Here is a 53,369-nt window from a genome sequence, read left to right as displayed (position 1 = left end):
AGCCGCTTGGTCTTCGCGAACTTCGCCGCGACCTCCAGCACCGCGGACTCGTCCCCGGAAATCACCACCGACTCCGGACCGTTCACCGCCGCAATCGAGACACCCTCGGTCAGCACGATCTCGGCCTCGGACGCGGCGATCGACACCATCGCCCCGCCGGGTGGCAACGCCTGCATCAACGACGCCCGCGCCGACACCAGACGGCAAGCGTCCACAAGCGACAGAACACCGGCCACGTGCGCAGCCGAAATCTCCCCGATCGAATGCCCCGCCACGAAATCCGGCCGGACACCGAAGGACTCGAACAACCGGAACAACGCCACCTCGACCGCGAACAACGCCGGCTGCGTGGACCCGGTCTCGTCCAGGGACGAGCCGGTGAAGACGACCTCGCGCAGCGGGCGGTCCAGGAGCCGGTCGAACTCGGCGCACACCGCGTCGAACGCCTCGGCGTACACCGGGAACCGGTCGTAGAGCCCCCTCCCCATCCCGGCGCGCTGGGCGCCCTGGCCGGTGAAGAGCACGGCGAGCGCACCCGGCCGGACGTCTCCGCGCACCACGCCCGGGTCCGGCGTGCCGTCCGCCAGCGCGGTCAGGCCGCGGACCAGCTCGCCGTCGTCCCCGGCGAGCACCACGGCTCGGTTCGGCAGGGCCGCGCGGCCGGTGGCCAGCGAGAAGGCGACGTCCGGCAGGCCGCCGCGCTCGGCGGCGAGCAGGCGGCGGGCCTGCGCGCGCAGCCCCGCCGCGGTCTGCGCGGAGACCGGCACCGGGAGCAGGCCGACCGGCGCGGTGTCGTGGACGACGACGTCGTCGGGCGCCTGTTCGAGGATGACGTGGGCGTTGGTGCCGGAGATCCCGAACGACGACACCCCGGCCCGCCGCGGCCGGTCGGACGGCCACTTCCGGGTCTCGGTGAGCACCTCCACCGCGCCCGCGGTCCAGTCCACATGGGACGATGGCGCGTCGACGTGCAGGGTCGGCGGCAGGACGCCGTGCCGCATCGCCATCGCCATCTTGATGATCCCGGCGACCCCGGCCGCGGCCTGCGTGTGGCCGAGGTTGGACTTCACCGAACCCAGCCAGAGCGGCTCCTCGCGCCCCTGACCGTACGTGGCCAGCAAGGCCTGCGCCTCGATCGGATCGCCGAGCCTCGTGCCGGTCCCGTGCGCCTCGACGACGTCCACTTCGGACGGACGCAGCCGCGCGTCGGCGAGGGCCGCCCGGATCACCCGCTGCTGCGACGGGCCGTTCGGGGCGGTCAGGCCGTTCGACGCGCCATCGGAGTTCACCGCCGAACCCCGCACCACGGCGACGATCTCGTGGCCGTTGCGCCGTGCGTCCGACAGCCGCTCCACCAGCAGCAGACCGACGCCTTCGCCCCAGCCGGTGCCGTCCGCGCCCTCGGCGAACGCCTTGCAGCGGCCGTCCGGGGCGAGGCCGCCCTGCCGGTCGAACTCGACGAACGCCCCTGGCGTCGCCATCACCGTGACGCCGCCGGCGACGGCGAGGTCGCATTCGCCCGCCCGCAGCGCCTGCCGGGCCCAGTGCAGCGCGACCAGCGACGACGAGCAGGCCGTGTCCACGGTGACCGCGGGGCCTTCGAGCCCGAAGGCGTAGGCGATCCGGCCGGACACCACGGCGGCCGCGTTGCCGGTGCCGACGTAGCCGGCGACGTCGTCGCCCGCGTCGGTGAGCAGCGCGGGGTAGTCCTGGCCGTTGGTGCCGGCGAAGACGCCGATCCGCTCGCCGCGCACCGAGCGCGGATCGAGGCCGGCGCGCTCGAACAGCTCCCACGCCGTCTCGAGGAGGATCCGCTGCTGCGGGTCCATGGCCATGGCTTCCCGGGGCGAGATGCCGAAGAGAGCGGCGTCGAAGTCCGCCGCCCCGGTGAGGAACCCGCCCGGCCGGACGGCGGCGAGGTGGTCCGGCCAGCCGCGGTCGGCGGGCGGGGCGGACAGCGCGTCGGCCCCGCGCGCGACGAGGTCCCACAGGTCTTCCGGCGACCGGACCTCGCCGGGGAACCGGCAGGCCATCGCGACGATGGCAATGGGCTCGTCGTCGGTGGCCACGGCGGTTTCCGTGACCGGGGTGGCGCTCTCGCCGGCGAGCAGACCGTGCAGGTGCCGGGCGAGGGTGGCCGGGTCGGGGTGGTCGTAGGTCAGGGTGGCGGGCAGGTCCAGCCCGGTGGCGGCACGCAGGCGGTTGCGCAGTTCGACGGCCGAGAGGGAGGTGAACCCGAGGTCGCTGAACGCGCGGGCGCGGTCGACCGCGGCCGCCGAAGCGTGCCCCAGCACCGCGGCCACGTGTTCGCGGACGAGGTCGAGCACTCCGGCGGCGGTGCGGTCGACGGCGGCGGTGCGGTCGACGGCAGCGGTGCGGTCGACGGCGGCCGGGGCCGGCACAGCGAGCAGCGGGCTCGGCCGGGCCGCGGTGAACGCCGGGCCGAAGACCGGCCAGTCGACGTCGGCGATCGCGACGGTCGTGTCCCCCGCGGCCAGCGCCCCCTCCAGCGCGGTGAGCGCGAGGTCCGGGTCGAGCGGCCGGAGCCCCGCGGCGCCGAGCCTCGCGGTGACGTCCTCGCCGGCCATGCCGCCGCCGGCCCACGGTCCCCAGGCGACGGCCAAGGCGGGCAGGCCCGCGGCGCGGCGCGTCTCGGCCAGGGCGTCGAGCCGGGCGTTGGCGGCGGCGTACCCGGCCTGCCCGGCCGCGCCGAGGGTGCCGGCGAGGCCGGAGAACAGGACGAAGGCGTCGAGGTCGCGGGTCAGCTCACCGAGGTGGACCGCACCCGTGACCTTGGCCGCCTCGACCTGCGCGAGCCGCTCGGGGGTCAGGGTGTCGAGGACGCCGTCGTCGAGGACGCCCGCGGTGTGGACGACGACGCGCAGGTCCGGGCCGATCCGGTCGAGGAGCGCGGCCACCGCGGTCCGGTCGGTGACGTCGCAGGCTTCGACGACGGCGGAAGGGCCGGCCGCGGTCAGCTCGGCCGCCAGTTCGGCCGCTCCCGGGGCGTCGGGGCCGCGCCGGGAGACGAGGACGAGCCGCTCGGCGCCGTTCGCCGCCGCCCACCGGGCGACGCGGGCGCCGAGTGCGCCGGTACCGCCGGTGACCAGGACCGTGCCGCGAAGCCGCCGGTCCCAGGCCTTCCCCACCGGGGCGGGGACGAGCCGCCTGCCGAACACGCCGGAGCCGCGGACCGCCACCTGGTCCTCTTCGCCGCCGAGCACGGCCGACAGCCGCCCGGCGACGCGTTCGTCCAGCTCGGCGGGGAGGTCGACGAGGCCGCCCCAGCGTTCGGGCAGTTCCAGTGCGACGCTGCGCCCGAGGCCCCAGAGCCCGGCTTGGGCGGGCGCGGTGAGTGTCTCGGACCGGCCGACGGCGACCGCGCCGCGGGTCAGGCACCACAGCGGTGCGGTGATCCCCGCGTCGCCGAGCGCTTGGACGAGGACGGTGGTGGTCGCGACGTCGCCGCCGACGGACAGCACTGCGGTCCAGTCCTCGCCTGCCGTCCGCAGCCGGTCGGCCAGCGCGGCCCGGGACTCTCCCGCGGTGGTCAGTGCCACGACCCCGGTGAGCAGCGTGGCCAGCCGGGCGGCGGTTTCGTCCCCGGCCGGGGAGATCAGCAGCCGGCGCCCCGGCGTACCGGAACCGACGGTGAGCGGCGTCCATTCGGCGCGGTACCGCCAGGCGGCGACCGTCCGGTCCCGGCGGCTGCGGTGCCGCCAAGCGGCCAGAGCCGGGCGCACGGCGTCCGCCAGCGGGGCCTCGAGACCCAGCGCGACGGCGAGATCGGCGGTGTCCGCGCTTTCCACCGCCGCCCAGAACGCCTGGTCCTCCGTGGACGCTTCCGGCCTTCCGGTGAGCCAGTAGTGCTGCCGCTGGAACGCGTAGGTGGGCAGGTCGGTGTGCGTTTCGGCGGGCAGGAACGACGACCAGTCGACGTCGACGCCGTGGACGTGCAGAGCCGCCAGCGCGGTGAGCACCGCCTGCTCTTCGTCGCGGTCCCGGCGCAGGGTGGGGACGGCGATCCCGGGCACCATCGAGCTGAGCACACTGTCCGGTCCCAGCTCCAGGAACACGCCGGTCCCGGCTGCCTCCATTGTGGACACACCATCGGCGAACCGGACGGCCTCCCGCACATGCCGCACCCAGTACTTCGCCGTGAACGGCTCCGCGAGAGCACCGCTCACATTCGAGATCACCGGAATCTCCGCCGGGTGGTACGTCAACGTCTCCGCCACCGCACGGAACTCCGCCAGCATCGGATCCATCAGCGACGAGTGGAACGCGTGACTCACCTTGAGGCGCTTGGTCTTCCCGAACTTCGCCGCGACCTCCAGCACCGCGGACTCATCCCCGGAAATCACCACCGACTCCGGGCCGTTCACCGCCGCAATGGAAACACCCCCGGTCAAGGCGATGCCGGACTCCGCGGCGGCGATCGACACCATCGCCCCACCGGCCGGGAGCGCCTGCATCAATGAAGCGCGTGCGGACACCAGGCGGCAAGCGTCCACAAGCGACAGAACCCCGGCCACGTGCGCAGCCGAAATCTCCCCGATCGAATGCCCGGCCACGAAATCCGGCCGGACGCCGAAGGACTCGAACAACCGGAACAGGGCGACTTCCACCGCGAACAGCGCGGGCTGGGTGAACTCGGTGCGGTCGAGACGTTCGGCGTCGTCGAACGCTTCGCGCAGCGACGGCCCGAAGTGCCCGCAGACTTCGTCGAACGCTGACGCGTACACCGGGAAGCGGTCGTACAGTTCGCGGCCCATGCCTGCCCGCTGCGCGCCCTGGCCGGTGAACACCACCGCCAGGCCGCCGGGCACGACGCTGCCGTGCACCAGATTCCGCGCACCGCCGCCGGCCGCAAGGGCGGAAAGCCCCGTCCGGAACTCCTCGGCCGAGGACCCGAACACGACCGCCCGGTCTTCGAACGCGCTGCGTCCGGCGAACAGTGCGGCACCTGCGCCCGGAAGGTCGCCGTCGACGTACGGGACCAGCGCCTCGGCCTGCGCGCGCAGGGTCTCCGCGCCCCGGGCCGAGACCAGCCACGGAACCGGCCCCGCCACCGGGGTCACCGGCGCCGGCACGGATTCCGCCTCTTCGAGGAGCACGTGCGCGTTGGTCCCGGAGATCCCGAACGACGACACGCCCGCCCGGCGCGGCCGGTCACCGGGATTCCACTCCTGCGCCGAGGTCAGCAGCCGGACCGCGCCCGCGGACCAGTCCACCTGCGACGACGGCCGGTCCACGTGCAACGTCCGCGGGAGGACGCCGTGCCGCATCGCCATGACCATCTTGATCACGCCGGCGACCCCGGACGCCGACTGCGTGTGCCCGAGGTTCGACTTCACCGAACCCAGCCACAGCGGGGTTTCCCGGTCGCGGCCGTAGGTTTCCAGCAGCGCCTGCGCTTCGATCGGATCGCCCAGCGCGGTGCCGGTGCCGTGCGCCTCGACGACGTCGACGTCCGCGGCGGACAGCCGGGCCGCCGCGAGGGCGGCGGTGATCACCCGGCGCTGGGACGGCCCGTTGGGGGCGGTGAGGCCGTTCGACGCGCCGTCGGAGTTCACGGCCGAGCCGCGCAGGACCGCCAGCACCGGGTGCCGGTGCCGCCGGGCGTCCGACAGCCGTTCGACCAGCAGCAGGCCGGCGCCCTCGGCCCAGCCGGTGCCGTCGGCCGCGTCGGCGAACGCCTTGCACCGCCCGTCGGCGGCCAGACCGCCCTGCCGGTCGAACTCGGCGAAGGTGCCCGGCGTGGCCATCACGGTGACCCCGCCGGCGATCGCGAGACCGCACTCGCCGCGCCGCAGCGCCTGGGCGGCGAGGTGCAGCGCGACCAGCGACGACGAGCACGCGGAGTCGATCGTGACCGACGGGCCCTCCAGGCCGAGGTGGTAGGACAGCCGCCCGGACAGCACGCTGCCCGCCGTCCCGGTGAGCAGGTAGCCGGCGACCTCGTCGTCACCCGCAGTGACATCCGGGGCTCCGCCCCGCGCCGAGGGCATCGCCACCCGGACCCCCGCAAAGCGATCAGTGCCGTACCCCGACGCGGCGCCGCCAACGAACACACCGGTACTGCTGCGCCGCAAGGACTTCGGCGCGATCCGGGCGCGTTCCAGCAGTTCCCACGACGTCTCCAGCAGCAGCCGCTGCTGCGGGTCCATGGCGAGCGCCTCGCGGGGTGAGATGCCGAAGAACCCGGCGTCGAATTCGCCGGCTTCGTGGAGAAAACCGCCCTGGAACGCGCTCGCCTGCCAGCCGCGGCCGCCGGGGAAGCCGCCGATCGCGTCGGTGCCGCTTTCGACCAGCCGCCACAGATCCTCGGGCGAGCCGACGCCGCCGGGGTAGCGGCAGCTCATGGCCACGATCGCGATGGGCTCCCGGTCCCGGGCCTCGACGTCGGCGAGCCGGTCGCGGGTGTCCTTCAGATCGGCCGTGACGAACTTGAGGTAGTCACGGAGTTTCTGTTCGTTGGCCATGGCCGCCCCACTGTCTTCGGTCCCGGATCACGAGGTCCGGAAGGTGCTGTCGATGAAGTCGAAGAGCTCGTCGTCGCTGGCGCCGCCGAGGTCGGTGGCGCCGGGGCCGCCGGCCAGCTCGGTCCAGCGCGCGAGGAAGCCCTTGAGGCGCGCGGTGATCTCGTCGCTCGCCGGGACCCGGGCCAGGTCCGCCTCGGTGACGGTCTCGAACGCGGCCTCCAGCCGGTCGAGCTCGTCGAGGAGCCGGACGCCGGACGCCTCGCCGCCGCCGAACCGGCGGTCCAGTTCTTCGGCCAGGTCGGCGGCCGTGGGGTGGTCGAAGGCGAGGGACGCGGGCAGGCTCAGGCCGGTCCCGGCGCCGAGCCGGTTGCGCAGCTCGACCGCCATCAGGGAATCGAAGCCGAGTTCCTTGAACGCGCGCTCGGGGCCGATCGCCGCGGCCGACGGGTGCCCGAGGACGCCCGCGACCTGGTCGAGGACCAGCGTGAGCAGCGCCTTCGGCCGGTCCGGCAGCGCGGCGAAGCCGGTCGGCGGCTCCGGCGGCTCCGGCTCGGCCAGCGCGGCCCGCACCGCCGGGAGGTCGCCCACGAGGGGGCGTGGCCGGGCCGCGGTGAAGACCGGCGCGAACCGGGCCCAGTCGACGTCGGCGACGACGACGGCCGTGTCGTCGGCGGCCAGTGCCCGCCGGAAGGCCGAGACGCCGAGCGCGGGGTCGATCGGCCGGAGGCCGCGGCCGCGCAGCATCCGCACGGCCTCGGCGTCGGCCGCCATCCCCGACGCGGCCCACGGGCCCCAGGCGATCGCGGTCGCGGTGAGCCCGCGGCCACGGCGGTCGTGGGCCAGTGCGTCGAGGAAGGCGTTGGCCGCGCCGTAAACCGCCTGCTCGCCGCTGCCCCAGACCCCGGAGATCGACGAGAACAGCACGAACGCGTCCAGGTCGTGTTCGCGGGTCAGTTCGTCGAGGTGCCGGGCCCCGGCCACCTTCCCGGCCAGCACCGCGGTCACCTCCTCGGGCGTGCTGCCGGTGAGCGGGCCGTGCTGGCCGGTGCCGGCGGCGTGCACGACGGCGGTCAGCGGCAGCTCCGCCGGGATCGCCGCCAGTACTCCCGCCACTGCGTCGCGGTCCGCCGCGTCGCAGGCGGCGAGGGTGACGCGCACGCCCAGTGCGGACAGCTCGGCGGCCAGTTCGGCCGCGCCGGGCGCGTCGGCGCCGCGGCGGCCGGTGAGGACGAGGTGTTCGGCGCCCGCCTGGGCGAGTTCCCGCGCGACCGCGGCGCCGAGCGCGCCGGTGCCGCCGGTGACCAGGACCGTGCCGCGGGGCCGCCAGTCCCGGGTTTCCCCGGCCGGGGCGGGCGCGAGCCGGCGGGCGAAGACACCCTCGGACCGGATGGCGACCTCGTCCTCGGTGCCGTCGGCGAGCACCGCGGCCAGCCGGGCCCCGGCGGCGGCGTCGAAGGTCGCGGGCAGGTCGGCGAGGCCGCCCCAGACCGACGGCAGCTCCAGGGCGGCGATCCGGCCGAAGCCCCAGGTGGTGGCCTGCTCCGGGCGGGACACGTCCTTGACGGCGCCCTGGGTGAGGCACCACAGCCGCGCCGGGCTGCCGGAGTCCGCGAACGCCTGGGTGAGCGCGAGGTTGGCGGCGAGCCCGGCCTCGGGTCCGCCGCTGAAGGCCAGCAGGGACACGACCCCTTCGACGTCGGCGTGGTCGCGCAGCAGGGTCGTCAGCGCCGCACGGTCCCCGGGACCGGAGGCGGCCACCGGCTCGGCGCCGTGGGCGGCCAGTGCCCGTGCCACTTCTCCGGCGGGGCCGTCCGCGCCGACGACGAGCCAGCGGCCGGTCAGCCTGCCCGCGGTCCCGGCCACCGGACGCCAGGTGACGCGGTAGCGCCAGGAGTCCACAGTGGACGAAGAGCGCCAGCGGTCCAGCGCCGCCATGGCCCGGGAGTCCAGCTCGAGGGCACCGGCGTCGACCGCGGCCCAGAAGCCACGGTCGCGTTCGGCCGGGGGCGCGGGTTCGAGCCAGAACCGTGATCGCTGGAAGGCGTACGTCGGCAGCTCGGTCCGCCGGGCACCGTCGAGCAGGGCCCCGGCGTCGAGGGGGAACCCGGCCGTCCGCAGCCGGGCGAAGGCCGTGACCACGGCCCGCGGCTCGTCCTGTCCCACCCGCAGCGCCGGCACCGCCGGGACGTCGGCGGTCTCGGCCGCCATCGCCGACAGCACGCCGTCGGGGCCGAGTTCGAGGAAGGTGCCCGCCCCGCGGTCGGCGAGGGTGCGCACCGCGTCGGCGAACCGGACCGTCTCCCGCACGTGCCGCACCCAGTAGCCGGGGGTGAACGGCTCGGCGAGCGCGCCGGTCAGGGTGGACACGACCGGGATCACCGGCTCGCGGTACGCCAGTTTCGCCGCCACCGCCCCGAATTCCGCCAGCATGGGGTCCATCAGCGGCGAGTGGAAGGCGTGGCTGACGCGCAGCCGCTTGGTCTTGACGCCCCGGGCCGCGAACTCCCCGGCGAGGGCCAGGACGGCGGTTTCCTCGCCGGAAACCACCGTGCTCGCCGGCCCGTTGACCGCGGCGATGCCGACGCGGTCGCCGGTCAACGCGGCCCGGACGGCCGCCTCGGGAGCGCCGACGGCGACCATCGCCCCGCCTTCGGGCAGCGCCTCCATCAGCGCCGCCCGCGCGGCGACCAGCGTGCACGCATCGGGCAGCGACAGCACGCCGGCGACGTGCGCGGCCGCCAGTTCGCCGATCGAGTGCCCGGCCACGAAGTCCGGCCGGACGCCCCACGATTCGACGAGCCGGAACAGCGCGACTTCGAGGGCGAAGATCGCGGGCTGCGCGTGCCCTGTCCGGTCGAGCTCCGCTGCCCCGACGGCCCCGAGCAGGGCACGGACCTCGTCGAAGGCCCGGGCGAACACGGGGAACCGCGCGTGGAGCTCGCGGCCCATCCCCGGCCGCTGCGCGCCCTGTCCGGTGAAGAGGACGGCCAGGCGGCCGGGCGTCCCGCTGCCGAGGAGCGCACCGGGGTCGCCGCCCGCGATCGCGGCCAGCCCGGCCAGGAGCTCGGGACCGGTCTCGCCGACGACCGCGGCGCGGTGGCCGAGGTCGGCCCGGGTGGTGGCCAGGCTCAGCGCGACGTCCGCGGGGACCACCTCGCGGCCGTCCAGGAATTCGCGCAGCCTGGCGGCCTGGGCCCGCAACGCCGCCGGGCTCTTGGCCGCCAGTACCCACGGCACCGGTCCGGTGACGGGCTCGCGTCCGGCGGCGGCGACGTCGTCCGGGGCCTGTTCGAGGATGGTGTGGGCGTTGGTGCCCGAGATCCCGAACGACGAGACCCCGGCCCGGCGCGGCCGGTCACCGGGAGTCCACTCCTGCGCCGAGGTCAGCAGCTCCACCGCACCCGACGTCCAGTCCACCCGGGACGTCGGTGCGTCGACGTGCAACGTCGGCGGCAGGACGCCGTGCCGCATGGCCATGACCATCTTGATCACGCCGGCGACCCCGGCCGCCGCCTGGGTGTGCCCCAGGTTGGACTTCACCGAGCCGAGCCACAGCGGCGTTTCCCGCTCCTGGCCGTACGTCGCGAGCAACGCCTGCGCTTCGATCGGGTCACCCAGCTTGGTCCCGGTCCCGTGCGCCTCCACCACGTCCACTTCGGACGGTGCCAGTCCCGCGTCGGCCAGCGCCGCCCGGATGACGCGCTGCTGCGCCGGACCGTTCGGGGCCGTCAAGCCGTTCGACGCGCCATCCGAGTTGACCGCCGAACCCCGCACCACGGCCAGGACGTCGTGCCCGTGGCGCCGTGCGTCCGACAGCCGTTCCACCAGCAGCAGGCCGATGCCCTCGGCCATGCCGGTGCCGTCCGCGCCCTCGGCGAACGCCTTGCACCGGCCGTCCGCGGCCAAGCCGCGCTGCTGGCTGAAGGCGAGCAGGACACCGGGTGCCGGCATGACCGTCACCCCGCCCGCGAGCGCCAGGTCGCATTCGCCGCGCCGCAGCGCCTGCACCGCCAGGTGCACCGCCACCAGCGAAGACGAACACGCCGTGTCCACCGTCAACGACGGGCCTTCCAGCCCGAACACGTACGACAACCGGCCCGACGCCACCGATGACGTGCCGCCGGTCATCAGGTGGCCTTCGAGCCCGTCGGTGGCCGCGCCGGCGCCGTAGCCGGAGGTGGCGGCGCCGACGAACACCCCGGTCCGGCTGCCCCGGACGGACGCCGGGTCGATGCCGGCGCGCTCGAACGCCTCCCACGTCGCTTCCAGCAGCAGCCGCTGCTGCGGGTCCATGGTGAGCGCCTCGCGCGGCGAGATGTCGAACAGTTCCGGGTCGAACCCGCCGGCGTCGGCTACGAACCCGCCGCTGCGGGTGTAAACGCGCCCTGGTGTCCCGGGTTCGGGCGCGTACAGCCCGTCGAGGTCCCAGCCGCGGTCGGCGGGGAACGGCGAGATCGCGTCGACGCCGTCCGCTACCAGCGACCACAGGTCCTCCGGCGAGGTGACCGAGCCCGGGTAGCGGCAGCTCATCGCGACGATGACGACCGGGTCGCCGTCGGTCGCGGCGGCCGGGACCAGCTGCGCCGGCGGCGTGGCGTCGCCGAGCAGTCCGGTCCGCAGGAAGGCCACCAGGGCCGCCGGGGCCGGGTGGTCGAACACGAGCGTGGCGGGCAGCCGCAGGCCGGTCGCGGTGCCGAGCCGGTTGCGCAGTTCGACGGCGGTCAGGGAGTCGAAGCCGAGTTCGGCGAACGAGCGCCCCGGCTCGATGTCGCCGGCGGTGTCGTGGCCGAGCACCGCGGCCACGTGGTCGCGGACCAGTTCGAGCAGACGGCGATCGCGCTCGGCGGCGGGCAGGGGCCGCAGCCTCGCGGCCAGGTCGCCGTCGCCCGCCGAGGCCGCGGTGGCGGCCCGGCGGGTGCCGCGGACCAGCCCGCGCAGTAGCGGGGGCACCGGGCCGGCCGCCGCCGACAGGTCGAGCCGGGCCGGGATGGCCAGGGTCTCGCCGCGCGCGATGGCCGCGTCGAACAGCGCCAGGCCTTCGGCGTCGGAGAGCCCGGTCATCCCGCCCCGCGCCATCCGGGCCAGGTCGGCGGCGCCGAGGTGGCCGGTCATGCCGCTCGCCTCCGCCCACAGGCCCCAGGCCAGGGAGACGCCGGGGAGACCGAGGGCGCGGCGGTGCGCGGCCAGTGCGTCGAGGGCGGTGTTCGCGGCCGCGTAGTTGCCCTGCCCGGCCGTGCCGAACACGCCCGCGGCCGCCGAGAACAGCACGAACAGCGCCAGATCCGTGTCCCGGGTCAGCTCGTGCAGGGTGACGGCGGCGTCGGCCTTCGGCCGCAGCACCTCCGCGAGCTTCGCCGGATCGAGACTGGTCAGCAGGCCGTCGTCGAGCACGCCGGCGGTGTGCACGACGCCGGTCAGGCGGCGGCCGGCCAGCACCTCGGCGAGCGCGTCACGATCCGCCGCGTCGCAGGCGACGACGGTGACTTCGGCGCCCAGCGCCGTCAGGTCGCTCGTCAGGTCCGCGGCGCCGGGCGCGGCCGGGCCGCGGCGGCTGAGCAGCAGCAGCCGCCGGACGCCGTGCGCGGTCACCAGGTGCCGCGCGATGCGGGCGCCGAGCGTGCCGGTGCCGCCGGTGACGAGCACGGTGCCGTCCGGGTCGAGCGGCCGCGGCAGGGTCACGACGTTCTTGCCGACGTGCCGGGCCTGGCTCATGAACCGGAACGCCTCGGGCACCTGCCGCACGTCCCAGGTCCGGCGCGGCAGCGGGGTCAGCGCGCCGGTTTCGAAGAGCCCGGCGAGTTCGCGCAGGATCTCCTGCAGCCGCTCGGGTCCGGCCTCGATCAGGTCGAACGCGCGGTACCGGACGCCTTCGTGGGCGCGGGCGACTTCTTCGGCGTCCCGGACGTCGGCCTTGCCCATCTCGACGAACCGGCCGCCGCGCGGCAGCAGCCGCAGGGACGCGTCGACGAATTCGCCCGCGAGGGCGTCGAGCACGACGTCGACCCCGCGGCCGCCGGTCGCCGCGCGGAAGTGGTCCTCGAAGGACAGTGACCGGGAGTCTCCGATGTGGCCGGTGTCGAGCCCGAGTTCCCGGAGCACGTCGTGCTTTCCGGTGCTCGCCGTGGCGAACACCTCGGCTCCCTGCCGGCGGGCGAGCTGGACGGCGGCCATGCCGACGCCGCCCGCGGCCGCGTGCACGAGCACGGACTGCCCCGCCCGCAGGCCGCCGAGGTCGAACAGCCCGTAGTAGGCGGTGGCGAAGGCGACGGGCACCGACGCGGCCTCGGCGAAGCTCCAGCCTTCGGGCATCGGCGTCACCAGGCGGTGGTCGGTGACCGCGACCGGACCGAGCGCGCCGGTGAACAGACCGGTGACGCGGTCGCCGGCGGCCGGCCCGCGCACGCGTTCCCCGGTCTCCAGCACGACACCGGCGGCCTCGCCGCCCATCAGCGCCTGTCCCGGGTACATGCCGAGGGTGATCAGGACGTCGCGGAAGTTCAGCCCGGCCGCGCGGACCGCGACGCGGATCTCGTCCGGGCCGAGGGGGGTCTCCGGAACGGGGAACGTCGTGAGGCCGTCGAGCGTGCCGGTGCCGGTGGTGCCGACGCGCCAGGCGCCGCCCGCGGGCAGGGTCAGTTCGGCGGCCGGGCGGGCCAGCCGCGGGACGAGCAGCGTCCCGGCGCGGGCCGCGACCTGCGGTTCCCCGGACGCCAGCGCCGTGCCGATCGCCGCCTCGGCGTCGGCCCGGCCGTCGATGTCCAGGAGCACGAACCGGCCGGGGTTTTCGGACTGCGCCGAGCGGATCAGGCCCCAGACCGGGGCCTGGGCCAGGCCGGGCACCGGGTCGCCGGGCAGCGCGGCGAGCGCGCCCGTGGTGAGCACGACGAGCCGGGCGCCGGCGAACCGCTCGTCGGCCAGCCACTCCTGCGCGGTGGTGAGAACCTGGTCGAGGCCGGTCACCGGCAGGACCACCGCGGCCGGCACGACGTCGAGAGTGGCCAGTGGCCCGGACAGCCAGGCGAACTCCGGTGCCCGGCCGGCCGCGGTGAGCGGGACCCATTCGGTGCGGAACAGCGCGTCCGGCACTTCGTCCACTGTGGACGCCACCTGGAAGGCCAGCGAGCCGATGACCGCGACCGGACGGCCCGCCGGGTCGGTGGCCGCGACCGACACCGCGTTCGGTCCGGCCGCGGCCAGGCGCACGCGCAGGGCGGTGGCCCCGGTGGCGAACAGCGCGACGCCGGTGAAGGCGAACGGGAGCCGGGCCCGGCCGTCGTCGGGGAAGAACCCGCCGAGGCCGAGCGCGTGCAGGGCGGCGTCGAGCAGGGCGGGGTGCACGGCGAACGCGTCGGTCCCGGGCAGCTCGACCTCGGCGAACACCTCGCCGCCGCGGCGCCAGGCCGCGCGCAGGCCGCGGAAGGCCGGCCCGTAGCGGTAACCGGCTTCGGCGAGGGCGGCGTAGTGGCCGCCGACGTCGAGGGCCTCCGCGCCGGCGGGCGGCCACTCGGCCGGAGCCGCGGAGGGTTCGGGGGTGCCGGGGGCCAGGACGCCCTGGGCGTGCCGGGTCCAGCGCGCGCCGGGCCGGTCGGGGCGGGCACTGATGGTCAGTCCGCGGCGGCCGTCTTCGCCCGGCACGTCGACGACCACCTGGAGCTGGACCCCGCCGGTGGCGGGCACGGAGAGGGGCGCGCCGAGGGTGAGTTCTTCGACGCTGCCGCACCCGGCGTGGTCGCTCGCGTGGACCGCGAGTTCGGCGAACGCCGTGCCGGGCAGCAGCGCCGTGCCGAGGATTTCGTGGTCGGCGAGCCACGGGTGGGTCTGCCGGGCCAGCCGTCCGGTGAGGACGAGCCGGTCGTCGCCGGCCAGGGTGACGGCCGCGCCGAGCAGCGGGTGCTCGACGGCGCCGAGGCCGAGGCCGGTCGCGTCGCCCGTGCGGGTGGCCGGGCGCGGCCAGTACTGCTTGCGCTGGAAGGCGTAGGTGGGGAGGTCGACGACGTGGGCGTCCGGGAAGGCCGGCGTCCAGTCGACGGCGACGCCGCGGACGTACGCCTCGGCCAACGCCGTGTGAAAGCGGGCAAGACCACCGTCGTCCCGGCGCAACGAACCCAACGCAATGACGTCCTCGCCGAGCGCCATCGTCAGCACCGGATGCGGCGACACCTCGACGAACGTGCCGAAACCCTCGCTCTTCAGCCGCTCGACCGCCGTTTCCAGCCGCACGGTGTTGCGCAGGTTCGCGTACCAGTACTCCGCATCCAAAGTGGACCCATCGACCCACTCACCGGTCACCGTGGAGATGAAGGCGGTTTCGGCGTCGCGCGGGGTGATCGAGCCGAGGACGTCGAGGAGTTCGTCGCGCAGCTGCTCCACCTGCACCGAGTGCGACGCATAATCCACCGGCACCCGCTTCGCGCGGATCCCGTCGGCCTCACAAGCCGCGATCAGCTCGTCGAGAGCGTCCGGCTCACCCGAGACCACCACCGCGGCCGGGCCGTTCACCGCCGCGATCGACAGGCCGTCGGCGAGTCGTTCTTCGACGGTGGCCAGGGGTGCCGCCACCGACACCATCCCGCCACGCCCGGCCAGCGCGATAATAGCCTTGCTCCGCAACGCCACCACCCGAGCACCGTCCTCAAGGGACAAAGCACCCGACACCACCGCAGCCGCGATCTCACCCTGCGAATGCCCCACCACCGCATCCGGAACCACCCCGAACGACCGCCACAACTCCGCCAGCGACACCATCACCGCGAACAACGCGGGCTGCACCACATCAACCCGAGCCAACGCCTCCGCGTCAGCCAGCACCTCACGCAACGACCAATCCACAAAGGACCCAAGTGCCGCACCGCATTCGTCGAGCCGGGCCGCGAACACCGGCGACGACTCCGCCAGGTCCAGCGCCATGCCCGCCCACTGGGAACCCTGCCCCGGAAACACCAGCGCGACCTTGCCCGGCGCCGCGGCCACGCCGGTCACGACGTTGGCCGCCGGGACACCGTCGGCCACCGCGGCCAAGCCCGCCGGGAAGCCGCCGACCACGACCGCCCGGTGCGGCAAGGAAGCACGGGTGGCGACCAGGGAGAAACCGATGTCCGACGGAGACTCGTCCACCTTGGCGAGCAGGGCTCGCGCTTGTCCGCGCACCGCATCCGCGGACCGCGCCGACACCACCCACGGCACCGGTTCCGGCGCAGCGCTCGGCGCGGTTTCGAGCCGGGGAACCGCCTCCAGAACGGTGTGCGCGTTCGTCCCGCTCATGCCGAACGACGAGACCGCGGCCCGCAGTGGACGGCCGGCCGTCCACTCCCGCGACTCGGTCAGCAGCTCGACCGCGCCCGCGGTCCAGTCCACATGGGACGAAGGAGCGTCGACGTGCAGCGTCCGCGGCAGCACGCCGTGCCGCATGGCCATGACCATCTTGATCACCCCGGCCACCCCCGCCGCGGCCTGGGTGTGCCCGATGTTCGACTTCACCGAGCCGAGCCACAACGGCGTTTCCCGGCCCTGACCGTAGGTCGCCAGGAGCGCCTGCGCCTCGATCGGGTCGCCGAGCGCCGTCCCGGTGCCGTGCGCCTCCACCGCGTCCACATCGGACGGTGCCAGGCCGGCGTCGGCCAGCGCGGCCCGGATCACCCGCTGCTGGGCCGGGCCGTTGGGCGCGGTCAGGCCGTTGGACGCGCCGTCGGAGTTGACCGCCGAGCCGCGGATCACCGCCAGGACCTGGTGGCCGTGGCGCCGGGCGTCCGACAGCCGTTCCAGCAGCACCAGACCGGCGCCTTCGCCCCAGGCCGTGCCGTCCGCGGCCTCGGCGAACGCCTTGCAGCGGCCGTCGGCGGCGAGCCCGCGCTGGCGGCTGAACTCGACGAACGTGCCCGGCGTGGCCATCACGGTGACGCCGCCGGCCAGCGCCATCGAGCACTCGCCGAGCCGCAGCGACTGGACGGCCAGGTGCAGCGCGACCAGCGACGACGAGCACGCGGTGTCGACGGAGACGGCCGGGCCCTCCAGCCCGAAGGTGTAGGCGAGCCGTCCCGAGGCGACGCTCGCCGCGTTGCCGGTGGCGAGGTGCCCTTCGAGGACGTCGGCCGAGGCCAGGAGCAGGGTGGTGTAGTCGTGGCTGTTGGTGCCGGCGAACACCCCGGTCCGGCTGCCCCGCACGGTCGCCGGGTCGAGGCCCGCGCGCTCGAAGGCTTCCCAGGCGAGCTCCAGCAGGAGCCGCTGCTGCGGGTCCATCGCGAGGGCCTCCCGCGGCGAGATGCCGAAGAAGCCGGCGTCGAACCCGCCCGCCGCGTCGAGGAACGCGCCCTGGGTCACGGTCACCGAGCCCAGCCGGGCCGGGTCGGCGTCGTAGAGGTTCTCCAGGTCCCAGCCGCGGTCCGCCGGGAAGCCCGACACCGCGTCCGCGCCTTCGGACACCAACCGCCACAGGTCTTCCGGCGAAGCGACCCCGCCCGCGTACCGGCAGCTCATCGCGACGATGGCGATCGGCTCGTCGGCGGCGGCGGCCACCACTGCCGGGACCGCGTCGGCCGCGTCGCCCAGGGCCCCGGCCCGCAGGTGCCCGGCGAGCGCGACCGGCGTCGGCCAGTCGTAGACGAGCGTCGCGGGCAGCGCGAGCCCGGTTTCCGCGCGCAGGGCGTCCCGCAGCTCGAGCGCGGTCAGGGAGTCGAAGCCGAGCTCCTGGAAGGCGCGGTCCGGCGCGACGGCGGCCGCGCTCGGGTGCCCGAGCACCGCGGCGGCCTGGTCGCGGACCAGCTGGAGCAGCACTTCGTCGGCGCCGGCCGGGGACAGTCCCCGCAGCCGGGTGACGAACCCGCCGGGCTCGGCTTCGGGGACGGCTTCGAGGACGGCTTCGGGGATCGTGCTCAGCAGCGGACTCGGCCGCCGGGAGGTGAAGGCGGCGGTGAACCGGGCCCAGTCGACGTCGGCCACGGTGACGGCCGTGTCGCCGCCGGCCGCGCGCAGCAGGGCCGAGACGGCCGCCTCCGGCTCCAGTGCGCGGAGGCCGCGGCGCAGCAGGTAGTCCTCGGCGTCGTTGTCGGCGGCCATCCCGCCGTCCGCCCACGGGCCCCAGGCCACCGCGGTGGCGGCGAGGCCGCGGGCGCGGCGGGCTTCGGCGAGCGCGTCGAGGTAGGCGTTGGCCGCGCCGTAGAGCGCTTGCTGTCCGCTGCCCCACACCCCGGCGATCGAGGAGAACAGGACGAAGGCGTCGAGGTCGGTGTCGGCGAGCAACGTGTCCAGGTGACGGGCGCCGGTCGCTTTGGCCGCCCACTGCCCGGCGATGTCGTCCACTTCGGACAGCGGCGCGGACCGGACGACGCCGGCGGTGTGCACGACGGCGGTGAGCCCGGGGCTGACCCGTTCGATCAGCTCGGCCAGGAAGCCGCGGTCGGCGACGTCGCCGGCGGCGAACGTCACCCGGATCCCCAGTTCTTCGGCCAGCTCGGCCGCGCCCGGCGCGTCGGCACCGCGGCGGGAGACCAGCACCAGGTGGTCGGCGCCTTCACGAGCGAGGCGGCGGGCGACCTGGGCGCCCAGTGCCCCGGTGCCGCCGGTGATGAGCACGGTGCCGCGCGGGGTCCACGCCGGGCCGGCCGGCGGCGGTGCGTGTTCCAGCCGGCGGCCGTGGGCACCGTCCGCGCGCAGCGCGACCTGGTCCTCGCCGGTGCCGCTCAGCAGGGCGGCGAACCGGGCGGCCAGCTTTTCGTCCACTGTGGACGGCAGATCGACGAGACCGCCCCAGCGGTCCGGGAGTTCGAGCGCGGCGGCGCGGCCGAGCCCCCAGACGGCGGCCTGGTCCGGATCCGGCGCGGGGTCCGCGCCGGTGACCCGGACGGCACCCGAGGTGACGCACCACAGCGGGGCGTCCACTCCGGCGTCGCCGAGGGCCCGGATGAGCTCAACGGTGCGTTCCAGCCCGGCGCCGCTGAGCACGACGACCGGTTCGGCAGCGGCGACGGTCTCGGCGGTGATCGGCCCGTCGAGCCGCCGGACCGGGCCGTCCCAGGTGGCCAGCGCGGCTTCCAGCTGCGGGGACGGGTCGACGACGAGGCACGCACCGGCGAGGGCGGGAGCGGTGGGGTGCGGCAGGCGCGCCCAGGAGACGCGGTAACGCTCCGCCTCGGCCACCGGCCGGTGGGCGGGCGCTGGCCAGAAGCGTTCGCGCTGGAACGGGTAGGTGGGCAGGGCGATCCGCGGCCCCGCGGGCAGGTAGGCGGCCCAGTCGACGTGGGCACCGTGCACGTGGACGGTGGCCAGTGCGGTGAGCAGCGTGCGCTCTTCGTCGCGGTCGCGACGCAGCGCCGGGACCGCGGTGCCGCCGACCATCGCGCTGAGCACCCCGGCCGGGCCCAGCTCCAGGAAGATCCCGGCTCCTTCGGCCCGCAGGGTGGCGATACCGTCGGCGAACCGGACCGCCTCGCGCACGTGCCGCACCCAGTAGTCCGCGGTGAACAGCTCCGCGAGCGCACCGCTCACATTCGAGATCACCGGAATCTCCGCCGGGAGATACGTCAACGTCTCCGCCACCGCACGGAACTCGTCGAGCATCGGCTCCATCAGCGACGAGTGGAACGCGTGACTCACCGCCAGCCGCTTGGTCTTCGCGAACTTGGCCGCGACCTCCAGCACCGCAGCCTCGTCGCCCGAGATCACCACCGACTCCGGACCGTTGACCGCGGCAATCGAGACACCCTCGGTCAAGGCGATGTCGGACTCCGCGGCGGCGATCGACACCATCGCCCCACCCGCGGGCAACGCCTGCATCAGCGACGCCCGCGCCGACACCAGGCGACAAGCGTCCACAAGCGACAACACGCCGGCCACATGCGCGGCCGAAATCTCGCCGATGGAATGCCCCGCCACGAAATCCGGGCGGACACCCCACGACTCCACCAGCCGGAACAACGCCACCTCGACCGCGAACAACGCGGGCTGGGCCAGGCCGGTGTCGTCCAAGCCGGGCACCTCGCCGAACACCGCGTCGCGGACCGGCACGGCGAAGTGCTCGCACACCGCGTCGAAAGCCGAGGAGTAGACCGGGAAACGCCCGTACAGCTCCCGGCCCATCCCGATCCGCTGGGCGCCCTGCCCGGTGAACAACACCGCCAGCCGGGCGTCCTCCCGGACCTCCCCGGTGACCGCGGTCCCGTCGGCCGGGTCCAAGACGACCGAGCGGTGCCCGAACGCCGTCCGGGTCGTGGCCAGTGCCCGGGCGATGTCCTCGGGAGCAGCCGAAACCGCGGCGAGTTGCGCAGCCTGCGCCCGCAGGGCTTCGGGGGACTTCGCCGACAACACCCACGGCGTCAGCGTGCCCACCGGCGCCTCCGCGGCCACCGGCCCGGCGGGCGGGACGGCTTCCAAGATCGTGTGCGCGTTGGTGCCGCTGACGCCGAACGAGGACACGGCCGCCCGCCGCGGCCGGTCGCCGTCCGGCCAGTCGCGGGCCTCGGTCAGCAGCTCCACCGAGCCGGCCGACCAGTCCACGTGCGACGAAGGCGCGTCCACGTGCAGGGTCTTCGGCAGGATTCCGTGCCGCATCGCCAGCACCATCTTGATGATCCCGGCGACCCCCGCCGCGGCTTGGGTGTGCCCGATGTTGGACTTCACCGACCCCAGCCACAGCGGCGTTTCCCGGTCCTGCCCGTAGGTGGCCAGGAGGGCCTGCGCTTCGATCGGGTCGCCGAGGGTCGTCCCGGTCCCGTGCGCCTCGACGACGTCGATGTCCGATGTGGACAGCCGGGCGCTGTCCAGTGCCGCCCGGATCACGCGCTGCTGCGCCGGGCCGTTCGGCGCGGTCAGCCCGTTGGACGCGCCGTCGGAGTTGACCGCCGAACCGCGGACCACGGCCAGGACCTCGTGCCCGTGGCGCCGGGCGTCGGACAGCCGCTCGACGAGCAGCACGCCGGCGCCTTCGCCCCAGCCCGTGCCGTCGGCCGCCTCGGCGAAGGCCTTGACCCGGCCGTCCGGGGCGAGCCCGCGCTGGCGGCTGAACTCGACGAACGTCCCCGGGGTGGCCATCACGGTGACCCCGCCGGCCAGCGCCAGGTCGCACTCACCCTGCCGCAGCGCCTGCGTGGCCAGGTGCAGGGCGACCAGCGACGACGAGCACGCCGTGTCGACGGTCAGCGACGAGCCTTCGAACCCGAACAGGTACGACAGCCGGCCGGAGACGACGCTCGCCGCGTTGCCGGTGCCGAGGTAGCCCTCGACGTCTTCGGCCGACGACCGCAGCAGGGTGGCGTAGTCCTGGCCGTTGGAACCGACGAACACGCCGGTCCGGCTGCCCCGGACCGACACCGGGTCGATCCCGGCGCGCTCGAACGCCTCCCACGACGTCTCGAGCAGCAGCCTCTGCTGGGGGTCCATCGCCAGCGCTTCCCGCGGCGAGATGCCGAAGAACCCCGCGTCGAAGAGGTCGGCGTCGTGCAGGAACGCGCCTTCCCGCGCATACGTCGTGCCCGGGCGGCCGCCGGCGTCGCCGAACAGCGACGCGGTGTCCCAGCCGCGGTTGGCGGGGAACGCCGAGACGGCGTCGCCACCGCGGGCCACCAGGTCCCACAGCCCCTCCGGCGAGCGCACGCCACCGGGGAACCGGCAGGCCATCGCGACGATGGCGATCGGCTCGGTCGCCGCCTCGACGAGCTGCCGGTTCTGCCGCCGCAGCCGCTCGGCCTCCTTCACGGAGGCGCGCAGCGCGTCGAGCACCTTCTCGGGCGTGGCCATGGTTCAGCTCCAGGAGTGGGTCATCGGGTATCGGTACCGTCCAGCGCCAGCCGCACCAGCGCTTCGGCGTCCAGGTCGTCCACGTCGCCGCCGGCGCCGGTGTCGCCACCATCGGCGGCGTCGAGCCCGGCCAGCTCCAGGAGCGCCGTCATCAGGCCGGCGTCGCGGAACCGGGCCAGCGGCACCGTGGCCAGCGCCGCCCGGATCCGGGCCTCTTCGGGGTCGGCCGCGGCGCCGGGCCGCAGGACTTCGCCGAGGTGCGCGGCGAGGGCCGCCGGGGTCGGGTGGTCGAACACGACCGTCGCGGGGAGGGCCACGCCGGCCGCCGCCGCCAGGCGGTTGCGGAACTCGACCGAGGTCAGGGAGTCGAAGCCGAGTTCGGTGAACGGCAGGCCCGCGGCGACGGCGTCGGCACCGCGGTGCCCCAGCGCGCCCGCCGCCTCGGTGCGGACCAGGCCCAGCAGCATCCGCCCGGCCTCCGCGTCGGACAGCCCGGCCAGCTTCTCCGGCAGGTCGCCGGAGACCGGGATCTCCGTGGCCGCCTCGAGCACCCGCCGTGCTTCCGGCACGCCGAGCAGAAGCGCGCTCGGCCGGGCGGAGGTGAAGGCGGGCGCGAACCGCGTCCAGTCGACGTCGGCCAGGGTGAGCGTGGTCTCGTCCCGGCCGACCGCGCCGGCGAGCGCACGGACGGCGAGAGCGGGCGGCAACGGGGTCAAGCCGCGGCGGCGCAGGTAGTCCTCGGCGTCGTGGTCGGCCGCCATGCCGCCGCCGGCCCACGGGCCCCAGGCCAGCGCCGTCGCGGTCCGGCCACCGGACCGGCGGCGCCCGGCGAGCGCGTCGAGGTGGGCGTTCGCCGCGCCGTAGGCGGCCTGGCCGCCGCTGCCCCACACCCCGGCGATGGACGAGAACAGCACGAAGGCGTCGAGTTCGGTGTCGCCGAGCAGCGTGTCGAGGTTTTCGGCGCCGGTCACCTTGGCGGAGAGGATGTCCGCGAAGGCCCCGAGGTCCGCATCGTCCAGGGGGGTCGCTCCCCCGGTCCCGGCCGCGTGGACGACGGCGGTCAGGCCGTCGCGGATTTCGTCGAGCACCGCGGCGAGCGCGGCTCGGTCGGCGACGTCGCAGGCCGCGATCGTCACCTCGGCGCCCAAGGCGGTCAGCTCGGCGCGGAGGTCTTCCGCGCCCGGGGCCTGCGCGCCGCGGCGGCTGGTGAGCACGATCCGCTCGGCACCCGCGGTGGCGAGCCAGCGGGCGACGTGAGCACCGAGCGCGCCCGTGCCGCCGGTGACGAGCACCGTGCCGCGCGGCTGCCACGGACGGCCGGCGGGGGCACCGGTGACCGGGACGAGCCGCCGGGCGAACCGCCCGTCCGCCCGCACGGCGACCTGGTCTTCCGCCGGGTCCGCCAGCGCCTGGACCAGCAGGTCGCCGATCCGGCTGCCGAGCTCGTGCGGGGCTTCGCCACCCGGACCCCCGGAAGCCGCCGGGGGCAGGTCGACCAAGCCGCCCCAGCCGTCCGACCGGTCGAGGGCGGCGCTGCGGCCGAGCCCCCAGACCTGGGCCTGGGCGGGGTCGGGCGCCGGGTCGGCGTGGCCGACGGCCACGGCGCCGCGCGTGACCGTCCACACGGGAATGCCGGGCACCGCCCGGAGCAGCGCGAGTGTCGCCGCCACCCCGGCCGGGACGACCGAGCCCGTCGCGGGAGCGAGGGCGAGCAGCGACAGGACGGCGTCCGCGGTCCGGGCAGCCCGGGCGAGGTCGTCGCCCGCAGGGTCGTCGAGGCGGGTGAACGCCACCCCGTGCGCGCCGAGGGCCGCGGCGACCTGGTCGCCCAGGTGGGCTTCCCCGGCCGGGACGGCCAGCAGCCAGCGGCCCGGCGGCGTCGCACCGGTCTCGCGCGCGGGTTCCCACGCGACCCGGTGGCGCCATCCGTCCACAACGGACTGTTCGGACCGCTGCCTGCGCCACGACGACAGGGCGGGGAGGAGCTCGGTGAGCGACCGGCGCTGGTCCTCGCCGATCGACAGTGCGCCGGCCAGCTCGCCGACGTCCTCGCGTTCGACCGCCGCCCAGAAGGCGGTGTCCGCCGCGGGCGCAGGAGCGGCCGCTTCGAGCCAGTATTGCTCGTGCTGGAAGGCGTAGGTGGGCAGGTTCACGTGCCCGGTGCGACCGAACACCGCGGCCAGGTCGGCAGGCGCGCCGTTCGCGGACAACGTCGCCAGCGCGGTCAGCGCCGCCTCGCCGTCGGGCCGGTCGCGCCGCAGCGACGGCACCACCACGGCGTCCCCGGACACGCTGTCGCGGACCATCGAGCTGAGGACGCCGTCGGGGCCCAGCTCCAGGAAGAACCGCGCGCCTCCGGCTTCGAGCGTCGCGACACCGTCGGCGAACCGGACGGCCTCCCGCACGTGCCGCACCCAGTAGTCCGCCGTGAACGGCTCGGCGAGCGCACCGCTGACGTTCGAGATCACCGGGATGTCCGCCGGGTGGTAGGTGACCTTGTCGGCGGCCGCGCGGAACTCGTCCAGCATCGGGTCGAGGTGCGGCGAGTGGAAGGCGTGGCTGACGCTGAGCCGCTTGGCCGGCACCCCCCGGCCCGCGAACTCCGCGGCTACGGCGAGGACTGCGGGTTCGTCCCCCGAGACGACCACCGAGGCGGGGCCGTTGACGGCGGCGATCGCCACCCGATCACCGGCCAGCGCCACGACATCGGCCTCCGGCGCGGCGATCGACGCCATCGCGCCGCCCTTCGGCAGCGCCTGCATCAGCGCGGCGCGGGCCGAAACGAGCAGGCACGCGTCTTCCAGGGAGAACACCCCGGCGACGTGCGCCGCCGCGAGTTCCCCGACGGAGTGCCCGGCGACGAACGAAGGCCGCACGCCCCACGACTCGAAGAGCCGGTACAGCGCGACCTCGACGGCGAACAGCGCGGGCTGGGTGAACCCGGTCTCGTCCAGGCCCGGCGCGTCGCCGAACACGACATCACGCACGGGCGCGGTGAATTCGGCGCAGATGTCGTCGAACGCCGCCGCGTACACCGGGTAGCGGTCGTACAGCTCGCGGCCCATGCCGGTCCGCTGCGCGCCCTGGCCGGTGAACAGCACCGCGAGCTTGCCCGCCGACGCCGTGCCCCGGACGACCCCGGGTGCGGGCTCGCCACCGGCCAGCGCGTGCAGCCCGGAAAGCAGTTCCTCGCGGCTGCTGCCGAGCACGACCGCCCGGTCGGCGAAGCGGGCCCGGGTGAGCAGCGCCCCGGCGACCGCGGCCGGAGCGGCGTCGGCGACGGACGCCGCCAGCCTGCGCGCCTGGGCCCGCAGCGCCGGTTGGCCCTTCGCCGACAGGGCCCAGGCCACCACCGGCGGCTCCGGTGGCCCCATCGGCAACGGCGCCGGTGCGGCGGGGAGTTCGAGGATGGCGTGGGCGTTGGTGCCGGAGATGCCGAAGGCCGAGACGCCGGCCCGGCGCGGCCGGCCGGACGGCCACTCGCGGGCCTCGGTCAACAGCTCGACCGCCCCCGACGTCCAGTCCACGCGGGTCGACGGCGCGTCCACGTGCAGGGTTTTCGGCAGCACGCCGTGGCGCATGGCCAGCACCATCTTGATCACCCCGGCCACGCCCGCGGCCGACTGCGTGTGCCCGAGGTTGGACTTCAGCGAACCCAGCCACAGCGGCGTTTCGCGGTCCTGCCCGTAGGTGGCCAGCACCGCCTGCGCCTCGATCGGGTCACCCAGGGTCGTCCCGGTACCGTGCGCCTCGACGACGTCCACATCGGACGATTGCAGGCCCGCGTTCGCCAGTGCCGCCCGGATCACCCGCTGCTGCGACGGCCCGTTCGGCGCGGTCAAGCCGTTCGACGCGCCATCGGAATTGACCGCCGAACCGCGCAGGAGCGCCAGGACCTCGTGGCCGTTGCGCCGCGCGTCCGACAGCCGCTCGAGGACGACCATGCCGGCGCCTTCGCTCCAGCCGGTGCCGTCGGCCGCGTCGGCGAAGGCCTTGCAGCGGCCGTCCGCGGACAGCCCGCGCTGCCGGCTGAACTCGACGAAGATGTCCGGCGTGCCGAGGATCGCGACCCCGCCGGCGAGCGCCAGGTCGCATTCGCCGTGGCGGAGCGCCTGCCCGGCCAGGTGCAGGGCGACCAGCGACGACGAACAGGCGGTGTCGACGGTGACCGCGGAGCCCTCCAGGCCCAGGTGGTAGGCGACGCGGCCGGACAGCACGCTGCCCGCGTTGCCGGTGAGCAGGTGCCCCTCGACACCGCCGGCGGCCGGGGCGCGGCCCGCGGCGTACCCGGAGTGGGCGGCGCCGACGAACACGCCGGTGTTGCTGCCGCGCAGCGTGCCCGGGTCGATGCCCGCGCGTTCGAAGGCCTCCCACGACACTTCGAGGAGCAGCCGCTGCTGCGGGTCCATGGCGAGGGCTTCGCGCGGGGAGATCCCGAAGAACGCCGCGTCGAAACGGGCGGCGCCGGGCAGGAAGCCGCCGCCGGTGGCGTAGAACGTGCCCGGGTGCGCGGGGTCCGGGTGGTAGAGCTCGTCGACGGGCCAGCCGCGGTCCGCCGGGAACCCGCCGATGGCGTCGCGGCCCTCGGCGACCAGGTCCCACAGGGCGTCGGCCGAATCGACGTCGCCCGGGAAGCGGCAGCTCATCGCGACGATGGCGATCGGCTCGTCCCCGGCGGCCCGCGTCGCCGGGACCACCGCGGGCGCCGCGGGGACCGTGCCGGCCAGTTCGCGGTGCAGGAACCCGGCCAGCACCTCGGGGTTCGGGTAGTCGAAGACGAGCGTCGCGGGCAGGGCGCGGCCGGTCGCGGTGGCGAGCCGGTTGCGCAGCTCCACCGAGGTCAGCGAGTCGAACCCGGTGTCCTTGAACGCCTTCGCCGGGTCGACGGCGGCGGGGCTCGCGTGCCCCAGCACCGCCGCGACGTGCTTGCGGACCAGGTCCAGGAGCTTTCCGCGGGCTTCTTCGGGGTCGAGGCGGGCCCAGCCGTCGTCGGCGACGGCGGCGGCCGCGGCCCGGCGGACCGGCGTGCGCACGAGCCCGCGCCACAGCGGAGCGAGGTCGTCGGCGGCGCGCAGGGCGGCGAGGTCCAGGCGCATCGGCACGGCGACCGGCCTGCCGAGCCCGGCGGCGGCGTCCAATGCGGCCAATGCGTCCTCAGTGGACAGTGGCCGGATCCCGGACCGTTCGATGCGGCCGCGGTCGCGCTCGCCGAGCTTCCCGGTCATCGCGCTGCCGAGCGCCCATTGCCCCCAGGCGAGGGAAACGGCGGGCAGCCCTCGGGACCGGCGCCGCGTGGCGAGCGCGTCCAGTGCGCTGTTCGCCGCGGCGTACCCGCTTTGCCCGGCCGCGCCGACAATCCCGGCGACCGAGGAGAACAGGACGAACCAGGCCAGGTCGTGGTCCCGGGTAAGCCTGTCGAGCGCCGACGCGCCGTCCACTTTGGCGCGAAGCACCGAGGCCACCCGGTCCGGTGTCTGCGCTTCGAGCACGCCGTCGTCGAGGATCCCGGCGGCGTGCACCACCCCGATCAGCGGCTGCCCGGCGGGGATCTCCCGCAGCACGTCCGCCACGAACCCGGGCTCGGCCACGTCGCCGGCGACCACGTTCGCCTCGACGCCGAGCGCGGTCAGTTCTTCGCGCAGCCCGGCGGCGCCGGGTGCGTCCGGGCCCCGCCTGCTCACCAGCACCAGCCGCCGGACGCCCGGACGGCGGGCCAGGTGCCGGGCCACGGCGGCGCCGAGCGCGCCGGTGCCGCCGGTCACGAGCACGGTGCCCGCCGGCTCCGGGCGCGGCAGCGTGAGCACGTTCTTGCCGACGTGCTTGGCCTGGCTGACGAACCGGAACGCCTCGGCCGCGCGGCCCAGCTCCCAGGCGCGCAGCGGCAACGGCGTCAGCTCGCCGCGGCCGAAGGCGGCCAGCAGGTCGGCGAGGATGGCCGCGATCCGGTCCGGTCCGGGGTCGCCGAGGTCGAAGGGGTGGTAGCCCGGTCCCTCGCGGACGTCGGTCTTGCCCAGCTCGACGAACCGGCCGCCGGGGGCGAGCAGCTCCAGTGAGGCGTCGACGAACGGCCCGGTCAGCGAGTTGAGGACGACGTCGACGGGCCCGAACCGGTCCCGGAAGTCCAGCGTGCGTGAGCTCGCCAGGTGCGTGTCGTCGAGGCCGAGCTCGCGCAGCACGGCGTGCTTGCCCTCGCTCGCCGTCGCGAACACCTCCGCGCGCTTCCAGCGGGCGAGCTGAACGGCGGCCATCCCGACGCCGCCCGCGGCCGCGTGGACGAGCACGGACTGCCCGGCGCGCAGCCCGCCGAGGTCGAAGAGGCCGTAGTAGGCGGTCACGAAGGCGACAGGGACGGTCGCGGCCTCGGCGAACGTCCACCCGGCGGGCATCGGGGCCAGCCGGCGGGCATCGGCGACGGCCCGCGGGCCGAAAGCGTCGTCGACCAAGCCGAACACGCGGTCCCCGACGGCGAGGTCCCGCACCCCGGCACCGGCTTCGACGACCACGCCCGCCGCTTCGGAGCCGAGGCGCGCTTCCGGGTCCGGGTACATCCCCAGGGAGATGAGCACGTCGCGGAAGTTGAGCCCGGCCGCGCGCACCTCGATCCGGACGTCACGCTCACCGAGGGGCGCCTCGGTCGTCTCGGCCAGGGCCAGGCCGTCGGTGGTGCCGGTGCCGGTCGTGACCAGCTGCCACGAGCCCCCGGCGGGCGGCTTCAACGGCATCCCGCTCGCCCGGGCCAGCCGGGGCGCCGACGCGGTGCCTTCCCGGAGGGCCAGCTGCGGCTCACCGAAGGCGTCCACAGTGGACAACAGCGCCCGGGACCGCGGATCGTCGTCGACGTCGGCCAGGAGGAACCGGCCCGGGTGTTCCGCCTGTGCGGACCGCACCAGCCCGCCGGCGGCCGCCGCCGCGAGGTCGCCCTCGGCCGCACCGCGGGTGACGAAGACGAGGCGGCCCGGTCGGTCTTCGGCGAGCCAGTCCTGCAGCCTCTCCAGGACCCGGCCGGTCGTTTCGTGCACATCGCCCCCGGTCACCGACGCGAAGACGAGTTCCTCGCGCGGGGCCGCGGGATCGGCGGTGACCTCGGTCCAGATCTGCTCGAACAGCGTGTCGGGGAGGGTGTCCGGTGCGGTGGCGACCGGGCGCAGCAGCAATGAGCCCACGGTCACCACGGGAGCGCCGGTGGTGTCCCACGCGGTGAGGGCGACGGCGTTCTCCCCCGCCGGCGACAGCCGGACCCGCAGTTCGGTGGCGCCGGTCGCGTGCACCACGACGTCCGTGAAGGAGAACGGGACCCGCGCCGAACCGTCGTCGGGCGGGACGATGCCGAGGCCCAGCGGGTGCAGCGCGGCGTCGAGCAGGGCCGGGTGCAGCGCGAAGCCCTCGGCCTCGAACGGCTCGGGCAACGCCACTTCGGCGTACACCTCGGCGCCGCTCCGCCAGACGCGGCCGAGTCCGCCGAAGGCCTCGCCGTACGCGAAGCCCATCGCGGCCAGCCGCGGGTAGAGCCCGGCGATGTCGACCGCCTCGGCTCCGGGCGGCGGCCATTCGGCGGCGCTTTCCCGGGCGAGGGCCGCGCGGCTGACGCTGCCGGTCGCGTGCCGGGTCCAGGCGGCGTCGGAGCCGGCGGGCCGGGAGGACACCGCGACCGGGCGGCGGCCGCCGGTGCCGGCCGGACCGGCCGACACCTGGACGGTGACCGCGCCCCGGGCGGGCAGCACCAGCGGCGCGGCGAAGGTCAGCTCGTCGACGACGTCGCAGCCGGTCTGGTCACCGGCCTGCACCACCAGCTCGAGCAGCGCGGTGCCGGGCAGCAGGACCGTGCCGGCCAGGGCGTGCCCGGCCAGCCACGGGTGCGTCTCCAGCGACAGCCGTCCACTGAGGACGATGCCGTCGTCGCCGGCCAGCTCGACCGCCGCGCCGAGCAGCGAGTGCCCGAGCGCCCCCAGGCCGACCGCGCCGAGGTCGCCCCGGGCCGCGACCGCGCGCGGCCAGTAACGCTCGCGCTGGAACGGGTACGTCGGGAGGTCGATGCGGCGGCCGCCGGGGAAGAACGCGGCCCAGTCGACATCGACACCGTGGACGTGGACAGTGCTCAACGCCGTGAGCAGTGCTCTCTCTTCGGAGCGGTCGCGCCGGAGCGCGGGGACGGCAGTGCCGTCGACCATGGCGCTGAGGACGCCGTCGGGACCGAGCTCCAGGAAGACGCCGGCGCCCGCGGCCCGCAGGGTCGAGACACCGTCGGCGAACCGGACCGCCTCCCGGACGTGGCGAACCCAGTAATCCGCCGTGAACGGCTCGGCGAGAGCACCGCTCACGTTCGAGAGCACCGGTAGCTCGGCGGGGTGGTACGTCAGGCTCTCCGCGACCGCGCGGAATTCCGCCAGGATCGGGTCCATCAGCGGCGAGTGGAACGCGTGGCTCACGGTGAGCCGCTTGGTCCGGACGCCGTCCGCGGCGAAGCCGGCCGCGATGTCCAGCACCACGGCTTCGACCCCGGAGATCACCACCGACGCCGGGCCGTTCACCGCCGCGACCGACACGCCGTCACAACCGTCCACAGCGGACAGGACGTCGGCCTCGGACGCGGCGATCGACACCATCGCCCCGCCGGCGGGCAGGGCCTGCATCAGCGAAGCACGGGCCGCGACCAGGCGGCAGGCGTCCTCGAGGGACAGCACCCCGGCGACGTGCGCGGCGGAGATCTCGCCGATCGAGTGCCCGGCCACGAAGCCGGGCCGCACGCCCCACGAAGAGACGAGCCGGAACAACGCCACCTCGACGGCGAACAACGCCGGCTGGGTGAACTCGGTCCGGTCCAGCAGCTCGGCGTCCTCGAAGGCTTCGCGCAGCTCCGGGCCGAAGTGCGCGAGCACGGCGTCGAACGCTTCGGCGTAGACCGGGAACCGGTCGTACAGGCCCCGGCCCATACCGGCGCGCTGGGCACCCTGGCCGGTGAACAGCACGGCCAGCACCGCGTCCGGGTCGGCGGTGCCGGTGACGACCTCGGAGCCGAGCAGCACCGCGCGGTGCTCGAGCCGGGCCCGGGTGGTGGCCAGCGAGAAGCCGATGTCCGCCGGGTTCGCGTCCAGCTCGCGGACCTGCGCGGTCAACGCGGCGAGGGCACCTTCGTCGTGGGCGGACAGCACCCAGGGCAGCAGCGCGTCCGTCGGCCCGGGTTCGGGCCGGACCGCGGCGCCCGGTGCCTGTTCGAGGATCGTGTGGACGTTGGTGCCGCTGACGCCGAACGCCGAGACGGCGGCCCGGCGCGGCCGGTCGTGATCCGGCCAGTCACGGGCCTCCGTGAGCAGTTCGACGGCTCCGGCCGACCAGTCCACTTGGGACGACGGCGCGTCGACGTGCAGCGTGCACGGCAGGACACCGTGGCGCAAGGCTTCGACGGTCTTGATCACCCCCGCCATCCCGGCCGCGGCCTGCGTGTGGCCCAGGTTGGACTTGACCGACCCCAGCCACAGCGGCTCGTCGCGGTCCTGCCCGTAGGTGGCCAGCAGGGCCTGCGCCTCGATCGGGTCGCCCAGCCGGGTCCCGGTGCCGTGCGCCTCCACCGCGTCGACGTCCGAAGTGGACAGACCGGCGTTGGCCAGTGCGGCCCGGATCACCCGCTGCTGCGCAGGACCGTTCGGCGCGCTCAACCCGTTGGACGCGCCATCCTGGTTCACGGCGGAGCCGCGGACCACGGCGAGGATTTCGTGCCCGTTGCGCTCGGCGTCCGAGAGCCGCTCCAGCAGCACCAGGCCGACGCCCTCGCCCCAGCCGGTGCCGTCCGCGGCGTCGGCGAACGCCTTGCAGCGGCCGTCGGCGGCCAGGCCGCCCTGGCGGGCGAACTCCAGGAACGCCATCGGTTTCGCCATGATCGCCACGCCGCCGGCCAGCGCCAGCGAGCACTCCCCCTGCCGCAGCGACTGCGCCGCCAGGTGCAGCGCGACCAGGGCCGACGAGCACGCGGTGTCCACCGTGACCGCCGGACCCTCCAGCCCGAAGGTGTACGACAGCCGCCCGGACAGCACGCTGGGTGCCTCGCCGGTCAGCAGGTACCCCTCCGAGCCGGACTCGAGGTCGGCGCCGTAACCGGAGGTGCTGGCCCCGACGAAGACGCCGGTCCGGCTGCCGCGCAGGGTGGCGGGGTCGAGCCCGGCCCGCTCCAGCACCTCCCACGACGTCTCCAGCAGCACGCGTTGCTGCGGGTCCATGGCGAGGGCTTCGCGCGGCGAGATGCCGAAGAAGCCCGCGTCGAACTCGGCCGCGTCGGCCACGAAGCCGCCGACCTCGGCGAACTCGGCGTCGCCGAACGAGGTCAGGTCCCAGCCGCGGCCGTCGGGGAACTCCGTCAGCGCGTCGACGCCGTCGGCGACCAGCCGCCAGAGGTCCTCCGGCGAGCGCACGCCCCCGGGGAACCGGCAGCCCATCGCCACGATCGCAACCGGCTCGTCGACGGCCGCGACCGCGGTGGCCTCCGCCGTCGCGGTGCGGCCGAGCAGCAGCCGATGCAGTTCCGCAGCGAGCGCGGCCGGGTTCGGGTGGTCGAACACCAGCGTCGCGGGCAGGGTCAGCCCGGTCGCCGCGTTGAGGCGGTTACGTACCTCGACCGCGGTCAGCGAGTCGAAGCCGAGTTCCCGGAACGCCCGCCCGGCCGGGACCGCCGTCGCCGAGTCGTGCCCGAGTGCCGACGCGGCCTGGCCGCGGACGAGGTCCAGCAGCAGCCGGCGGGCTTCGGTTTCGCCCATCCCGGCGATCCGGCGGGCCAGCGCGGGCCGCGCCACCTCCGGTTCTGCGGAAGGGAGGGCCCGGACCTCGGGGAGGTCTTCGATCAGCGGCCGCCGCCGGGTGAGCGTGAACCCGGGCGCGAACCGGGCCCAGTCGACGTCGGCGACGGCCAGGAAGACCTCGCGCGCGTCCAGGGCCTGGCACAGCGCCTCGACCGCGGCTTCGGGAGCCATCTCACGCAGGCCGCGGCGGCGGAGCTGGTCCTCCAGTTCGACGTCGCCCGCCATGCCCCCGCCGCCCCAGAAGCCCCAGGCGACCGAGGTCGCGGTGGCCCCGCGCGCCCGGCGCTGCTCGGCCAGGGCGTCGAGGTAGGCGTTGCCCGCGCCGTACGCTCCCTGGCCGCCACTGCCCCAGACCCCGGCGTTCGAGGAGAAGAGCACGAAGGCGTCGAGGTCGTCACCGAGCAGTTCGTCGAGGTGGCGAGCGCCGGCGACCTTCCCCTCGATCACGGCGGCGAATTCGGCCGGGGTGGTGTCCAGCACCGGGGTGGCCTGCGGCAGCCCGGCGGCGTGCACGACCGCGCGCACCGGCTCGTCCAGACTCGCCAGCAGCGCGGCGAGCGCGGCGCGGTCGGCGACGTCGCACGCGGCGATCGTCACCCGCGTCCCGAGTGCGGAGAGTGCGGCTTCGAGTTCGGCCGCGCCTGGCGCGGCCAGGCCACGGCGGCTGGTCAGCACCAGGTGTTCGGCACCGTCCGCGGCGAGCCGGCGGGCGACGTGGCCGCCCAGCGCACCGGTGCCCCCGGTGACCAGAACGGTGCCCCGCGGCTTCCACCGCTGCGCCACCGGCGTGAAGGGCGCGCGGACCAAGCGACGGGCCAGCAGCCCGGCCGGCCGGATCGCGAGCTGGTCTTCGGCGTCCACTCCGGACAGTGCGGCGGCGAGCAACGCCGCTGTCGCACTGTCCGGTTCGGCGGGCAGGTCGAGCAGTCCGCCCCAGATGCCGGGCAGTTCGAGCCCGATCACCCGGCCGAGCCCCCAGGTCATCGCCTGGGCGGGCCGGATGTCGTCGCCGGCGACGCCGCCGCGGGTCAGCAGCCACAACGGCGTTTCGCTCCCGGCCATGGCCTGGGCCAGCGCGAGGTTCGCGGTGGCTCCGGCGGTTTCGTCGAGCGCGAGCAGCGAGACGACCCCGGCGTACCCCTCGGCGCCGTCGAACCCGGACGTCACGACCGGCTCGGCGCCGTGGGCGGCGAGGGCGGCCGGGACACCGGCGTCGTCACCGTCCGGGACGACGACCAGCCAGCGGCCGGACAGCTCCGGCGCGGACGGCGCGGCGACGGGCTTCCACTCGATGCGGTAGCGCCACGAGTCCACTTCGGACCCGATACGGGCGCGGTCGCGCCACCGGGTCAGCGCGGGCAGGACCTCGGCCAGGGTGCTGCCGGGTGCGATGTCGAGGGTGCCCGCGACGGCGTCGAGATCGAGACCGTCCACGGCGGCCCAGAACGCGGCATCCACCGGGTCGGCGGCCGACTGCGGCGTGCTGCCCGCGTCGAGCCAGTAGCGGCGGCGCTGGAAGGCGTAGGTGGGCAGCTCGATGCGGCGGGCGCCGGGGACCGCCGGTGTCCAGTCCACCGCGACGCCGCGCACGTGCGCCTCGCCGAGCGAGCGGAGGAACCGCTCGTACCCGCCGTCGTCGCGGCGCAGCGAACCGAGCGCCTCGACGCCGTCGGTCTCGCCGATCGCCGTGGTCAGCACCGGGTGCGGCGAGGACTCGACGAACGTGCCGAACCCTTCCGCGGCGAGCGCGGTCACCGCGATGTCGAGCCGGACGGTCTCGCGGAGGTTGGTGTACCAGTACCCGGCGTCCAGCTCGGCGCCGTCGAGCCAGGTCCCGGTGACGGTGGAGAAGAACGCGATGTCGCCCGTCCGCGGCCGGATCGGGGCCAGCACGTCCAGCAGTTCGGCCCGGAGCTGTTCGACCTGGGCCGAGTGGGACGCGTAGTCCACCGGGATCCGCTTGGCGCGGACGCCGTCCGCCTCGCACGCGGCGATCAGCGTGTCCAGTGCGCCGGGCTCGCCCGAGACGACGACGGCGGCCGGGCCGTTCACGGCGGCGATCGACAGGCCGCCGGTCAGCCGCGCCTCGACCGCTTCCAGTGGTGCCGCGACCGAAACCATGCCGCCGCCCCCGGCCAGCGCCAGGATCGCCTTGCTGCGCAACGCGACCACCCGGGCACCGTCCTCCAGCGACAGCGCGCCCGCAACCACGGCCGCCGCGATCTCGCCCTGCGAATGCCCGACCACGGCGTCCGGCACCACGCCGAAGGAGCGCCACAGCCCGGCCAGCGACACCATCACCGCGAACAGCGCGGGCTGCACGACGTCGACCCGCGCCAACGCCGCCGCGTCCGCCAGCACCTCACACAGCGACCAGTCCACAAAGGACGCCAGGGCCGCCGCGCACTCGTCGAGCCGCGCCGCGAACACCGGCGACGACTCCGCCAGGTCGAGGGCCATCCCCGCCCACTGCGATCCCTGGCCGGGGAACACGAGCGCGGTCCGGCCCGGGGCCACCGTTCCGGTGACCACGTTCGGCGCCGGAAGCTCCTGCGCGAGCGCAGAAAGCCCGGCGAGCAGCGCGGTCCGGCCGCCGGTGACGACCGCGCGGTGCGGGAACGCCGAGCGGGACGTCGCGAGCGAGAACGCGATGTCGGCGGCGCTGTCTTCGGTGGCACGCTTCCGGAGGGCCGCGGCCTGGGCCCGCACCGCCTCGGGCGTCTTCGCGGACAGCACCCACGGCACGACCGGGGGCTCGGGCACGGGCTCGACGTCGGGGACGTCACCTTGTTCGAGGATGACGTGGGCGTTCGTGCCGGAGATGCCGAACGACGAGATCGCCGCCCGGCGCGGCCGCGGCCGCGCCCACGGACGCGGCTCGTCGAGCAGCCGCACGGCGCCGCTCTCCCAGTCCACGTGGGACGACGGCGTCTCGGCGTGGAGCGTCCGCGGCAGGACGCCGTGACGCAGCGCCTGCACGGTCTTGATCACGCCGGCGACGCCGGCGGCGGCCTGGGTGTGGCCGATGTTCGACTTGAGCGAGCCGAGCCACAGCGGCTCGGCGCGGTCCTGGCCGTAGGTCGCGAGCAGCGCCTGCGCCTCGATCGGGTCACCCAGCGCCGTGCCGGTGCCGTGCGCTTCGACCAGATCGACGTCCGTTGTGGACAGTCCGGCGTCGGCGAGGGCGGCGCGGATGACACGCTGCTGAGCCGGGCCGCTGGGCGCACTGAGCCCGTTGGACGCGCCGTCCTGGTTGAGCGCGCTGCCGCGCAGCACGGCGAGCACGGGGTGGCCGAGGCGCCGGGCATCCGACAGCCGCTCGACCAGCACCAGACCCGCGCCCTCGGCCATGCCCATCCCGTCGGCACCGGCACCGAACGCCTTGCAGCGCCCGTCCGCGGCCAGTCCGCGCTGGCGGCTGAAGGCGGTGAACGACGCCGGCGTCACCATGACCGCGACCCCGCCGGCGAGCGCGAGCGAACACTCGCCGCGGCGCAGGGCCTGCGCGGCCAGGTGCAGCGCCACCAGCGACGAGGAACAGGCGGCGTCGACGGTGATCGCCGGGCCCTCCAGCCCGAGCGTGTAGGCGATCCGGCCGGACAGCACGCTCGACACGCTGCCGGTGAGCAGGTGCCCTTCGAGGCCGTCCGGGATCTCCCGCATCCGCGTGTAGTAGTCCTGGTAGTTGGCGCCGACGAAGACACCCGCCGGTTCGCCGCGCAGCGTGGCCGGGTCGATCCCGGCGTGCTCGACGGTCTCCCACGCGATCTCCAGCAGCAGCCGCTGCTGGGGGTCCATGGCCAGCGCCTCGCGCGGGGAAATCCCGAAGAAACCGGCGTCGAAGTCGGCGACGTCGTGCAGGAAGCCGCCTTCGCGGACCGTCGACGTGCCCTGCTCGTCGGCGTCGCCGCCGAACAGCTTCGCCAGGTCCCAGCCGCGATCGGCGGGAAACCCGGAGATCGCGTCGCGGCCTTCGGCGACGAGGGTCCACAGGTCGTCGGCGGACCGCACACCACCGGGATAGCGGCAGCCCATGCCGATGATCGCGATCGGGTCCTCCGCGTTCGCCACCCGGGTCACCGTGACCGGCCGGGTGCGCGTACCGAGCACGGCGTCCCGCAGGTGCACGGCCAGCCGCCGCGGAGTCGGGTGGTCGAACACCAGCGTCGCGGGCAGCCGCAGGCCGGTCGCGGCGGCGATCCGGTTGCGGACGTCGAGCGCGGTCAGCGAGTCGAAGCCGAGGTCGGTGAACGGCCGGTCCGGCTCGACGGCGTCGCCGCTCGCGTGCCCGAGCACGGCGGCGGCCTGGGCGCGGACCAGGTCCAGCAGCACCCGGCCGGCTTCGTCGCCGGACAGCCCGGCGAGCTGCGCGGCCGGCGGTGTGGACCCGGCAACCGGTTTCGTGGCCTCCTGCAGGCGGCGAACCTGGGGCAGGTCGTCGAACAGCGGCCGGGCGCGGCTCGCGGTGAACACCGGCACGAACCGGGCCCAGTCGACGTCGGCGAGCACCACGAACGTCTCGTCGTGGCCGAGGGTCTCCTGCAGCGCCGCGATCGCCGTGGCCGGGTCCATCAGCGGCAGCCCACGGCGGGCGAGCTGACCGGCGTCGACGCCCTCGGACATCCCGCCCTGTCCCGCGATCTCCGTCGGGGCCCAGACACCCCAGGCGATCGACGTCGCGGTCGCGCCGCGGGCGCGGCGCCGCTCGGCCAGGGTGTCGAGGAAGGTGTTGGCGGCGGAGTAGGCCGCGTGGTCGCCGCTGCCCCAGACCCCGGCGATGGAGGAGAACAGCACGAACCGGTCGAGGTCGTCGCCGAGCAGCTCGTCGAGGTGCCGGGCGCCCGCCACCTTCGCCCGGACGACCTCGGCGAACCCCGGCGTGGTCGTCCCGGTCACCGGCAGCAGCTCGACCGTCCCCGCGGCGTGGAACACCGACCGGACCGGCTCGCCGAGCTCGGCCAGCAGTGCGGCGAGGGCGTCGCGGTCGGCGACGTCGCAACGCGCGAGCGTGACGCGCGTGCCGAGCGCTTCCAGCTCGGCGGCCAGTTCGGGGGCGCCGGGCGCGGCCGGCCCGCGGCGCCCGGTCAGCACGAGGTGCGTGGCCCCTTCCGCGGCGAGCCAGCGGGCGAGGTGCGTGCCGAGCGCCCCGGTGCCGCCGGTGACGAGCACCGTGCCCTCGGGCCGCCAGTGCCGCGGCGATCCGCTCCGGCCGGCGGTGCGCAGCCGCCGGACGCGCAGGCCGCCCGGTCGCACGGCGACCTGGTCCTCGGCACCGCGGGCGGCGAGGACCCGGCCCAGCAGGCCGAGTTCGGCGGCGCCGGGTTCCGGCGTGAGGTCGACGAGCCCGCCCCAGCGGTCGGCGTGTTCCAGCGCGAGGACGCGGCCGAGGCCCCAGAGCGGGGACTGCTCGATGCCCGGCAGCTCGTCGGCCGGCCCGGTGCGGACCGCGCCGCGGGTCAGCACCCACAGCGGGGCGGCGACACCGGCGTCGCCCCGCGCCGGGGCGAGGACGAGCGTCAGGACCAGCCCGGCCGGGCTTACCGGGAACTCCGGGTGCGGGCGCTCGTCGGCGGCGAGCAGCGACACCACGCCGTCGAACGGCCCGGCCAGCCGTTCGGCCACCGTGGCGCGGTCGTCGGCCGGGGTGAGCGTGAGCACCTCGACGTCGGTGGTGCGGGCGAGGGCGTCCACGACGTCCTGGCCGGTGCCGTCCTCGCCGCGCACGACAAGCCAGCGCCCGGACGGCGTGGCGGCGGGCAGTTCGGCGGCCTTCCAGGTGATCCCGTACCGCCATGAGTCCACTGTGGACTCGATGGTCCGGCGTCGCCGCCACCGGGCCAGTGCCGGGAGGACTTCCGCCAGCGGGGTGTCGACCGCGACGCCGAGCGTGCCGGCGAGGTCCGCCGGGTCGGCGCGGTCCACGGCGGCCCAGAACCGGGCGTCGGCGGGCGCGGCCTCGCCACCGCGGGCTTCCTCGGTGTGCAGCCAGAAGCTTTCGCGCTGGAAGGCGTAGGTGGGCAGGTCCACGCGGCTCGCACCGGGGAACGCCGGGGCCCAGCCGACCTCGACGCCGGCGCAGTGCGCTTCCCCCAGTGCCCGCTGGAACCGGGCGAGCCCGCCGTCGCCGCGGCGCAGGGTGCCCAGCGCGGTCGCCGTCTCGCCGATGGCCATCGTCAGCACCGGGTGCGGCGAGGCCTCGATGAAGGTGCCGAAGCCGCGCTCGGTCAGCGCCCGCACGGCGTCGTCGAGCAGCACGGTGCCGCGGAGGTTGGTGTACCAGTACCGCGCGTCCAGCTCGGCGCCGTCGGCCCAGTCGCCGGTCACGGTCGAGAAGAAGCCCGTCCCGGCGGTCCGCGGGGTGATCGGGGCCAGCACGGCCAGGAGCTCGTCGCGGATCTCTTCGACCTGCGCCGAGTGCGACGCGTAGTCCACCGGGATCCGCTTGGCGCGGACACCGTCGGCCTCGCACGACGCGATCAGCGCATCGAGCGCACCGCGTGCACCGGAGACCACCACCGCGGCCGGGCCGTTCACCGCCGCGATCGACAGCCCCTCGGGCAGCCGCGCCTCGACGTCCTCGAGCGTGGCGGCCACCGACACCATGCCCCCGCGCCCGGCCAGCGCCAGGATCGCCTTGCTCCGCAGCGCCACCACCCGCGCGCCGTCCTCAAGGGACAAAGCACCCGCCACCACCGCGGCCGCGATCTCGCCCTGCGAGTGACCCAGCACCGCGTCGGGCACGACACCGTACGAGCGCCACAGCTCCGCCAGCGACACCATCACCGCGAACAGCGCGGGCTGGACCACGTCGACCCGCGCCAGCGCCTCCGCGTCGGCCAGCACCCCGCGTAACGACCAGTCCACAAAGGACGCAAGCGCCGCCGCGCACTCGTCGAGCCGCGCCGCGAACACCGGCGACGACTCCGCCAGGTCGAGGGCCATGCCCGCCCACTGCGATCCCTGGCCCGGGAACACCAGCGCGACCTTGCCCGGCTTCCCGGCGATCCCGGACACCACGGACTCGTCCGGCGTGCCCTCGGCGACCGCGGCGAGGCCGCGCAGCAGCTCCGCACGGTCCCGGCCGACCACGACGGCCCGGTGCTCGAACCGGGCCCGCGTCACGGCCAGCGAGTGGCCGGTCTCGGGCAGGCCGAGACCGTCCACACCGGACAGCAGGGCCGCGGCCTGCGCGCGCAGCGCTTCCGCGGTCCGGCCCGAGACGACCCACGGGACGACGGCGGGCACGGGCGCGGGCGCCGCGGGTCCGGCGGGCGGCGCGGCTTCGAGGACGACGTGCGCGTTGGTGCCGCTGATGCCGAACGACGACACGGCCGCGCGTCGCGGGTGATCCCGCTCGGGCCACGCGACATCGCCGTCCAGCAGCCGCAGCGTGCCCGCCGTCCAGTCCACTTCGGACGTCGGGCGCCCGGCGTGCTTCGACGCGGGCAGCGTCGCGTGCCGCAGCGCCAGCACGGCCTTCAGCACCCCGGCGACACCCGCCGCGGCCTGGGTGTGCCCGATGTTCGACTTCACCGAGCCCAGCCACAGCGGCCGTTCCGGCGACCGGCCGCGCCCGTAGGTCTCCAGCAGCGCCTGCGCTTCGATGGGGTCACCGAGCGGGGTGCCGGTGCCGTGCGCCTCCATCAGGTCGACCTCGCTCGCCGCCACGCGGGCGTTGGCGAGCGCGTCGAGGATGACCCGCTCCTGCGACGGCCCGTTCGGTGCGCTGAGCCCGTTCGACGCGCCGTCGGAGTTCACCGCCGAGCCGCGCACGACGGCGAGCACGGGGTGCCCGTGGCGCTGGGCGTCGGACAGCCGTTCCAGCACCAGCATCCCGGCGCCCTCGGCGGCACCGAAGCCGTCGGCGTCCGCGGAGAACGGCTTGCACCGGCCGTCCGGCGAGAGGGCCCGCTGCCGGCTGAGCTCGATGAGGATGCCGGGCGTCGCCATCACCGTGACCCCGCCCGCCAGCGCCAGCGAGCACTCGTCGCGGCGCAGCGCCTGCACCGCCCAGTGCAGGGCCACCAGCGAGGACGAGCACGCGGTGTCGACGGTCACCGCGGGCCCCTCCAGGCCGAGGACGTAGGCGATCCGGCCGGAGGCGACGCTGGTGATCGTGCCGGTGAGCAGGTGGCCCTCGACCGCTTCGGGGACCTTGTGCGAGCTCGGCGCGTAGTTCTGCTGCATGGCCCCGACGAACACGCCGGTGCGGCTCGACCGCAACGTCCGCGGGTCGATCCCGCCGCGTTCGAGGGCTTCCCACGACGTCTCCAGCAGGAGCCGCTGCTGCGGGTCCATCGCGAGCGCTTCACGCGGCGAGATGCCGAAGAAGGCGGCGTCGAACCGGTCGGCGTCGTGCAGGAACGCGCCGCCGCGCATGGAGAACGTGCCGGGCCGCGACGGATCCGGGTCGTAGAGCGCGGCCCAGTCCCGGTTGGCCGGCAGGTCCCCGATGACGTCACCGCCGTCGGACACCAGCCGCCACAACGCTTCCGGGGTCTCGATCCCGCCCGGGAAGCGGCAGCCCATGCCGACGATCGCGATCGGCTCGGTGTCCCGCGCCTCGAAGTCCCGCAACCGCTGCTTGGCCTGGCGCAGGTCCGCCGTGGCCAGCTTCAGGTAGTCGCGGAGCTTGTCCTCGTTCGCCATGTGCCGTCAACTCCGTGCGTTGTCCGCCGGACCCGTCTCAGGACAGGTCGAGCTCCCGATCGAGCAGTGCGAAGATTTCGTCGTCCGACGCGGCGTCGAGCGGCGCGTCCCCGGGCCCGGGGTCACGCTCGTCCTCCGCGCCGTCCAGCCGGAACAGCAGGTCCCGCAGCCGGACCTTGACCCGGCCGTGCAACGGCGGCCCCCCTGGCTCGCCGAACAGCGCCTGCTCCAGCCGGTCGAGACCGGCGAGCACGTCGGAGTCCGCCGCCGCGGGGTGGAGCGCCTCCAGCAGGTGCCCGGCCAGCGCGGCCGGGGTCGGGTAGTCGAAGACCAGGGTGGTGCGCAGCTTCAGCCCGGTCGCCTCGGCGAGCCGGTTGCGCAGCGCGACCGCGGTCAGCGACTCGAAGCCGAGTTCGGTGAACGTGCTGTCGCCGTCGATCCCGGCCGCGGTGGCCCGGCCGAGGGTCTGCGCGGTGTGCTCGCGGACGAGGTCCAGCAGCAGTTCGGCCCGGGCGGGCGCGGGGAGCGCGGCCAGCTTCGCGGCGAACCCGCCGTCCGGCTCGGGCCGGGCAGCCGGCTCCGCGTGCGGCGCCCGGACGTACTCCTCGGGCAGCGCACCCAGCACGACGTTCTCGGCGGAGAACACCGGCCGTCCCACGAGGTCGGTGGCCGAAACCGACACCGAATCCGGGCCGGTCGCCCGCAGCCGGACCCGCAGGGCCGAGGCCCCGGCCGTGTGCAGGGCCAGCCCGCTCCACGACGACGCGAGCCAGCCGCCGGACTCGGCCGCGGCGGGGAACAGCGCCACCGCCTGCAGGGCGGGGTCCAGCAGCGCGGGGTGGATGCCGTAGCCCGCGCCGCTCCCGGCGGGGGCCGGCAGCACCACCTCGGCGAACAGTTCGCCCGCGAGCGACCAGGCCCTGATCAGGCCACCGAACTCGGGACCCAGCTCGATGCCGTGCGCCCGCAGGCGGTCCCGGGCGCCTCCGGCGTCCTCGGCGACCGCACCCGGCGGCGGCCACGCCACCGGCTCGGGGTCCGCCGCCGATCCCGCCGTCTCGGCCATGATCCCGGTGGCGTGCCGCGTCCACGGCCCGCCCTGGGCGGCGCCGACCGAGTCCGGCCGGGCGAACACGCCGATCCGGCGCGCTCCGGCGTCGTCGACCGGGCCGATCCGCACCTGGAGGCACATCGCCTGGAGCGGCGGCGCTTCTTCGGCGAAGACCACCGGCAGGTGCTGGGTGAGCTCCTCGATCCGGGCGCAGCCCAGCTCGGAAGCCGCGTGCAGGATGAGTTCGACGAGCACCGACGACGGCAGCACGGTCCGGCCGAGCACGGTGTGCCCGCCGAGCCACGGGTGCTGCGCGGCCGACAGGCGGCCGGTGAACAGCCAGCCGCCGTCCTCGGCGAGTTCGAGCGCCGCACCGAGCAGCGGGTGCCCGGCGGCCAGCAGGCCGGCGGCGACGACCGTGGCGTCGGAGCCGGACTCCGGCAGCGCGACCGGTTCGGCCGCACCGGGGAAGGCCGCGGTCCAGTCCACACTGGCCCCGGACACGTAGGCGGCGGCGAGCGAGCCGAGGAAGGAGCGCGGACCGTCCTCGCGACGGCGGATCGTGCCGAGCACCACGGCCCGGCCGTCGAGCGCGTCGACCGTGTCCTGCACCGCGACCGTCAGCACCGGGTGCGGGCTGATCTCGGCGAAGACGCCGTGCCCCAGCTCGACCAGCCCGCGGGTGGCTTCGTCGAAGCGGACCGGGTTGCGCAGGTTCCGGAACCAGTAGCCGGCGTCGAGGGCGGCGGTGTCCAGCGGCCCTTCGGTCACCGTCGAGTGGAACGGGACGACGGTGGACGCCGGGCTCAGCGGGGCGAGGTCGGCCAGCAGCCGGTCGCGGATGCCGTCGATGTGCCGCGAGTGGGCGGCCAGCCCGACCGGGATGCGCCGGGCGCGGATTCCCTCGGCGGTCAGGGCGGCCAGCAGTTCCTCCACCGCGGCGGAATCGCCCGAGACGACCACCCACGTCGGCGCGTTCACCGCGCCGATGTCCAGCCCGGCCCGGCCGGCCAGCCGGCGGCGCACCTCGGCCACCGGCAACGGCACCGAGATCATGTCGCCGCGACCGGACAGCGTCGCCTGGGCACTGCTCCACAACGCGGCAACGCGCATGCCGTCCTCATGGGACAGTGCGCCGGTCGCGCAGGCGGCGGCCACCTCGCCGAGGCTGTGCCCGACGACGGCGGCCGGCTCGACGCCGTGCGCGCGCCACAGCGCGGCCAGCGCCACCATCACCGCGAACAGCACCGGCTGGACGACGTCGGCGCCGTCCTCGAGGGTGGGCGCGCCGGGAAGTCCACGAAGGACATCCACAATGGACCAATCGGCGAAGCGGGCGAGCGCGGCGTCGCAGCGGGCGAGCTCCGCGGCGAACACCGGCGACCACTCCAGCAGGTCCAGCGCCATGCCCGGCCACTGCGAACCCTGGCCGGGGAAGACGAACACGACGCGTTCGGCACGCCGGGCACTCCCGCGGACGACGCCGGGCGGGTGCTGCCCGGCGGCCAGGGTCTCCAGCCCGCGCCGTCCGTCGGCGCGGCCGCCGGCCAGCAGCACGGCCCGGTGCGCCCGGCCGGTGTCGTCGGCGGCCACCGAGCGCGCGAACGACTCGAACGGGGTGTCCGGGTGGTCGGCGAGGTACCGCGCGAGGCGGTGGGCCTTCGACCGCAGCCCCGCTTTGCTGTCCGCGGAGACGATCAGCGGCACGACGTCGTGACCGTGTCCGGTGTGCTCGTGCTCGCTGGTCAGGGTCGGGGTCGCCACTCGTTACCTCCCGGGGTGGGCGTCCGGCTCAAGGGAGACGCACGGAGAACGGGTTCCGGAACACGTCGCCCGGGTCCCACCGCGCCTTGACAGCCTGCAGCCGCGGGTAGTTGTGCTGGTGGTAGAGCTCGTGCCAGGCCAGCCCGGAGCCGTTCCACCGCTCGTCCTGCACGTCGAAGTCCGGGTTGTTCACGTAGGACCCGTTGGTGCGCTCGTCCGGCACCGGCACGCCGCCGGTGCCGGCGTAGACGTCGGCGTAGCACTCGCGCAGCCACGCCAGGTGGGGTTCGGGCTGCTCGGAGGCGTCCCAGTGGGCGGAGTAGACGAGCTTGAGGACGGAGTCGCGCTGGGCGATCGCGGTAGCGGTCGGCGAGAGGGAGTTCATCCGCCCGCCGCAGCCGACGAACATCACGCCGGCGCGGTGGTTGCCGTAGTCCTCGCGCAGCAGGTGCCGGTAGAGCTTCGCGGCCTGCTCGTCGGTGCAGCGGCGCCGCAGGTCCGCGGCCTTGATCTTGAAGCTGAGCGTGTGGTCGCCGCTGTCGGCGATCCCGCCCCACGACGTCGCGTGCAGCCACGGCAGCTCTTGGCGGCTGCTCAGCGCCGGGGCGACGCCGAGGTCGCGGCGGATCGCGGTGACGTAGTCGTCGAGCAGGCCGGTCGCGTTCGGCGCGGCGCTGTCGATCTGTGTCGACATGGCGACGAACTGCGACGCGCGCGTCCCGCACCACAGCCCGCTGTAGAGGTCCTCGTACGGCGAGCCGGGGTCGCTGTTGCGCTCGTACCACGCGCCGTGGTTGCGCAGCAGGCGCGTGAACGCGGCTTCGTCGAGCGTGTCCCACACCCAGACGTCCTGCTGCACCAGCAGCCGGGCGGGCGGGGCGGGCAGGAGCACACCGGGCGCGCCAGTGGCGCCGGGGATCCGGAGCCAATAGCGCGTCACGACGCCGAAACTGCCGCCGCCACCGCCGGTGTGCGCCCACCACAGGTCGTGGTTCTCGTCGCTCGCGTCCCGGGTCGCGACCACCGCCCGCGCGGTGCCGTCCGCGTCGACCACGACCACCTCCACCGCGTACAGGTGGTCGGAGACGTAGCCGAACTTCCGCGACAGCGGGCCGTACCCGCCGCCCGCGATGTGCCCGCCCAGGCCGACGCTCGGGCAGGACCCGGCCGGGATGGTGACGCCCCAGCGTTTGTAGAGCGTCCGGTAGGCCTGGCCCACGGTCGCGCCCGGCTCGACGACGAAGGCGTCGCGGGCCGGGTCGAAGTCGATCCGGTGCATTTCGGACAGGTCGATGACCACCTGGACGTCCGGCGACCCGACCATCGCCTCGACGCAGTGCCCGCCGCTGCGGACGGCGATCCGCCTGCCCTCGCGCACCGCGGTGCCGACCGCCTGCACGACCTCTTCGGTGGTGGACGGCACGCAGACGTAGTCGGGCTTGCCGACCCAGCGCTGGTTGACCCCGCGCACGAGATCGGCGTACCGGGCGTCGTCCGGCAGAACGGTCACCGCACCCATCAAGCGCCCTCATTCTTCGCTTTGGTCGTCCACGGTTGTGCCGACACCGGAAATGGGCATCCCACACCGGCACCGTGGCCGAACACTACGGCGGCGCTGTCGTCCACTCCAACCCCTAACCCCCCGGAACCACTGCTCGACCTGGCCTTGCTTAGGGGCGCGCTAGGGGTTACCGGCCCGATCGGCCACTGCTAGCTTCAGACTGCGGAAATCTTTATTCTGCTGCCGAAAGACAGGCGGAAAATCGTGGGCGAACTCCATTCATGGCACCCGATCGACGAAAACGCGGACGACAAGGAAGTAATCATCACGGTTGATTTCACGGTTACCGGGCGACCGGAGGCGGGGTTCGCCGAGCTCGCGAAGCACCTCGAGACGCCCTACGGCATCTGGGAGAGCCTGCCGCCCGCCGTCGGCGACGAGACCGGCATGACCGGCGACGACTACCTCGACCGGTGGACCGCGGAGCTGCGGGCGAGCGGCGCCGAGGTCAAGGCGGTGTTCGGCTACTGCGCGTCCAGTGTGTTCGCGCTGGCCATCGCCGACCGGGTCGCGACCTGGCAGGCGAAGCCGCGGGTGGTCCTGTTCGACCCGACCGCCGCCACCGGGTTCACCGTGCTGCACTACGGCTTCTTCCGCGTGGTGGACGCCTTGGCCACGGTGCTCACCGAGGACGAGGTGCGGGAGGCGCACGCGGCCGGCGAGGTCGCCCAGCGCACCCACGACGACCTGGAGACGCTCACCAAGGAGTTCGTGCGCCTCTACCGCGACGTCGGCGGCACCGCGTTCGAGCGGGTCGGGCTGGAAGCCGACCGCGCCGACGAACTGGTCGCGTGGTTCAGCAGCTACCTGACCTACCTCGTGGCCGCCTCCCAGCTCACCGTCCCCGGCGACCTCGACGGCGTCGACGTGATCCGCTCCGCCGAACTGCCCGGCGCACTGGAGATCGGCGCGCGCGAGGTCCGGTTCGACATCGACCACTCCGGCCTGCTCAGCCGGCCGGAGGTCGCGCAGGCCGTCCGCGGCCTGCTCCCCTGACCGTCCCCTCCGCCCGAATCCAGCAGGAGAGCTGATGCCGACGTCACCGACCGGTCTGGGCACCGGCACCGAAAGCCGAGCCGAAGCCGCACTCGCCGGGCACCCCGGGGTCGCCCGGGCCCGCGTCACCCGCGAACCCCGGACCGGGCGGCTCGTCGCCCAGGTGGTGCCCCGGGACCCGGTCGCCGAAGACGGCGACGACCGCAGGCGCGTCGACGAGTGGCACCTGATCTACGAATGGGTCTACGGCGAGCTGCCCGAATCCGGCGGGCTCGGCGAGAACTTCGTGGGCTGGCACAGCACCTACACGGGGCTGCCGATCGAACTCGCGCAGATGCGGGAGTGGCGGGACGCGACCGTCGAACGGATCCGGACGCTGCGGCCCCGCCGGGTGCTGGAGATCGGCGTCGGCACCGGCCTGCTGATGGCCAAGCTCGCGCCGTCGTGCGAGGAATATGTGGCGACGGACTTCTCCGCGACCGTGATCGAGACGCTCACCGGGCAGGTCGCCGCCGATCCCGCGCTGGCCCACGTGACGCTGCACGACCGCGAGGCCGCCGACTTCTCCGGGCTGCCGGAAAACCACTTCGACACCGTGGTGATCAACTCCGTCGTGCAGTACTTCCCCGACATCGGCTACCTGGCGGACGTGCTGCGCCAGGCCGCCGCGCTGGTCGTGCCCGGCGGCGCGGTGTTCGTCGGCGACGTGCGGAACCTGCGGCTGCTGCGGGCTTTCCGGGCCGCGGTGCTGGCCGGCGAGGTGGCCGCGGCCCCGGAAACGGCCCGGGATCTCGTCGAGAACAGCGTGCTCGAGGAGAAGGAACTGCTCGTCGACCCGGACTTCTTCCCGGCGCTGGCCGCGTCGCTGCCCGGGATCGCGGCGGCGGACGTCCGGCTGAAGCGGGCGCGCCACCACAACGAGCTGAGCCGCCACCGCTACGACGCCGTGCTGCGCAAGGAACCCGCGGAGACCGTCGAGCCCGAGCACACCCTGGCCTGGGACCCGGCCGCGCTGGAAACCCTGCTGAGCGACGTCCGGCCGCCGTCCGCGCGGATCACCGGCGTGCCGAACGGCCGGGTCGCGCGGGAACTGGCCGCGCTGGCGAAGCTCGACACCGGCACCACCCCCGCCGCGGTGACCGCGCCGGATCCGGAAGACCTGCACGAGATCGGACGGCGGCGCGGCTACCAGGCCGCCGTGACGTGGTCGGCCGGCGGCCCCGGCCTGGTCGACGTCGTCTACACCCGCGACGGCGAGCCGGCGACCGTGCCCGCCGCGGCCGCCACGCCCGGGTTGCCGTTCACCGCCTACGCGAACGCGCCATCGCGCGCGGCGAAGACGAGCACGTTCGTCGCCGAGCTGCGCGCGTACCTCGCCGCGCGGCTGCCCGCCGAGGCGGTCCCGCACGCCTTCGCCACCGTCGAAGACCTTCCCGAAGGGACCGGACATGCCGACTGCTGAGGGGGCGTCGCGGATCCCGGCGACCCGCAAGGAAGAAGGCCTCTGGCTGCTCGAGCGGCTGGTGCCCGGGGAAGGCGTCAACAACGTGCCGGGAGTGGCGCTGCGGGTGGCGGGCCGGCTGGACCGGACCGTCCTGCAGGAGGCCGTCGCGCGGCTGGTGCGCCGTCACGACGCGCTGCGGACGGTCTTCCACGCCGAGGACACCCGGCTCACCAAGTCGGTGCGTCCGTCCTTCCCGGTTCGTTTGGAGGGTGCGGACTGCCGCGATGTCGAGGCGGGGTTGCGGGAACTGATCACCCGGCCGTTCACCTTGGACGGAACGCCGCTGCTGCGCGTCGGCCTCTTCCACGGCCCGGACCACGACTCGGTCGGCGTGGCCGTGCACCACCTGATCTTCGACGGCACGTCGATGTCGATCTTCCTGGAAGAGCTCGCCGCCGCCTACGACGCGGTGCTCGTCGGGGAGCTCCCCGACGCCGGCCCGCCCGTCCCGCTCTGGCCGGAGTCCGAGCCGAAGCCGGCGAGCCTCGCCTTCTGGCGCGAGCACCTGCGGGACTTCGACGCGGGCGGGCCCGGCCTGTGGTGCGGCGGCCAGGAGAGCGCGCAGCCGACCCTGCGCGGCGAGCAGCTCGTCCGGCCGTTCTCCGCCGCGGCCAAGGACGTGGTCACCGCGCTGCAGAAGGAGCTGAAGGCACCCGACGTCGTCGTGCTCCTGGCCGCCTACTACCTGCTGCTGCACGCCCACGGCGCCGGCGACGACCTCGCCGTCGGCTTCCCGGTGAACGTCCGCAGCCAGCAGGCGCAGCGCGCGATCGGCTACCACGTCAACATCGTCCCGCTGCGCGTGCGGATCGACCCGGCCGAGACGTTCCGCGTCTTCAGCCGCCGGGTGCGGGACCTGTTCTTCGAGGCGATCGCGCACGCGGACGTGCCGATGGACGTCCTGCTGCCGGAGGTCGAGCGCGCCGGTTCGTCCTGGCGCACCACCCTGTTCCGGCACGTGTTCAACTACCTGCCCTTCGGCGGGCAGGCGGCCACGAGCCTCGGCGGCGCGTCCGCCGAAGTCGTCGAAATCGACCCCGGGCACAGCAAGTTCGACCTCGAGTTCGTCATCCTGCCTTCGGCGCAGGAGAGCCGCGTCAAGGCGGTCTACGGCGCCGAAGTGCTCGATCGCGGCGAGGTCGAGCTGCTGCTGGAGCGCTACGACGCCCTGCTCGTCGCGGCGGCGAGCGCGCCGGACCGGCCACTGGGCGAACTGGACGGCTGGGGCGCCACCGACCACGCGGTCCTCGGCACGCCGGGTGCGCCGGCCGGGACGGACACCGTCCTCACCGCGATCGCCCGGCACGTCTCGGAGAAACCCGGCGCGCCCGCGATCGTGACCGGCGGAAGCACCACCGCCTACCGGGATCTCTGGCGCGCCGCGGCGGCGGTCACGACCCTGCTGGCCGACGCCGGAATCGCGCCGGGTGATGGTGTCGCCGTGGCCGCCCCTCGCGGCCCGGACCTCGCGGCCGCGATCCTCGGCAGCTGGCTGGCCGGCGCCACCGTCACCACGGACACCGCCGACGCGAAACTGGTGCTGGGCCCCGAGGAAATCTCCTACGCCGTCACGGTGGCCGTCGACCCGGACGCCTCGGCGGTGTCCCCGGACGGCCCCGCGCTGCCCGGCGTGACCCACCGGGAACTCGCCGACTCCGTCCGGCCGGTCGCGGAGCTGGTGGCCGGCCGGCCGGTGCTGTGGCTGTCCGCCACCGTCCCGGAACTGCTGCTGGCCCTGACCACCGGTGCCCCGCTGGTCGTCGCGCCGGACGCGGCCCGCACCGACGGCCACCTGCTCGCCGGGCTGCTCGCCCGCCACGACGTCGGCGTCGTGCACGCCACCCCGGCCGTCTGGGCCCGGGTGGCCGAGCACCTCGGCGAAGCCACCGGCGGCCGCACCGCGCTGATCGGCGCCGAACCCGCGCCCGGCCCGCTCGTCCGCACCCTGCGCGCGCTCGAGGCCGACGTCCACACCGTGTTCCCCGCCGGCGGCCGCTGGGCGCTCGCCGACGGGGTGCCCGTCCCGGGCCTCGACGCCGACGTCGTCGCCCCGGACGGACGGCGGCTGCCGCTGGGCGTGCGGGGTGAGCTCCGGCTCGGCGGGACCGCCACCGGCGTGCTCGCGCACTGGCGCGCCGACGGGTCCCTGCACGTCCACGGCCCCCGGGACCGCCAGCTGACGCGCGGCGGCACCCGCGTCGACCTGGCCACCGTGGAGGACGCGCTGACCGCGCACACCGACGTCGTCGCGGCCGCGGTGACCGTGTCACCCGGCACGGACGAGCTGGTCGCCGTGGTGCACGCGCCGGACAAGCCGCAGCTCGCCGCCGAACTCGCCCGGCACGCCGAGACGGTGCTGCCGCCGCGGGCGCGGCCGTCCCGGTACCTGCGGGTCGACGCGCTGCCCGAGACGGCCGCGCACGCGGTGGACCGGGCGGCGGTCGCCGACCTCGTCGCCGCGGCCGGGCCGACGGCGGAGCCCCCCGCCGAAGCCGCTCCGGACGCCACGACCAGCGCGGTCATCGCCATGTTCGGTCACCTGCTCAAGCGGACCGACGTCACCGCGGACACGAACTTCTTCGCCGGCGGCGGTCATTCGCTGCTGGCCGCCCAGCTCGTCCAGCGGATCCAGAAGCAGACCGGCGTCCGGCTGAAGCTGTCCGCCGCCTTCTCCCACCCGACGCCGGCCGCGCTGGCGGAGCTGATCACCGAACGCGGGAGCACCCGATGACCACGTCCTTCACCCCGGCGCCAGTGCCCTTCGGGCGGGCCGAAACCATGCACGGCCTGTTCGAGTGGTGTGCCGGGCGATGGCCGGACCGGACCGCGTTGCACCACCGCGGGCGGGACACCACCTACCGGGAGCTGGCGGAGACCGCCGACGCCTACGCGGCCGAGCTGCAGGCCCGCGGCGTCGACCGCGGCTCGATCGTGCCGGTGCTGCTGCCGCGCTCCCCCGGACTGTTCGCGACGCTGCTCGCGGTGCTCAAGTGCGGTGCCGCTTACGCCGCGCTCGACCTGCGGTGGCCCGAGGACCGGCTCGGCGAGCTGATCGAGCACCTCGGCGGGCCGCTGGTCGCCGCGGAGCGGGGTGCCCGGTGGCCGTCGGTGTGGTCGCCGCCGGACCGGCCGATCCCCGGCGCCCGCCCGGCCACGGTCGACGTCGGCGCCGACGACGCCTGCGCGGTGTTCTTCACCTCCGGGACCACCGGCACGCCGAAGGGCGTGGTCACCGCGCACCGCGGCAACGTGCGGCTGTTCGACGACTGGCTGTTCACGCCCCTGGATTCCGGCGCGGTGATGCCGCAGGCGCTCGCGGCGACGTGGGACGCCTTCGGCCTCGACTCGTGGGGCGTGCTGTTCAACGGCGGGACCCTGGTGCTGCTGGAGGACACCCTCGAGCTGGCGACGAAACTGCGTGACCTGGTCGCGATCCACGGCGTCACCACGATCTTCCCGCCCACCGCGGTCTTCCACAGCATGGTCGACAGCGACCTCGGCGCCTTCGCCGGTCTGCGCGCGGTGGGTACCGGCGGCGAGCGGCTCTCGGCGCGGCACGCCGCCCGGTTCCTCGAGGCCCACCCGGACATCCCGCTGTACAACATGTACGGCCCGGTCGAGTCCAGCGTCGCGGCCACGTGCCACCGCGTGCGGCCCGGAGACGGCCCTGAGGTGCCGCTCGGCGTCCCGCTGCCCCACACCCAGGCGTACGTCCTCGACGGCGATCGGCTGTGCGAAGCCGGCGAAAGCGGCGAGATCTGCCTGGGCGGCAAGGGACTGGCGCTCGGGTACTTCAAGGACGACGAACTGACCGCGCGGAAGTTTGTCACGCTCTCCCTGCCGTCCGGGCCCGAACGCGTCTACCGCACCGGCGACCTCGGGCGCCGGACCGCCGACGGCCTGCTGCACTTCGAGGGCCGCGCGGACCGCCAGGTCAAGATCCGCGGCCACCGCATCGAGCTCGACGACGTCGAGCAGAACGCCGCTCGCGTGCCGGGTGTCGGCGCGTGCGCGGTGGTGCCGGTGACCGGCGCCGACGGCGCGTACGAGGATCTTTGCCTGTTCTACACCGGAGCACCCGGCGAGGACGAGCTGCGGGCCCGGCTGGCCGAGCGGCTGCCCGGCTACCTGGTGCCCGCCCGCGTGCAGCGGCTGGAGCGGCTGCCCGTGCTGGAGGACCGGAAACTGGACCGCCGCGCGCTGACCGAGCTGGCCGCGCGCCTGCGCACCACGGGCGCCCCGGCGGCCGACTCGACGCTGTCGGAGACCGAAGCGGCCGTGGCGCGGATCCTGCGCGAGATCATCGGCGTGCCGTCGATCGCCGCCGACGTCTCGTTCTTCCGGCAGGGCGGCAACTCGCTGTCCGCCGCCCAGCTGTGCTCGCGGGTCAGCCGCGACCTCGGCGTCAAGCTGCGCATCTCCCAGGTGTTCGAGGCGCCGACCGTGCGCGGGGTGGCCGGGCTGATCACCGCCGGGGCGGAATCATGACGGTCCAGCCTGCCGAGGACATGACCACGCAGATGCGGGTGCTGTGGACCCTCGGCGAACTCGGCGACCCCCTGGCCCTGCTGCTGCGCGGCCCGGAGGATCCCTACCCGCTCTACGAACGGATCCGCGCGAAAGGCCCGCTGCACCGCAGCGAACTCGGGGCGTGGACGACGGTCGACCACGCGACGGCCACGAAGGTGCTGCGGGACCGCCGGTTCGGGGTGCTCAAGTCCGACGGCACCCCGATCAGCCCGGTGATCACGACGTTCGACAACTCGATGCTCGGGGCCGACGGCGCCGACCACGCGCGGCTGCGGAAGCTGGCCACGCCGTTCCTGAGCCCCAAGGCGATCGCCGGGTTCCGGGACCGGCTGACCGCGATCTGCCACGAGCTGCTCGACCGGGTCGACACGAGCCGGGAGTTCGACCTGATGACGTCGTTCGCCGACCTCATCCCGGTCACCGTGGTCGCCGCCATCTTCGACATCCCCGAGCCGTTCCTGAGCCGGTACCTCGAGCACGGCCCGAAGTTCGGCACGGTCTTCGACGAGATCACCTCGGCCGAGCACCTCGCGGGCGTCCAGCGGTCGCTGGACGAGCTCGACGCGCTGTTCACCGAGCTGATGGAGCTGCGCCGGGCCCACCCCGGCGACGACGCGGTCAGCAAGCTGCTCACCGCCCGCGCCGAGGACCGGCTGACCACGCACGAGCTGGTGTCGCTGTGCCAGCTGCTCACGCTGGCGGGCGCGGAGTCGACGGTGAACCTCATCGGCGTCGGCGTGCAGACCATGCTCGAGCGGCGCGGACAGTGGGAGAAGCTGGTGGCGGACCCGGACCTGGCGCCGGGCGCGGCGCAGGAGTCGCTGCGGTTCGAGGCGCCGGTCCAGCAGTCCAGCCGGGTGTCCACAGTGGACGTGGAGGTCGACGGCACGCTGATCCCCGCCGACACGGCCGTGGTGGTGCTGACGGCGGGCTGCAACCGCGACCCTTCGGTCTGGTCCGATCCCGGCCACTTCGACATCACCCGTCCGACGACCCCGGACAACCTGTCCTTTTCGGGCGGCTCGCACTACTGCCTGGGCGCCCCGCTGGCCCGCCTCGAGGCGGACGTGGCGTTCCGCGTCCTGGCCACCCGGCTCCCCGGCCTCCACCAGACGGGCCCGGCCGACCGCCGTCGCTCGGCGATCATCCGAGGCCTCCGCCACCTACCGGTGACGAACGGCTGACGACCCACGCGAAACGGCCGGCGCCCCCACCCGGGGCGCCGGCCGTTCGCTCGTTTCAGGCCACACGCGTGACTGAGCCCGGAACTCGCGTGATTGAAGCCGGAACTCGCGAGTTACGGCCCTGATCACGC

Annotated in this window: 10 protein-coding genes; 5 read left to right on the top strand and 5 right to left on the bottom strand. The window is 75.0% G+C overall.

Annotation, left to right across the window (positions count from 1 at the left end):
- The 5 genes from AB0F15_RS33550 to AB0F15_RS33530 all read right to left on the bottom strand — a co-directional run.
- On the bottom strand, window positions 1-6,485 hold a 6,485-nt coding region (locus AB0F15_RS33550; RefSeq protein WP_360279277.1), incomplete at its 3' end, for a type I polyketide synthase.
- Window positions 6,486-6,512: 27 nt separating this feature from the next.
- Window positions 6,513-21,212 (bottom strand): type I polyketide synthase, encoded by a 14,700-nt coding sequence (locus tag AB0F15_RS33545; protein ID WP_360279274.1) that lies wholly within the window; start codon window positions 21,210-21,212, stop codon window positions 6,513-6,515.
- A gap of 20 nt (window positions 21,213-21,232) precedes the next feature.
- A complete protein-coding gene (locus AB0F15_RS33540) occupies window positions 21,233-40,648 on the bottom strand; it encodes a type I polyketide synthase (RefSeq protein WP_360279271.1) in 19,416 nt (6,471 codons plus the stop codon).
- Between the two features lie 37 nt (window positions 40,649-40,685).
- Window positions 40,686-43,463, bottom strand: a complete 2,778-nt coding sequence (locus AB0F15_RS33535; protein ID WP_360279268.1) for an acyltransferase domain-containing protein — start codon at window positions 43,461-43,463, stop codon at window positions 40,686-40,688.
- Window positions 43,464-43,491: 28 nt separating this feature from the next.
- A complete protein-coding gene (locus tag AB0F15_RS33530) occupies window positions 43,492-44,973 on the bottom strand; it encodes an FAD-binding protein (protein WP_360279265.1) in 1,482 nt (493 codons plus the stop codon).
- A gap of 255 nt (window positions 44,974-45,228) precedes the next feature.
- Between AB0F15_RS33530 and AB0F15_RS33525 the strand changes: the two genes are divergently transcribed.
- From AB0F15_RS33525 to AB0F15_RS33505, 5 genes are read left to right on the top strand one after another with little or no spacing between them, the layout of a single operon-like run.
- A complete protein-coding gene (locus tag AB0F15_RS33525) occupies window positions 45,229-46,020 on the top strand; it encodes a hypothetical protein (protein ID WP_360279263.1) in 792 nt (263 codons plus the stop codon).
- A 34-nt stretch (window positions 46,021-46,054) separates the two neighbouring features.
- Window positions 46,055-47,482: a class I SAM-dependent methyltransferase gene (locus tag AB0F15_RS33520; protein WP_360279260.1), complete on the top strand. Its 1,428-nt coding sequence runs from the start codon at window positions 46,055-46,057 to the stop codon at window positions 47,480-47,482.
- Window positions 47,469-50,255 (top strand): condensation domain-containing protein, encoded by a 2,787-nt coding sequence (locus AB0F15_RS33515; protein ID WP_360279257.1) that lies wholly within the window; start codon window positions 47,469-47,471, stop codon window positions 50,253-50,255. Before AB0F15_RS33520 ends, AB0F15_RS33515 begins: the two co-directional genes overlap by 14 nt.
- On the top strand, window positions 50,252-52,012 hold the full coding sequence (locus tag AB0F15_RS33510; RefSeq protein WP_360279254.1) for a non-ribosomal peptide synthetase: 1,761 nt from the start codon (window positions 50,252-50,254) through the stop codon (window positions 52,010-52,012). Before AB0F15_RS33515 ends, AB0F15_RS33510 begins: the two co-directional genes overlap by 4 nt.
- Window positions 52,009-53,238: a cytochrome P450 gene (locus AB0F15_RS33505; RefSeq protein WP_360279251.1), complete on the top strand. Its 1,230-nt coding sequence runs from the start codon at window positions 52,009-52,011 to the stop codon at window positions 53,236-53,238. Before AB0F15_RS33510 ends, AB0F15_RS33505 begins: the two co-directional genes overlap by 4 nt.
- The last annotated feature ends 131 nt before the right edge of the window (window positions 53,239-53,369 follow it).

The organism is Amycolatopsis sp. NPDC026612 (genome assembly GCF_040638285.1).
Classification (GTDB): Bacteria; Actinomycetota; Actinomycetes; order Mycobacteriales; family Pseudonocardiaceae; genus Amycolatopsis.
Note: the sequence above shows the minus strand (reverse complement) of the source record. Positions and strands in the feature narration are given on the sequence as shown.

Bases quoted from the DNA above. Each gene is read 5' to 3' on its own strand.
- AB0F15_RS33545 (WP_360279274.1), bottom strand. From the start codon at position 21,212: ATGGCCACGCCCGAGAAGGTGCTCGACGCGCTGCGCGCCTCCGTGAAG.
- AB0F15_RS33540 (WP_360279271.1), bottom strand. From the start codon at position 40,648: ATGGCGAACGAGGACAAGCTCCGCGACTACCTGAAGCTGGCCACGGCG.
- AB0F15_RS33520 (WP_360279260.1), top strand. From the start codon at position 46,055: ATGCCGACGTCACCGACCGGTCTGGGCACCGGCACCGAAAGCCGAGCC.
- AB0F15_RS33515 (WP_360279257.1), top strand. From the start codon at position 47,469: ATGCCGACTGCTGAGGGGGCGTCGCGGATCCCGGCGACCCGCAAGGAA.
- AB0F15_RS33510 (WP_360279254.1), top strand. From the start codon at position 50,252: ATGACCACGTCCTTCACCCCGGCGCCAGTGCCCTTCGGGCGGGCCGAA.
- AB0F15_RS33505 (WP_360279251.1), top strand. From the start codon at position 52,009: ATGACGGTCCAGCCTGCCGAGGACATGACCACGCAGATGCGGGTGCTG.